This window comes from Qipengyuania sp. L-5Y, from assembly GCF_056859455.1.
Map to the genome: position 1 here is coordinate 172,140 of NZ_JBSXOM010000031.1, position 54,872 is coordinate 227,011.

The following is a 54,872-nucleotide window of genomic DNA, read 5'->3' on the forward strand; positions in this document are numbered from 1 at the left end:
ATCGAGATGCGCATCGATTACGCTGCGGATGCGCTCCTCCGCCTGCGTCCAGTTGAGGCCCTGCATATCCTCGAAAGTCTCGCGATTACGCAGGATGCGGGTGGGCTGGATGAAATTGGCGTCGGCGCGGTAGAGCTCATCGAACAGCCTGACGGCCTCGTCATCCTCTTCGCCGAGGATTGAGAGGATGGCGCTATGATCCGCTTCGCCGAGCAGGCGGGGCAGGGGGATCCAGCCGGGCCGGTCGCTGCCGAGATAGAGGAAATAGGGTCGTGCGCCCGACGCGCGACTGCGGCGGATCTCGGCCATGCAGATATCGACCGCATGATTATCTAGGCCGGCATCGCGCGACACGCCCCAGCGCAGGTCCAGCAGGTCAATCTCCCGTCCCTCACTCCGCAACTCCTCGTTCAGTGCCGGCACCAGCTCGGTGTTGAGGAACTCGCGTTCCCAAGCGAAGTCGAGGAAGGTCGAACTGAGGAAGATACGATCAACTTGCATGTTTTCTCCTCACTGTGGTCCGTCAGTCAGACAGGCCCGCCTCGCCATCCGCACAAGGTCGAGCGCGATGCGGATATCGATCCCCTTTTCCTCTGCCTGAACCATGAACTCGACATCGCCGTCGTCATCGAAGATGCTTCGTTTGCGGTAGCGCAGGGGGCGCGTAGTCACATTCACGCCGATGCGCTCCATCGCCTGCGTCTTGTTGCACCAGAAGGCGTGCCAGCGGGGCTGGCGCCGCGCCGACGGCATGCCGGTGTAGAAGCGCACCGCTCCGGGCACGAAACCCGCGACTTCGCAGATCTCGCGATGGAGCGTGAACGGATCGAAATTGGGTGTGCGATAGCCGAACAGACGCTTCGCCTGCATGAAAAGGTTCTGTCCGTCGATAAAGCCCACCGCGACCGGGTTCTCTTCCTTGTCGATCAAGGTTTCGCACCATCGCTGGCATCGTCGTCCGGGGCACCGCGCTTCCCGTCGTCCTCCCCGATGCGATCATCATCATCGGTGCCATTATGGGGACCGTCATCGTCCGGCATGGCGAAGGGGTCAGGGATGTCTTCCGGGGGCGTGAATTCTGGGCCTGACAGGTCGAATTTGGCGTCCAGCACCTCGCTTGCGGAAGGCTGTCGCCCCAGCGCCGCTTCGGCCTTCTCGCGAGCCCGTTGCCGCTTCAGCTCAGCCAGGCTTCCACGTTTCGCGGGCTGGGTGGGCGCCCTCGTCTCCCGCCGGTCCTGCGGGGTCTTGCTGTAGAACAGGTTATCGTCGAACTGGCTCACGAATGCGGGGTCTTCGAGATAGTTGGGCTTGCGCGCGATGACTGGCTTGTCCCCTGCTATTGCAAGAACCATTTCAGGAAATTCGAGATCCTGAAGGACGCGCCAATCCTCGTAACCTGTCAGCTCGGCACCATCGCGGGCGACGCGCGCATTGGCGAACCCGAAGGCCTGCAACACCTCGCAGTTGTTGATCATAGTCTTCCAATCGTGCGGGTACAGCATTTGCAGCTGGCTGAGATCCTGCCAGAAGCTCCAGGTTCTCAAGCCATACCCCCGAAGCAGCGTGATCGCCTGACGAAGTTGCTTGAGCGGGCCGAGTTGCGCGGCTTCATCGAGGATGAACAATGTCGGCAATTCGGGACGCCGCGAGCGCTGGGTTATGGCCGCCATCATGACTCCGATCCATAGGCGGAGGAGTTTGCCGTGGCTTTCGAGCTTTTCGGGCGGAACCACAACATAGATGGAAATTGGATCGCCACGAGTGATCGCCTGAAGATCAATCGTCGAGCGGCCAAGCGTAGCTTGCGCCCCGGCGCTACGCAGGAAATCGGTGTGCGATTGCGCGGTCGACAAGATCGAGGCCCAAACCTTTGCCTCGGCGGTCGATTTGATTGAACCGCCCTGCCGGACAGCGGGAAGCGGGCTCTTTAGGATCTCCTTGAAAGTGAAGTCCATATCTTCGTTTGTCTGATTGAGCAGGTAGTGCATCTCTTGCAGGTTGCGCAGAACAGGCGGCCTTCCGGAGGCCACGAAGAGTAGCATGGTCGTAATGAGTGAATAAGCTCGGCTGTCCCAAAACGGGTCCTGCGTGTGCTGCTTGGTCACTATCAGCTCGGCAAGTTGCGCGGCACTGTCGACCGCCTCTGGAGAGCGGTGATCGATCAGGTCGAGCGGATTAAGCGCCCCTGTTTCTTCTCCCGTCACTCCAAAGGGATCGAGCAAGAGCACTTTCTGCCCCAGCTCGCGGCGACGACGTGCGGTGACCTGATAGTTCTCGCCTTTGGGGTCGATGACGATGGCCGGTCCGGGATATCTTAAAAGAGCAGGAATGATACAGCCCACGCCTTTGCCCGCTCCGGTCCGAGCGAGCGTGATCAGATGACCGTCTCCAGTATGCAAGACCGGTTCGAGCATGTCATCGTCGCGATCTTCGTCCTCGATCGCCTCACCAAACTGAAAACCCATAACCGGACGATGTTTATCCGCCTCGAGCGAATAGCCGATCAGCAGGCCATCAGGTGAGAGTTTGGTGGGGAGTTTAGCGTCATCGCGCATTGTAGATGTCTACTTCCCTCATCCCCGCAAGAAAGACCTCGCCCCATGACCGCTTTTGTCGGCAGCGGTGCGGTCGGACTGATCCTCAGTTGATGTGCTAAGCGCCCAGATCGGAGAGTAAAGAAAATAAAAGCGTGTGCTACCAGCATCTTCCCGTTCTTGCACGTCTCGCAAGCGGGCGAGGGATTTCAGGCTTGGGGATCCTAGCGCCACTCTACAAATTGAATTAATCTCCGACCCTGTGCTCGAAAAGGCCACAGCCCGCTGGATCGTTGTCGTTTGCCAAACCAAACAACGCGGGACCAAATTGCGAGCAAGTAGCTTTCATTGCTGTTTGCCGGAATGACGCCGGGGATGTCTGTTTTCAGGAGGCGATATCTGGGACGTCTACGTCTGGAATGGGGGCGCAAAGCTGCCGGTGTCAGCTGCGAAACACCGCTCGCCGAACGACCTAATCTAGCTTCGATAGTAGCCGACCTGCTGCGCCAGCTTCGGCAGCAAGATTGCGGTTGTATGCTAGCGGCATCTTTGGCGACTTCCACCGCAGCGCATCCATGATCCCGGCGAGCGTTTCGCCGATCGCGAACAGATCTTGGTTCAACCCGACCCGCGTCGAATGCGCACTGAATCCTGCGACCAATTTCCTCGCCTGTTCTTTGTCGAGATCGCCGAACGCGCCCGCATCGATTGCGCTAGCGATCATGCCACGCACGATTGGCGTGACCGAGCCGGGGTGCAGTGCCTTCTCGCCCACATTGTATTCGGTCCGCGCCGCAACCGCTGCCTTCGCCGCGAACTTGCGCGGATCCCAGATCGCGCGCCCTGAGATTGTATTTGGATCGATTCGCCTGCGCGCTGGCCGATCGGCGTAGCGCCGCACAATCACGCGCCGGAACACCGGACCCTCGCTGATGTCGGCGGCATGCAGCCAAGCTTGGAGCGCCTGTACGCTGCGCGGCGAGAGGTAGGCGGTCGAGCCTTCACCCTCATGGTCGCCCTTGTGCCGCCCGATCCGCAGTAGACGTGCATCGGGATCGAGCGCCTCGACGATATCCTCGACTGCGACGGCGACCAACTCGCTCGCGCGCAGGCCGGTATCGTAGGCGACCGAGAGCAGCGCGCGATTGCGCAGCCCGGGGTGTATTATCGCAGGCCCCGAGGATCGCGCGGATATGGATGCCGCGCGGTGTGGCCTGCACCGGATCTTTGACCGCGCCGCGAAATCGCAGCGGCCGCGCCTGCTATTGCCGTGAGCCGACATTGCGGCGATGCGCCGCGATCGCGAGCCGGCAGATCTCGTGCTTGGTGGGATCGTCGAGGTCGAGCAGCCGGTGCGTCTTGGCGATCGATGCTTTGTACCGCACCAGCGAGGCGGGCGCGGCACCCTCGCTCGCCCGATGCTTCAGCCAGTCCGCGACCATCCCGGGCGTTGCCGGAAACGCGCGAGCGTCGCTGCGGCGGCACCACAGGTCGAACGCCTCGACATCCTGCCGCAGCGCGCGGATCGAATTCGGCGAGGCCGCATCGACGTAAGCGGCGAGCAGTTCGCGATCGACGGCGACATTCGGCGCGCGTAGCGCGAGCGCGAGGTCGGTTTCGAGCGCGGCGAGAGCGCTACCGGGCAACGCGGAGGGGGGCGAGATATCGGACATGCCGGCATAAAACTAACTCAAACAGCACACCCCGCAACATGTGATAAGTACTCTTTATCACATGTCCACTTGCGAACCGTATGGGCAAGGGAAAGCAACATCGCTTTTTGCTTTCCTGCGGAATCCATACGCGCCTAGAATCGTTGGATATTCGACGACGTGGATATGGAACGGCAAGACCCTCTTCTGGCCCTCGGACGACTCGATGGACGCCTCGCCCATAGCCCTGCGCGGATCGCCTGGACCATACATGCGCGGTTCGAGGGCGCCGCCATATCCGCCTGCAACGCCGGCGTGCCGATCGACGCGAACCACCTCGAAGCCTGGGTCGCCGGTTCGGGGCTACCGCCGCGTAGCGGTGACGGGCGCAACGATCCATTCAGCGTCGTCGCGATCGTCCATTATTTCCTTGAGAGTCTCGAACCCGACCGTGGCCCACATGCCCGGCAAGTCCGCCGTCTGCTCGGTTCGCTAATCGATCCGGAGCGCGAAGCGTCGATCTGGGCGAATGCCGATCTCGTGCACTACGGCCCGCTGTGGCGGGCGCTGCGACGGATGGCGGAGGAGTCTGGTCTCGAGCCGTCGCTAGCATCAATCGGCGCGCGCATGAACGAGATGGGCCGACTGATCGACAAGTCCGACGATCACACCCGCTTGGTCGCCTGGCTGTCGGACGGGCGCGAGATCTCTTTCGACCACGACCATCCCAAGGCCTGGCTCGCCTACCTCTTGGTCCCGACCATGTTGCGGCGGTCAGGACTGTCGGCGCATACGCTTCCCTCGCTCGTGCCGCGGCAGAAGTTCTTGTGCGGCTCGGCGAAGGAATGGACCGCGGCGGTCGCGGACTGCATCGCCGAACAAGCGCCCGCCGCCTATCGGTCGCTTTGTCGGATGGAGCGGGATTTGGGCGATCTGCGCACGCGCTTCCAGCGAACCAAACGCAGTCGGCTCGCCGAAGCGGCCGAGTTGCGCATGGCGCTGCCGTCGCTCACCCGTCGCAAGCTGGCGATCGCGGTCGATGTCACACCCACTGGTGCCGCATATTTGATCCGGCAGCTCGAACGCTAGAAGAGCGCGCGCGCTTTCATCGCAAGCTGCGAGGGGGGCTTTCTTTCCATGCCCGATTGGCTATCACTCTCACGAACCTTTCGCCTGCCCGACTGCATCGCCCACGCGGCTCCGCGGTCGGCGGGATTGTTGTACACAATCGAACGGTTCTGATCCCATGAAACCACATGCATGTTTCCGCATTTCGGTGGACGAGCTCGCGCAAGATCTCGGCCACTACATCAAGTTGGCGAAAACGCGGACATTCGAAATATTCGACAGGGGCGAGGTCGAGGTGATGTTGGTCCGCATCTCTGCCATTACCGAGTGGGACGATCAGCTGCAGAAGAGCGTTCGGACCGACATGATGACGGCGGAAGAGTGGGAATCATTCGCTAAGCCACCCGAGGATCTGAGCCATCTGCCGGACAGCTATGACGATTGGCCCGACGAGGTCCAATAAAACGCTGGGTCGGCCGAGCCAGCGATCCTGCTGATCGGCCGACCCTCTCAATTGCCGCTTCGGCCGACGACCGAACTAGCGCACCGCAACGGCTCTCTATTCGGGGCTTGCTGGTGATGGGGCTCGGATAAAAGGATCCGCGACATCGCGAAAGAACACCTTGGTCACATGTCTTCCAGAGCCTTCGGCCAAGCTGCGCGCAACATGGGGTAATTCCTGGAGGGCGCGTGGGACGTCATCGAGGGGAATAGGTCGTTCCGATTCCGGCGGATCGATCCTGACGACATTCGGCTTACCAATCAGCAGATAGCATTGCCCGAGCGCGTTAAGCGATTGCGCGCGTGCAGCGGCGGTGAATGCCCGCAACACCGCCCAATGCCGAGCCCCGCCATTGCGCACTGCGTCCGGCACCGTGAAGGTACCATCGCCGGTCCCGATGCTCAGAACCCGAATATTCTCTCTGGGCACGTCGTAGCAGGCCAGGACATCAATCACGGCGTTCATAACCGGATTGTTCGCCCAAACCCCGCCGTCGATCATGACGTAGCCGTCATCCTCTACGCCGGGATAGTAGGAGGGCGCCGCAGTAGTATGGAGGGCCACGTGCGCGAACTTGCGGTGGCGATCCTTCTGATAATCCGGATGATGCGGCGTTTTGTAGAGAAATGGTTCGCCGTGCCGCCCTTCGAAGCTCGGGACTACCAGCCTGATGCCTGCGTCATCGATGAGCTTATCACCGAACACCTTGAGCAATTCAGTTTTCAGGACTGTGGGGTCGTGCTTGGGACGCCAAATCCAGCGGAGCATCCTTCTCCAACTGCGCCAGCCCGAGAGCGTCGGGAAGATTCGTTCACCGCGCTCGACGTAGACTTGAAGTGCTTGGGCCGCGCTCATGCCGCTGGCTAGAGCAAGGGCTATGATGCCGCCAGTGGACGTTCCTGCCACCATATCGAAATGGCGACCGACCGGCTTACCACCCAAGAACCGCCGTTCGAGCTCGGCGAGGTAGGCAGCAGGGAATACGCCCCGGATCCCCCCTCCGTCGATCGAAAGGATACGAAAGAGGCGGTCCTTCGGCCAAGGCTGCTTGAGCCGCGTATGCTCTATCGTCCCTTCCGACCTGCGAGGTGGGACGTACATCAGGCCACATCCAGATCGGGAACCGCGCTGCCGTGCCGTCCGCCTCCGGTCCAGCGTCCGGTCATCAGCCACATCTCGTAACAGGCGATCCAGTCGAATGCCCACGGTACCGTCGTTTCGGAAAGAGCCATCGCCGGACCCCACTGATCGAGCGCCGGATCGAAGAGACAAAGAGTAGGATCATCCGCAGGCGGATAAACGTGCGGGAGCTGGCCTTCGACATTGTCGGGAAGGCGAACCAAAGCCGGTTTGAGCACGCGCACGTCAGGAAAACTGCCCAGCCGGTAGCGAAACTCCAATGTGAACCGCGCAAATTGCGGACGTACTTCACCGACCCAGCGCGCCGATTGAGTCGTCCGGTCAAGAGCGCGGACAGCGAACATGGGCCATGCCGCCTTCATGCGATCACGTTGCTCGTCAATGGTGAGCACACGATCATTCATCAGATCAGCGTGCCGTAGAAGTGGTGCGGCTTGGCGCTAGCGATGGCAGGACTGGCGACCGCAGCCGTGACCCCCGCTGTCGGCAGAAGCAAACCCCCTTTCCTGGTATAACGCTGCTCGGCCGCCTGGACGCCGCCACCAATCTCGTCGGCCATCCGATCCGCTGCCTTGGTCACCACCCGATCGCCAAATCGGTCTCGCAGCCATTCCATAAGTCGATCGGCGAAAAGGTCGCCGCGCTTAACGGATTCCAGTCCGGCGACGAGTTCCTTGAGATGTCCTGCGAACTCATCCTGTTGTGCGATGGTGGCGGGCCAACGATCCGTAAAGACGTCGTCTTCGCAGACCGGATTCGAAACATGGAGCTTGCGAGAGTAGCGACTCGCGTCTTCGATCTCGCCGATGATCCACTTGGCTTGGCGGATGAGCATGTCCGACAGGGTCATGTCGGGCTTAGCGGCCATGCCAGCGTAATAGGAAAGCATCACCGACGGCGGTATGCGGCCATCATAGTTGGCGTAGCGGATATTGCGGAACCGCTTCAGCAACTGCAGCGCCAGTGTCGCTGTATTCTTGACGATGAAATCGCATTGATCGGGAACCTCGTCGACCTCGGCATCGGCCTGCACCGCGTTCTTCTCGAGACGAAGCCAGTGCTCGTGCATCGCCTTCGCCATGCGAAGTTCTAGCGGCGTGCGAGCGCAGTACCACTGCGCGAAGCCGAAGGCATTCATGTCGACGAAGCGGTCGTCGGCAGACATCCGAGGGCCTTTGGCATGGGTGATCAAGCTCTCTCGATCTAGGGCGCCGTAGACCCGCAACGCCGGAGTGACATCGAGATGCATCCGGTCGGCGTAGTAAAGCGTGACGCAACGCGTCTGGCGCACCACTTTCTGCACGGGGTAATCAGAAAGAGCTCGTTCGAGTTCGAGCAAAATGGACAGCGGATCCATGGTCCGGAAACGACCGCCGAGTTGGGAGATGATATCGAGGTCGTACTCGTCATCAGTCCCGCGGTTCGAGATTGTCGCGTCGATCGCCATCGAACCTTGCGGATAGAAGTGCTCTATATGACCCTCAAACCCGGGGTCCGCTTCCAGATGCTTGCGAACGGCCCCATAGCGACCTCCCGCTTGCCGATGGAGCGAGGGCGGAAGTTGAGCGCTCAGGGCGATTTCCGCTAGAATGCGATCGAGCGGATCGTCGAAGGGGTTGCGTCCTTGCAGCTGGACTGGTGCGTTCACTGAAACCTCCGGGTTGTAGCAATCCATGTTCTCGTCGCAGATACGCTATGTATCGCTACTCCGAACATAGCTAGGTGTCTTGCTATTCGGTGTCAAGGGCTGTAGTGTTATGCTACTCCGAACAGCCCAAGGATCCAGCATGGCAATCAAGTTCGGCGACCGGATCAAGGAGCGCCGGCTCGCCCTCGACCTGACGCTTGACGAGCTCGCGCAGGCTACATCATCATCGAAAAGTTACATCTGGGAACTGGAAAACAAGAATCCGCCCCGCCCATCGGCAGAGAAATTGGCCGTCATTGCCCAAGCGCTAGGAGTCACGGTGGATTACCTGCTTGGGAGCGACGAGCAGACACTCCAGACGGCAGAGGACAAGGCCTTTTTCCGATCTTATAGCGGACTGCCTCCCGAAACCCGCCGACAGCTGCGGGATATGGCCAAAATTCTCGGAGCGAAGAAAAACACATGAAGAGCGCGGCCCCGGCGCGTCCTCATAAAGAAGCGGCGCGGATCACGAAGATGCTCGACGCCGTCCTGGGCGAGGATAGGTTCGATCGCGCTCCCGTGGATGTCGCTGAGCTCGCGATGGAGTACTCTCGAAACGTCGCGCCGGACGGCCCCATTCATTGTGTAGAAGAGGCCGATATCGCGGGATGCGTCGGTGCGCTTGTTTGTAGCGACAGTGCCCCCCGTCAGTGGGCCATCATGTATAATCGCGGACAATCGGAAGGCAGGCGCGCCTTTACCATTGGGCACGAATTTGGTCATTTTGTGCTTCACCGAACTGCGATTGAGAACGATCCGGAATTCGATCATGCGATTTACTGCGATGAAGAAGCGGTCGTTCAACGCGGTGGTAGCGGCATAGAAGAGGAAGCGGATATCTTTGCAGCGGACATTCTGATGCCATTGCACGATTTCCGGTTACAGATGCCTGCAAGGGCGCAACCGAATTTTGCGGCTCTGAGCGAACTAGCCCAGCGTTATGGAGTCTCTCTAACCGCCGTTATCCTGCGTTGGCTCGAATACACCGAGACCCGTGCGATGCTCGTGGTCTCGAACGAAGGTTTCGCGCATTGGGCGAAATCGAGCAAGGCGGCATTCCGTTCGGGGCGCTTCCTGCGCACGAAGAACGAGGTTTGTCAGTTGCCTGCGCTGGCCACTGCGGTGACGCGCTCGTTTTCCGAGGAAGCGAAGGTTGGTATTCCACAGGAGAGCGGAACCTGGTTTCCTGAGCCGGTCGTCGAGATGTGCCTGCGTTCGGATCGTTACGATCAGGAACTTACGCTGCTGCATTTCGAGCGGCAGTCCGTCTGGCAAAATGACGAAGAACCAATTGAAGATACCTTCGACAGGTTCGCGGCGCAGTGATCCCTAGCGAACCGATCAGGCTGACTGGATGGCGCGAGATGCTACGTTTTGATCGTAGCGTAGAGGCGGTCCATCTCGGCGTCGAACCGTTGCCAAAGAGCTTCTCCTTCAGTGCCCAGCGACTTCGAGGCTTCCCGAAAACCATTTTCCTCATGGATCGCCGCGAGTTCGTCGGCCCAGGGAAACACTGTCTCGGCCTCGAGGCGCGCCAACGTCGCGGTCAAACGCTCTCGCACTCGCGTGGCGACAGCTGGCGGCACCGCTTCGCGTGCGCGCGGAGCGTCCTCGAACATGTCTGCCTGTGCGTGTGCCATCCCCATCTTCTACGCTTTCGCTCTGCGCTGTGCAATGAAAGCGCAATGACTGTGAGAGCTTATGCCCAATAGCTGGCGCCAAATCCGGCTACCCGAGATCGTTTCGGCCATGGCCTCGCGCCCGCGCCATGAAGCGCTACGCGGCCTCATCACCGAGCTGCTTCGCGACGGGTTCGACGCGCGCTTCGCCGAACTCGAGCACGAACGCTACCTGATTGACAATCGCGGCCGTGTAGACGTCGCCTGGGGTGTCACCGTAATCGAGTTGAAGTCCGACCTGCGCAACGAGGAGCGCGACGTCCTCGCGCGGATGCCGGCCTATCTGGAGGATGCGGCGAGCCGCAGCGGGTCAGATCACGCGCCGGTCGGGCTCGCGACCGACGGCGCCGACATTCTCGCCTACACGCTCGAAGACGGCGCTTTTCTTCCGCTCGGCCGCTACAAAGTCGATCCGGAACACCCCGAGCGGCTGCTGGGCTGGCTCGAACCGCTGATTGCGCCACAGCCGGATGTCCGGCCGACGCCGATGGCGATCACGCTCGCCTTCGGCCGTCATAGCCTAGCTTTTGGGCGCGCGCGCAACCGTTTGGCGGCACTGTGGGAGGAGCTGTCTGACCACCCGGAAGTACGCCTCAAGCGCGATCTGTGGGACGGTCTCTTGCGCCAAGTTTACGGCGACGACGTAGGCAGCGACGCGCTGTTCCTCCAGCACACCTATCTGACCATACTAGTTAAGGCGATCGCCGCGCGCGTCCTCGACCTGCCCGTGGACGATGCGCCTGCCGTGCTGTCGGGCCGGTTGCTGGCAGACGAGGGCATCGTCGGCGCGGTGGAAGCGGACTTCTTCGACTGGCCGTTGCTCGCGGAGGGCGGCGCCGACCTCGTTCGCTCGCTCGCCTCGGAGACCGTCCGCTTCCGGCTTCGCGACGTCGAGATCGACGTGCTCAAGAGCCTCTACGAGAGCCTGATCGATCCCGACGAGCGCCATGATCTCGGCGAGTACTACACCCCGGACTGGCTCGCGGCGCGCGTCGTCCGGGCCGCCGTCGACGACCCGCTAGCCGAACGTGTCCTAGACCCTTCCTGCGGCTCGGGGACCTTCCTGTTCCAAGCCCTTCGGCATCTCGTCACGACCGCTCGGACCGCCGACATGGCTCCCGCCGACATCGTCGCGGCGGCAGCCGACAAGGTGTTCGGGCTCGACGTCCATCCGGTCGCGGTCACCCTAGCGCGGGTAACCTGGCTGCTCGCGCTCGGCGAGCTCCTCGAACATCGCCCGGCCTCGCTCAGCGTTCCGGTGTTCATGGGTGACGCGATGCAGTGGAACCTGCGGCCGCTCGGGCGCTCGACGGAAGTTCTGGTCGAGGTGCCCGACGGACCGCCGCTGCGTATTCCCGCCGGCGTCGCCAGCGACCAATATCTGTTCGAGGCGGCGCTCGACGAGCTAAATCGCGGGCTGCAGGCGCTCGCCGAGCCCGACCAGGTCGGGCAGGCCATCGCCCGCGCCGGAGCGGACGACGCCGACGCGGCGCTGCTGGCGGAGACGTTCGCGCAATTGAAGGATCTCTATGTCAGCGGACGCAACGGCATCTGGACCTTCGTGCTCCGTAACCTCCTGCGACCTGTCTGGCTATCGCATCCGAACAACCGAGCGAACGTTCTGATCGGGAATCCGCCGTGGATCGTCTACCGCCACCTCAGCGCGGCGATGAAGGACCGGCTGCGTGACGCGCTCGCGAGCTACAACCTTTGGGTCGGCGGCAGTCTCGCGACGCATCAGGACATGTGCGCGCTATTTTGGGCGCGCGGTGCCGAGCGCTATCTCGCCGATGACGGTCGGATCGCGATGGTGCTTCCCTATGCGCTGACCAACGCACCGGTATTCGCTGCCATTCGGAATGGAAGCCTCGCCAACGTCAGGGTAGCAGTTACCGGGGGATGGGGCCTCGAACGCGTTTGGCCGATCTTTGGTGCTCAGTCGGGCTCGAGCACGACGAGCACCTGCGTGCTGTTCGGCACGCGCGACAGTGACGCGGCCATGCCGATTGAGATCGATCGCTGGGTCGGCGTCCTTCCTCGCCGGGACGCCAGCGAGGCAGAAGCCGACGCCGTACTCGTGCATTCGCGGACAAACTGGCCCCGTGCGCGAACCCTCCTCGCCGCTTCGCCGTATCGCCAGCGCTTCCGGCAAGGTGCGACGTTGACGCCGCGTCGGTTCTTCCTGGCCGAGCCGGTCGAGGGCGGACGCCTGCGCAGCCGCAGGGATGCACCGCGCCTGCGTGGTCGGATTGGCAATCTGGATCGCGCGCCTTGGAACACCCTCGATCCCCCGGAGGGTCCGGTCGAGCGTCAATTTGTGCGAACTGTCGCTCTAGGGGAGACCGTCGCACCGTATCGGACGCTTTCCTTCGTCACCGCGGTCGTTCCACTCGGACCGAACGGCGTGCTTTCGTCAATTGAGGCCGACGCCGCCGGTCATCGGGGTCTGGCGGGATGGTTGAGGGACGCAGAAAACAAGTGGAACGAACACAGCAACAAGAACGTCGACGGCTCACCGCGAATGACGCTGGAGCAACGCAGCGACGCGATGGGCGGTCTGAGGTCGCAAGGCGAACTCGCTGGTATCCGCATTCTTTATACAAAGGCGGGCACCCGATTGAGTGCGTGCTGGATCGAGAATAACGAAGCCGTGGTCGATCACAAAGCGTATTGGGCAGCCGCGAGAAGTCTCGATGAAGCAGCCTACGTGACCGCGGTCCTGAACAGCGCTCTTGTCCTCGAGCGGGTCAAGGATCTGCAGCCCGTCGGACAACGCGATCCCCGCGACTTCGACAATCTGGTCTGGACCCTGCCGATCCCGGAATACGACGCTGAAGACAACATTCATCGCGAGCTTGCCGACGCTGCCTTACATGCAGCGGAGGTCGCGGCGCGCGTAAATTTGCCCGAGGAAGCCTATTTCACGACGAAACGCGCGTTCGTCCGGATGGCCCTGAATGAGGATGGAGTGGCCGAGACCGTCGAACGGCTCGTCGATGCGCTTTTGCCGGGCTGACTGCAATCCAAAAGCAAATCGCGAAGGGAGCTCCTCTGTCAGTCGCCGCTCTCACTGCGACGTCGGACTAGGAAATCATCGACGGAACTGCCGGGTTTCTTACCGGTGTACATCTGGGCAAGCGCTTGTGCAGGAGCGACCGATTGGGCCAGAGTTCGTAGCACGACACCATCGTCGGTTTGGCTGAGATAGACCGTTCCGCCCACGGACAGACCGGGGCGGTCGCGGACTTCGGCGGGAAGGGTCATCCGTCCATTCGGAGTGATGTCGATCCGTATTGCCATGCCGGCCTGCTAACCTCTTCGGGTCCGGCAGCCATTGCCGATCTCCGCGAAGAGCTTTTATAACGTCGAAAGGATATCCATGAAGTCGCAATTCCAGCGATCGGCAAAAAATTGTCGATCGAAACGCGCGCTACGAGTAAGTTGCTGAGTTAGCAAAGCTTTGAGCCATCTCCTTAGCCACAAGAGATAAGAATCTCAGGCTTTCTGACACGGAATCTTTTTTCCATGGCTTTTGGCAACGCGCACGGCGACTGACGCAAGATCGGTCGAATGATGCGGCACGCGCAATGGCAGCTTTTGCGAATAAACGCTGAGTTGCTTAACGTCCGATAATGGGGCGCAAAGCGGACTTGAGAACTATCGCATTTAGTTGTCAGGCCACCTTTGCACCGACCAAACGCTCGATGCTTTCGACCGTGATCAGAGTTCGTCTGCCGACTTTTTTCCTGACCAGCGTGCCATCTCGCATAAGCTTGTCGATTGTCGTCCGACCCAACCCAGTCGCCTGTTCAGTCTGAGCGACCGACGCGGTAAGGTCCCCAGGCCTGATCGGTTGCACGTCTTCCTTCTTTGGCTCGGAAGCTTCAATGCATGGAACGATGTTTTTCGTCGTAGCGCGCGCATCGCAGCCGCTAGCTTGCTCTGACGCACCGGCAGGTAAACCCACGCAATACCTATCAAGAACTTTGACGAGCGCAGCTTCGGAAAAGCTGATTCCGGTTATGAGGACTGACGGCGCGCCTCCCTGCAGAGGCGAGCCTTCTAGCCGAACCGTTCCACCGTTTAGGGCGGCTTGAATCTTATCCGATGCTACAATCCTCTCCCAATCTTGAGCCGGAATCTGAGCATCGCGCACTACCTTGGTCGGACCCCCAGCGGGTCTTATTTCTCGCACGAGAGCATAGGTTTTGATCAGACCGGCCGCGGCGAAATCGGCTAACAAATCATCAGCTTTTTCGAGATTTCTGGACTTAACGAGCTCAATGGCCTTGGCCGGAAGGACTGGTTGATGGGCTGACATGCTTTCTCTCGAGTTTGACGGGGCATGTTTGTCAGCCAATCGTGAAAATGCGGTAACCCTCTGGTTCGCTGCGGCTATGCAGGTCGATCGATCCGGCAATTGCTTGAAGTCTCATCGCGCCGAGGTCCCCGCCGATGTTCGCGGATGTCCACCCAAGTTTTTCATGTTTTTTTCATGGAAACGCTGCCCATCTCTTCTAAGTCATTGAAAAGATGGTGGGCGCGGCAAGGATTGAACTTGCGACCCCACCCGTGTGAAGGGTGTGCTCTACCACTGAGCTACGCGCCCGCCCGGAAGAGCGGCTTTAATGGTCGCCGCAGGGCAGGGGCGCGCCTTTAGTGTGCGAATCGATGTGTGGCAAGCCGCCCCTTAGCCGGTCACGGATGCCAGGATCCGCGCAAGCCAGGTTTTCGAGATGGTCGACCGGGGTTGGGTTGCCTTGCTCGGAGGGCACGCCAGACAATAGGCCTGTGCGCCGCGCGCGCCCAGCAGACGATCCCCGTCAGCGGCAATCTGCGAAACGATTGCCGTCTGACCGCGCGCCATGCGGGCGAATACATCACCGCCCATATCGGCATCCTCGCTACCGCCGACTAGCATCTGGCGCAGCAGAGTGTCGTAGGTTGAAGGCTGTGTTCCTAGATATTGCACGTGCCAGTCGTCACCGAGCTTGGCCTGGGCGGCAGTCCAGGCGAGGGCTTCTTCCATACCGCCGTATTCATCCACGAGGCGCAACTGGCGTGCCGTGCCGCCGTCCCAGACACGGCCCTGGCCTACCGCATCGACCTGGTCGCGCGTCATGCCGCGTGCGGCGCCGACGCGGCTGAGAAAGTCTTCGTATCCGTTTTCGATGAAGGCCTGCATCATGGCGTCAGCCTCGGGCGTGAACCCGCCGATGAAGTCAGGCTGGCCCGACAGGGGCGTGGTGCGCACGCCATCGGTCGTCACGCCGATCATGGCAGCGGTTTCTTCGAATGTGGGTACGACCGCAAAAATGCCAATCGAGCCGGTGATGGTTTCGGGTTCTGCAAAGATGCGATCGGCAGGTGTCGATACCCAGTAGCCACCGCTGGCCGCAACATTGGCCATAGACACCGCAACTGGGATCTTGCGCGCCTTCTGACGCAGGATCGCTTCGCGTATGACTTCGCTAGCGAGCACCGACCCCCCGGGGGAATCCACGCGCACGACCAGCCCGGCGAGATCGTCGTCGAGCGCTTCGTCAAGAAGGGCTGCGATCCTGTCGCCGCCGGCCACGCCGGGACCTGCATCGCCATCAACGATTTCCCCGGCCACGGTGATCACACCGATCGGCTTGCCCTTGGTCGGCAGGGGGTTGTCCGATAGCCACGTCGCAAGCGTGGTGTGGGGATAGGCATTGGGTCCTACCCCCCATTCGTCGTCACCGACCAGTTCGACGACGCGTTTTTCAAAGTCCGAGCGACTTCCCAGCTTGTCCACCAATCCCGCTTGCAGCGCTGCCGTCGCGAGGTCGCCGCGAGCTGCAGTCACCCATTCGACTGGCTGGGTCGTGACCCGTTCGATGTCGGCGCCGGGACGCGCCTTCTTCATATTGGCGCGGTATTCTTCCCATAGCGTAGCATAGAGCGCGCGGGCATTTTCACGGGCCGGTTCGGACATGCCGGTGCTGTTGTACGGTTCGACTGCGCTCTTGTATTCGCCGACCTTGTAGACCCGCGCATTGACCTTCAGCTTGTCGAGAAGGCCAGCGTAATAGAGCCGTTCGCCGCCAGGACCTGCGACCACCGCGCCGCCCAGCGGATTGACCCAGACTTCGCTTGCATGGGCCGCGAGCAGCATCGAATCGTCCGTATAGGCTGTTGCATAAGTAAGGACCGGCTTCTGCGCCGCCCGCACACGGTCGAGCGCCTCGCCGACTTCCTGCAGGTGCACCTGCCCGCCGCCGACGAAACGGTCGAGATCAAGCACTACAGCATCGATTCGGTCATCCTCGGCCGCCTTGTCCAGAGCGTGGACCAGGTCGCGGGCCTGATATTCGCCCATCGGTGCCTGTCCGGAAAGGAGCGCGGCGAACGGATCGACTTCGGTACGTTCTTCCACGATGGCGCCGTCGAGTGCGAGAAGAAGTGCCCCGTCACGAACAGAGGCCGGGCTCGGCCGGGCGGTGAGGACGGCGAAGAGCGCAGAAAAGAACAACAGCATGAACACGAGCACGAGCCCGTCCTTTATGCCTACCAGTAGGCGCCACACTTTTCCGGCAAATCGCATCCATGAATCTCCTGTTGTCGGGGGATTAGGGAACCCTGCCGTGCATTGCCACTGGAAAGCGCTTGAGCGGGCGATAGGCCTCGACTAAGGGCGTGGTCTCAATGACATCGACGCCAAACTCGCCGCACGCGGCCCGCTATCCAGCGGGCGCGCTCGCATTTCCGCACCGGGACCTTATCGGTGTCGGCCAGCTGGAACGGCACGAAATCCTGTTCCTGCTCGACGAGGCGGAGCAGTGGGTGAGATTGAACCGTCAGGCATCCAAGCACGAAAATCTGCTGTCCGGCCTGACCGTAATCAACGCCTTCTTCGAGAACTCGACCCGCACCCTGCTAAGCTTTGAAATCGCGGGCAAACGTCTTGGCGCGGACGTCGTCAACATGCACGCTGCGCAATCGAGCGTGAAGAAGGGCGAAACGCTGATCGACACGGCGATAACGCTGAACGCCATGCATGCTGACGCCATCGTCATCCGGCATGGATCGAGCGGAGCGACGCAATTGATCGCCGATAAGGTCGACTGCCCGGTCCTCAATGCCGGTGACGGTCAACACGAACATCCAACACAGGCCTTGCTCGACGCGCTGGCCTTGAGGCACGCCCTGCGGGATCGGGGCGAAGCATCCGAAGATTTCACCGGATTGAGGATCGTCATTTGCGGTGATATTTTGCATAGCCGCGTGGCGCGTTCGAACCTGCTGTGCCTGCAGGCATTGGGAGCGAGCGTCCGCCTATGCGCACCCCCTGCACTGATGCCTGCGGGTATCGAGGCGATGGGCGCCGAGGTTTATCACGATTTTGATGCTGCACTGGACGGCGCGGACGTGGTCATGATGCTTCGACTTCAGACCGAGCGCATGAGTGGGCAGTTCATCCCTTCCGCCCGGGAATATCACCACCTTTACGGCCTGACCAAGAAACGCCTGGCGCAAGCGGCCGAAGATGCCCTGGTCATGCATCCGGGACCGATGAACCGGGGCGTGGAAATCGACAGCGAGGTAGCCGACATGATCGATCGCTCGATCATCACCAGACAGGTGGAAATGGGGGTTGCGATCCGCATGGCAGCGCTTGACGTGCTGACCCGCCGTTCACGCTGCGTCGATGGATGGGGAGCAGCAGCATGAGACAGCAGCGCCCGATTACCATTACTGGAGGAAAGCTGGTTACGCCCGATGGTGTGCGCGACGCCGCCATTCGGTTCGTCGATGGCAATATCGTCGGGATTGGGGTGGAAGCGCATGAGGGCGATCTGACTGTCGATGCGAGAGGGCAACTCGTTGCACCCGGCCTTGTCGATCTTGGCGTTTTCTCTATCGACAAGCCAGCGTTTCACTTCGGCGGGATCACGCGGGCCGCTCTGATGCCCGATCAGTCGCCGCCTTTGGATCTGCCAAGCCGGATTTCCTACATCGCGAAAAGCGGCAAACCCGATTTCTGGGTGCACCCGCTCGCAGCAGCTAGCAGGGGAATGGAAGGGCGAGAGATCGCCGAACTGGCACTGATGCGCGATGCCGGAGCGCGTGGTGTTGCGACTGGACGCCAGTGGATACCGGATTCGGGCGTTATGCTGCGACTGCTGCAATATGCGGCTATGCTGGACATGGTCGTCATCGCCCATGCCGAAGATGCGGCACTGGTTGGCGGCGCTGTCGCAACTGCTGGCGAGATCGCAACGCGGCGCGGTTTGCCAAGCGCCCCAGCAGCAGCGGAGTCCATCGCCTTGGCCCGCGATATTGCGCTGGCCGGGCTGGCCGATGCGCGAATTCATTTCCGACAGGTCACCACGCGCGATGGTCTGGAGATCGTGCGCGCAGCAAAGGCACGCGGGGCGAAGGTCACCTGCGGTATCACCCCCGCACATTTCATGTTGTCCGACCTTGCGACGGTCGACTTTAGAACTTTCGCACGGCTATCCCCTCCTTTGCGCAGCGAGGATGATCGGCATGCCGTGCGCGAGGCGATTGCCGATGGGACGATCGGTGTGATTGCCAGTGGCCATGACCCGCGCGGCCCGGAAGACAAGCGGCTGCCGTTTTCCGATGCGGAACCGGGCATGGCAGGGGCGGAAACATTGCTCGCCATGACTCTCTCGCTGGTGCGGGACGACGTTATCGACATGGGACGCGCTTTCGAACTGGTTGCCGCCACGCCGGCCGGTATCTTGGGCGTAGATGCCGGCGTCATCATGGAAGGGTACGAAGCCGACATCGTTCTGGTCGATCCGGATAAACCCTGGGTTATCCAGAGCGCTCGGATGGAAGCGACGGCAGGCAACACGCCTTTCGATGGTCGGCCAACGCAGGGGCGCGTAACCGCAATGTACAAGGGCGGTGTCGAAATAGATTGTTAAGACACGAAAGACCCCGCCCGGATCGCTCCGAGCGGGGTCCATCGAGGGTCTGGTTAGAAAGGGTTGCGGATCAGCGAGCTGCGACCCGCACGTCAGCGCCGACTACATCGATTGCGCCCGGCAACGGACGGCTCGACGCGTAGGCGATGCAACCGCCGCCTTTGCCTTTGACGTTGTTGCACATGGACTGAGCGGAAGCCTTGGCAAAGCCGGCCGCCGCAACGCGATAATAGATCTTACCATTTACGCGAGCCTTTGTGATCACACGTTCGGCATCGCCGAGTTCGGGGTAACGCTTGCGAAACTGCTTCCACGCTTCATTGGCGTCGGACATCGAAAAATACGAACCGAGCTGTACGTTGTAATCGCCACCGCGAGCGAGGCTGGCAGGTGCGGTGCTCTGTTTCATGCGGGACACTGCCGGTTTGCTGTCTGCAACCGGCATGGCTTGCACAACCTCGTTGCTTACGAAGCGGATACCCCCCCCGGTCGGCACGAGGCCGGCATCTGCAAGACTTGCATCCGCACTGTCCATACTGACACCGGCTGGACCTACTGGCGGGAGCTCGGCGGCAAACGCAAAATCGCTCTGTGCGGAGCTCGCGACCGGTTCTTCCATTTCGGCCGCGGCGAGCATGTCCACGCTCGGATGATTGGCGAGGGCGAGCATCTGCGGCTGGCCGGGATCGGCCTGCGGGCGCACGCCGATCAGGCTCGCGATGCGGGTCATGAAAGCTTCGGGTTGGATCATCGCGGCCCATTGAGAGATCCGATCGCCCACCTCGTTTGCCGGTACGTCTTCCGAAACCATTACGCGCGCTGCGCGCCAATTGCCTTGCAAGGCATAGGCATAAGCAAGATTCTGGCGCACCTTCGGGGTATTCTGGCCCGAACGCAGTGCATTGCTCAGCACGTTGACCCCGTGATCAGGACGACCGGCGAGCGCAACGGCTAGACCGAAATCGGCCGGATCGAGCATGCTGTCGAATTGCTGAAGCGTGCCAAGCGCCCCAGCCTGGTCGCCGATAGCAATCTGCGAGAGCGCGTAACTGATAATCGTCCGGGGCGCGGTGTCACCCAATTCGATCGCCTCTGCAAAAGTGGTTGCCGCCGATGCGAAGCGTCCGTCTTCGAGATAGGCGTTGCCCAGAAGAGTACGGGTATTGGCATCCCGGGGCGCGGCAAGCACAGCGGCTTCGGCATACTCCACAGCCTTGGACGCCTTGCCCTTCAACAGTGCCGTTTCGGCATGTTCCGCCGAATATGCATGGCTTGGCGCTACCTTCCCCGTGCATCCGGTCAGCGCGGTGGTCGCCAGTGCCGTTGTGACGGCGAGCTTTACGAACCGCTTGCTCGTGGCTTTCGTCTCAATGCTCATTCTTACCCCCTTGACGGCGATCCCGCGACGTCGGTGTTTACTTGTTACCGTGCTGCACCTGGGCAGCGAGGCTTGCGATTTCCGGCATTTCGGCGAGCAGTGCGTCGAGCGCATCGGTCACCAGCTGCTGCGCACTACGGCCGCGCACGGTACAGGCCAGTCGCAGCATCAAATGGCGTTCCTGATCGAGCCGGAGCGTGAAAGCTGCTCGCTTGCCCTGTAATTTGGCCGACTTGCGTACGACGGTCTTGCTAGCCCGCTCCGGTTTTTCCAGATGTGCCTGGATGCGATCCAAGGATTCGCGCACCTGGTTTGGTGCGTTGTCTTCACCCACTGGGCGGCGTGCGCTTGGCTGCGGGGCGATGGCCACAACCTTGTCCTGCAGAGGCGCGGCCGCCGTGGTCTTTTCCTGAAGAGGTGAATGCGCCGCGAGTTCTTCCTCGCCCATATCGTTCCAGCCCAGATCTTCGAGATTGGCCGCAGCTTCTTTGCCGTCGACCGGTCCCGGAATTCCAGACTGAGGACGCATGGCAGGCTTCGCGCCGCCCTTGCGTGCCAGCAGGGTGGAGGAGAGAGAGGCGAAATTGGCGTCAGACATACGGCAGTCTCCGCCCGAAGGGTCTTACTGTGCCACGCGGCGGCCGAAGCCGCCGGCGGGACGATGGGCACCGGGCATCACGTTCTGTGCGTTCGGTGCGGCGAAGATCGTGCGACGGAAATTCTTTTCCAGACGGTCGGCGATATACTTCCACAGGGCGGTAACTTCGGCTGCCGAACGGCTTTCCGGATCGACCTCCATCACGGTCCGGCCGTCGATCATCGAGGCGGCGAAATCGGTGCGATGGTGCAAGGTTATCGGCGCGACCGTGCCGTGCTGCGACAAGGCGACAGCGGCTTCGGAAGTGATCTTGGCCTTGGGCGTCGCGGCGTTGACGACGAATACCAGAGGCTTTCCGGCCCGTTCGCACAGGTCGACCGTGGCGCCGACGGCGCGTAGATCGTGCGGGCTGGGGCGGGTCGGCACGACGATAAGTTCGGCAACTGATATGACCGATTGGATAGCCATGGTAATGGCTGGCGGCGTATCGAGCACGGCCAGTTTGAAGCCCTGCTGCCGCAAGATGGCAAGATCAGTGGCAAGCCGTGCAACCGTGGTCTGGGCGAAAGCGGGATATTCATCCTCACGCTCGTTCCACCAGTCTGCCAGCGAACCCTGGGGGTCAATATCGATCAGAACGACCGGCCCTGCTCCGGCGCGTTGGGCCTGAACGGCCAGATGTCCCGAGAGTGTGGTCTTCCCCGATCCACCCTTCTGCGATGCCAATGCCAGTACACGCAAGACTTGGTCCCCCTGGTTTGCGCCTGTATCCAATTTACCTTTGCCGCAAACATCTGCAGCGGCCTTGGCATGGCAATCGCAGACCAGCCCTAATTTTAAGTTAACCGGGCGACATCAATGCCGGCCGAGAACTGGATGTTTGCCTGGCAACACTTTGCTAATAGGTGATTTACTATAGGATGCCTCGGATAAGGTGTGCTCCGGCGCGCCGACGACTATCGAGAGGTTTCATAGTGCATATGGCAAAGACGATCTGGTTCGCCGGCGTGGCAGCCGCTGCAATCGGATTTTCCGTAGCAGCAAACGCCGATGTCAAGGCGGGCGTCGATGCCTGGACCGATGGCAATTTCGCCAATGCCGTACGCGAATGGGCGGGACCTGCCGAACAGGGTGATCCCGACGCACAGTTCAACATGGCCCAAGCCTATCGGCTGGGACGCGGTGTGGATCAGGATGTCGTGCAGGCAGAGGCACTTTACGCAAAGGCGGCGGCGCAAGGACACGTGAGGGCTGCCGATAATTACGGGCTGCTTCTGTTCCAGCGGGGCGCACGCGAGGAAGCAATGCCATATGTGACGGCAGCGGCGCGGCGGGGTGATCCGCGCGCTCAATATCTGCTCGGCATTGCACATTTCAACGGCGATCTGGCCGAAAAGGACTGGCGCCGGGCCTACGCTCTGCTGACGCTGGCCAACTCTACCGGCCTGCCACAAGCCCGCGCCGCAATTGCACAGATGGATGAATATATTTCGCTGGAAGAAAGGCAGGAAGCACAGTCGCTTGCCTCCACCCTGAAGGCGGAGGCTGAAGCTGCCCGGGCCCGCGAACTGGCGGCGGTCGATCTCGCGTTGGGAACCGACAATCCGTCGGTAGCGAGCACACCCTCCCGACCCTCAAAGCCAGGCGCGGATTACACCGTAGCGGCGTTGCCGCCTGCAAATGTACCGGGGCCATCCAAAGATGCGCCTCCTCGTGAAGCAGCGGCAGCATCGGAAAGTACGACTGCCCCCGCTGCTTCTGCACGAGCATCGGCTACGTCCGCTTCGGTAAAGCCGCAGGACGGACCATGGAAGGTGCAATTGGGTGCCTTCGGTGTGCCTGGAAATGCAGAGCGACTGTGGGAAAAACTCTCTAACCGAGCGGAAATCAAGGGCCGATCCCGTCTGCTGGTCAAATCCGGCAGACTTACGGTCCTGTCGGCTGGGGGATATCAATCCCGAAGCGAGGCTGAGGCAGCTTGTAGCGCTCTTAAGCGTGCAGGACAGGATTGCCTCGTTGCGCGCTAAGCCGCGCAGCTTGGCAACGGAACTGGCACTGTTAATGCGGTCCTGAACAGGGAGCCGTGATGCAGGATAATCAGGAATTGGCGCCGGATATGAGCGGGGGTGCGCGCGCGGCGCCGGCGGCAGATGTCGGATCGGGCAGGATCGCCAGCCTGGATTTCATTCGCGGCATTGCGGTCATGGGAATTCTCGCAGCGAATATCGTGGCTTTCGGCCAGCCGATGACTGCCTACATGTTCCCCGGCGCGTTCACCGTTCCGCACAGCGAGGCGGAAAACTGGATGTGGGTGGCGCAGTTCGTTCTGATCGACGGGAAGATGCGCGGACTATTTTCCCTGCTATTCGGGGCGGGCATATATCTGTTCCTGGAAAAGGCCTGGGCGCGCGGGGCGGGCATCTGGCTGCAGGTACAAAGGCTTTTCTGGCTCGGCCTTTTCGGGCTGATCCATTTCTTCTTCATATGGCGCGGGGACATCCTGTTCCTCTACGCCTGTGCGGGGCTGGCTGCGTTGCTGTTTGTCGGCCTATCGCGACGCAAGCAATTGGTCTTCGGTCTGCTCGGTTATTTCGGCGGCGCGCTACTGTATACAGCTTCGGTGGGGTTTCTGCCGCTTGTCGCCGACACGGACATGGGCGCTCAAGCAGGGTACGCCCAATTGGCGAATGAACTCGAACAATCCAAGCAGGACGAGCTTGCCGATGGCCGGCTTGAGACAGAACTCATCTCAGGTGGCCGTTACGCAGAATGGGTGCATCATAATCTGACTGCCCACGCCGACGGGCTACCTTCTTCCCTCTTTCTGTTCTGGTTTGAAACGTTGCCGCTGATGCTGATCGGTATGGCCGCGTACCGCTACGGACTTTTCGATGGTCGGATTGCAAGTCGACAGCAGCGCAGATGGGGATGGGGGCTGCTGTTGACCGGCGCTGTATTCACCTTTCCAGTAGCGTTGTGGGCGAAAAGCGCCGGTCTGACGTATTACGGGACGTTGGCGGCTATGGTTGGCTGGACCATGGGCCCGCGCCTGCTGTGCGTACTGGGCCTGGTCGCCTTGCTCGCACTCTGGGGCCGGAGCGCCGGAGGCTGGCTGGCAACACGTGTTTCGGCTGCCGGGCGCGCCGCTTTCACCAATTATCTCGGCACTTCGATCGTGATGCTGTTTGTGTTCCACGGGTGGGCCGGCGGTTTGTTCGGAAAACTGGGCCGCAGCGAACTTTATCTGGTCATGTTTGCAGGCTGGGTGCTGATGCTCTTGTGGTCGAAGCCGTGGCTCGATCGCTATCGGTTCGGCCCGCTCGAGTGGTTATGGCGATGCTTAACCTATCGGCGGCTTTTTCCGATGAGATGATGAATGCCCTTGCTAATGCGAACGACTCTCACTAGAGATGAGTTTGCGAGTCAGTCGCAGGAGCCTTCTAGTGTACATTTGCATCTGCAATGCCATCCGGGAAAGCGAACTAAGACGCGCCGCTCGTCATGTGTCTGGCGACGCCGAAGCCTGTTATGCTGCCATGGGAAAGTCACCATGCTGCGGCTGCTGCCTCGATGAGGCGGACTGCATTCTCGAAGATGAGCGCGAACTCGGCTACGTGCCGGCAGCAGCCTGAATCTCCGCTAACGCAAATCGCTCGCAAGTGGCGGAATTCTGCCATTTTTTTGGCTTTTCACTTGCTAATCGGCTGTTGGCGTGGGCATAGGCCCGCAACACGTTAATGCAATGGAGCCACCGCGATGAAGGGCGATGAAAAGGTCATCGAGTTCCTGAACAAGGCACTCACTAACGAATTGACCGCGATCAATCAGTATTGGCTCCATTATCGCGTCCTGGCAGATTGGGGCGTGAGCAAACTTGCCGAGTATGAGCGGCACGAATCAATCGACGAGATGAAGCACGCGGATGTCCTGGCGGAACGGATCCTGTTTCTTAACGGCCTTCCCAACTTTCAGGCGATCCACAAGCTGAAGGTTGGCGAAACGGTCGAGGAAATCCTCAAGGCCGATCTGGCGGTCGAAATGGAAGCCATCCCGCTTCTCAAGGATGCCATCGCGCACTGCGAGGAAGTTCGCGATTTTACGACGCGCGAAATTTTCGAACGCATCCTCGAAAGTGAAGAAGAGCACGTCGACTTCTTGGAAACCCAGTTCGACATGATTGCGCGGATGGGCCTCGAAAACTACGTCCAGCTCAATAGCAAGCCGGCAGGGGAAGGCGAAGAAGGCTGAGTGGAAGCCCGGTGGGTTAGTTCACGCGCCAGAAGGTTGCGTAGACACCGCCATGTTTGGACAGCTTCGCAAGACGCTGCTCTCCATCCCAGATTTCGGCGTCCCCATGTCCGACATTGATATCGGCGATCGTGAGAGCGGTCGCGATATCGGGAGCTTCGAGGGCAAAATCCTCGTTACGGAAATCAGTCTTCGCATGGATAGCTACACGGAGCTTGGTCATATCTTGTCTCCTGCCCACTAAGGGCAGCTATGCCATACGCATATGAACACTGGCAGACCGTTTTCTACCGATTGTCGCAGAATCGACTTCGGTTGGTCGCAACCTCAAGAAAAAAAGCGTCAGGACGCTACGGAATCGCGCCGTTCCCGCATACGCTCAAGGTTGCGACGGGCGGCCGTCCGCGTCTCCATCAGGAAAGATCCAAGGCCGGCGACCAGCAACCCCATTGAAATAATCCAGGTCATCGCAACGAGCGTACCGAGCGGCGCATAAACGAAGGCACTGATGAACAGCAATACGATGACGATGCTGATTGCCAGCGCCGATGCTGTGCTGAACATCACAGCGCGCTGGGCGAACACGCGCCGTTTTTCCAGTGCGGGCAGTTCCCTGCGCATTGCGGTGACGTCTCCATCCTCGCCTGCATCGAGGATGCGTTCGATCTTGTTCGCGACCCAGATCAGTCGATTGGTCATGACATTCATGACGGCGCCGATACCAGCAAGCAGGAAAGCCGGTGCCAAGCTGAGCTGGACGACCTGCTGGACGCGCAGGCTCGAACTGGTGCGTTCGAGCAATTCGCTCCCAGGAAGAGTAATCAAGACGTCCAGCAGCACTGCATTCAGTCCTTTTGATACGGATTCTTGGGACTTTTCAGCACGACACGCACAGGCACGGCATCGAAACCGAGCTTGTCACGAATTCCGTTCACCAGATACCGCTCATAACTTTTGGGAAGCATGTCGAGCCGCGTGCCGAACACGACGAAACGCGGAGGGCGGATGCTTGCCTGAGTAATGTAGCGCAGTTTGATGCGCTTGCCCTTGGGGGCTGGAGGCGGATTGGCTTCAAGCGCGTCGTCGAACCAACGGTTGAGCGCTGCTGTTGGAACCCGGCGGCTCCATATCTCCCGCAACTCGAATGCCGCGCCGATCATCTGGTCCAGGCCCTTGCCGGTCTTGGCGCTCACTGCAATGAGCGGCACCCCGCGGACCTGTGCAAGACCTTCGTTCAACGCAGCCCGAATGCCGTTGAAAAGCGCGCTGGCATCTTCCGCAACATCCCATTTGTTGATGGCGATCATCAGCGCACGCCCTTCCTCGAGCACCATACTGGCAATCTTGAGATCCTGTGCTTCAAGCCCCCGCGTCGCATCCAGCAGCAGCACGACGACTTCCGCAAAATCCACGGCGCGACGGGCATCTGCCACCGACAGCCGTTCGAGCTTGTCGACGACTTGCGCCTTCTTGCGCATGCCGGCGGTATCGATCAGCCTTATCTCGCGGCTCTCACCGTCCCGCGGGTCGGTCCAGTCCCAATCGATCGCAATGGAATCGCGAGTAATGCCCGCTTCGGGACCGGTAAGCAGGCGGTCTTCTCCGAGCAGGCGATTGATCAGCGTCGATTTGCCGGCGTTCGGGCGCCCGACGATCGCCAACTTCAGCGGACCAGCGAGCAGGGCCTCTTCGTCTTCTTCATTGATCTCGGCTTCGATCTCGTTCGCTTCGGACTTTGCTCCTATAATTGGCCACAGCCGATCGAAAAGGTCCGCAATGCCCTCGCCGTGTTCGGCGCTGATTCCGGCCGGTTCACCAAAACCGAGGGAGAAGCTCTCATAGATCCCGGCATCGCCCTGGCTGCCTTCAGCCTTGTTGGCGACCAGCACAACAGGCACTCTCTGTCCGCGCAACCAGCGCGCGATTTCTTCATCCAGCGGTGTCAGCCCGACACGCGAATCAAATACGAAAAGCGCCGCATCCGCACCTTCCAGGCTCACTTCGGTTTGCTTGCGCATGCGACCGGGCAAGGTGTCGGGATCATCATCTTCCCACCCGGCTGTATCGACGATCTGGAAATCCAGTCCCGCAATCGTCGCATCGCCGAACCGGCGATCGCGTGTAACGCCGGGTTGATCATCGACAAGCGCGAGCCGCTTGCCCACAAGGCGGTTGAACAGCGTCGACTTACCGACATTGGGCCGGCCAATGATGATCACTGTCGGTTTGGAAGGTGAGGGGTGCATGATGGCTCGGCAAGTGGCGCTTTGCGCGTCGCATTGCAAGCGGATGCGGTCTGCCGCGTAAGCAGGCAGGCGCGTTTGTAAAAAATTAACCCTCTCTTTTTAGCGTGGAACGTATGAAGACAGCACTCGCCATGCTGATACTTGCAGCGTCCGTTCCGGCGGCAGCCGATAGTGCCCAAGCCCTTGATCATCCCGGAAACGAAGAACTCGCACCATACATTCAGTGTGCGCCTTATGCGCGGCAGGTTTCCGGTATTCAGTTATTCGGGGAAGCGCGCACATGGTGGGAGCAGGCACAGGGCCGCTATGCGACCGGTTCGCTACCTAAACCCGGTGCAGTCATGGCCTTTCACCCGCATAGGGGAATGCAATCCGGTCACGTAGCCACCGTCAGTCGAGTGCTCGATTCGCGGCGAGTGTTGTTAGACCATGCCAATTGGTCGCCGGTTGATGGTCGCCGGGGACAGGTCGAACGGGAAGTGCTCGCTATCGATGCATCGCCGTCGAACGATTGGAGCGAAGTGCAGGTCTGGTATGCTCCCTTGGGCAAGGTGGGTACCACCCGTTGGCCCATCGACGGTTTCATTTACGCAGACGGATCACCTCAGATAGCGGCGCAAATAGCCGTTGCTCCGCAGCGCGAGAGGGCATCGAAGCGCTTCGCGCGTGCATTCGCAGATTTTGCGGAATAGTTTCAGTCGGCCTTGGCGATGGGCGGATTGTCGCCAAGGTCCTCGAACCATGCTTCCACTGGCCCATTCAGCTTGAGCGTTAGCGGGTTGCCGCGACGATCCACGGTCTTGCCTGCCTGCACACGCACCCAGCCTTCCGAAATCGAATACTCTTCGATGTCGGTACGCTGCTTCCCCTTGAAACGGATGCCGACCCCGCGCTGAAGCACCTCCATCTGGAAATGCTCGCTCTTCGGGTTGACCGAGAGGTGATCGGGCGGCGTCTGACTTTTTGTTTCTTCGCTCATGCCGCGCGCCGATAATGCGGTGGATGGGCGCGGGCAAGTTCAATCGGGCGGTGGGGGAGTTTCCATGGGACCGCGATCAGGATCGTCATAGTCCGGCTGGGGCGGCTCGAACCCTGGCGGCTCTTGCATCGGCGCTTCGTCCGGCAGGCTGTCGGGCGGCATTTCATCGGGTGACCCGGGATTGATGATGTCGGGATTGATATCTGGTTGAGTAGCCATGTTGTGAATTCCTCTTGGTTCGATCAGGATTTATCCAGCGCTGCTTCGCCGGCACCTTGTTCGCCGCCGTCCTGAGCGGCGCTCAATGATTGTTCGACCTTCTCGTCGTCCTCATCCGAAGGACGGTTCTGGCCTTTCTTAACGCCCTTTGCCGTCGCCTTCGGATCGATGACGGGCGGTGTGTCGGCCGGAGTGGCTGGTTCATCATAATCACGCATGGCAAAAGAACGGTTCGCACCGCGAAGCTGTTCCTTCACCTGTCGCCGCGCTTGCGCATTTGATCGCATCCTACTAGAGGCACGCGCCTACACGCGGAGGACTAGCGCCTTTCGCGCAGCTTCGTTCGGGTTTGCGGGCGTGGCGGAACTGGTAGACGCGCTGGTTTTAGGTACCAGTATCGCAAGATGTGGGGGTTCGAGTCCCTTCGCCCGCACCAGTTTCGCCCGGCGTAAGGCCCAATCGCATATATCGCTTTTGGAAAGTCACGAGTTCATCCATGCAGATCAAAGAGACCACCAACGAGGGCCTCAAGCGCGCCTACACCGTCACCATTCCGGCCAAGGAAATTGACGAGCGCGTCAACAGCGAAGTCAAGAAGATCGCACCGCAGGTGAAGATGCCGGGCTTCCGCCCAGGCAAAGTTCCTGCCAACCTCGTCCGCAAGATGCATGGCGAACAGCTGCATGCGCAGACCCTGAACGACATGATCCGCGAATCGGTCGACAAGGTGATGGCCGACAACAAGCTGCGCCCTGCAATGCAGCCCAGCGTCGAGCTCGATGAGGGATATGAAGAAGGCAAGGACGCATCACTGTCCGTCGAACTCGAAATCCTGCCGGAAATCGATGCACCGGAAGTAGACGGTCTGGCACTTGAACGGCTGACCGTTCCTGTGACCGACGAGCAGGTCGACGAAGCTGTTGAGCGCATTGCGTCGAACAACAAGAGCTACAAGGATGCCGCCAAGACCAAGAAGGCTGCCGATGGTGATCAGCTGATCATCGATTTCGTGGGCCGGGTCGATGGAACCGAATTCGAGGGCGGCAAAGCGGAAAACACTCCGCTTACGATCGGTTCGGGCCAGTTCATCCCAGGGTTCGAAGAACAGCTTACCGGCGTGAAGACGGGCGACAAGAAGACGATCACCGTCACATTCCCCGAAGATTATCCCGCTGAAAACCTCAAGGGGAAGGAAGCGGAGTTCGACGTCACTGTTCAGCAGGTCAAGGTCCCGACCGACACCAAGATCGACGACGAGTTCGCGAAGAACCTCGGCCTCGAAGGCCTCGACAAGCTGAAGGAACTCCTTCGCGGACAGCTTGAACAGGAAACGTCGGGCCTTACCCGTACGCAGATGAAGCGTCAGCTTCTCGACACGCTCGCCGCCGGACACGATTTCGCAGTGCCGCAGGGTATGGTCGATGCCGAATTCGAACAGATCTGGGCCCAGCTCCAGCAGGAAGCAGCGCGTTCGGACGATGCCGAAACCATGCTCAAGGAAATGGAAGACGAAAAGGACGATTATCGCAAGATCGCCGAACGTCGCGTTCGCCTTGGACTGCTGCTGTCGGAAATCGGACAGAAAAACGGTGTCGAAGTGAATGCCAATGAGATGAACATGCTCATCCAGCAGGCTGCACAGCAATATCGCGCCGAAGACCGTGAGCGGTTCATTCAGTACGTGCAGCAGGAACCGATGGCCGCTGCCCAGCTGCGCGCACCGCTGTACGAAGACAAGGTTGTCGATTTCCTCTTCGACAAGGCCGAAATTACCGACCGCGAAGTAACGCGCGAGGAACTCGAAGCTGCAATCGAGGCGGAAGAGACGACTGAAGAGAAGCCGAAGAAGAAGGCCGCGGCCAAGAAAAAGCCTGCTGCCAAGAAAGCTCCGGCGAAGAAGGCCGACGATAAGGACGGCGACGAAAAGCCCGCTGCGAAAAAGGCTCCCGCCAAAAAGACGGCGGCGAAGAAGCCTGCTGCGGAGAAGGCCGACGACAAGCCGGCCGCTAAAAAGCCCGCCGCCAAGAAGGCTCCGGCCAAGAAAGCCGCACCGAAGAAGTAACGCTCGCTGGACGAGTAGCGAAAAGGGGCGGCGAACTCAGGTTCTCCGCCCCTTTTTCGATTTCGGCAGACGCATCAGTCGCCAGGTGACCATGGCTGGAGTGACGGCTCTGGGATCGCCGCAGTACGAGCGCTTTCATATGCTGCCCCGGCTTTCAGCACCAGGTGGTCCGACCATTTTGGACCCATGAAGCTTATGCCCACAGGCAGGCGCTCCACCGCGCCCATTGGCACGGTGAGGTGAGGGTAACCAGCGATGGCAGCGAGCGAGCCCGCGCCAATGCTGCCGTCGAAGTTGTCGCCATTCACAAGGTCGCTTGTCCATGCCGGCCCACGGGTAGGGACCACCAATAGAGCGACCTGGTTTTCCTCAAGCAGACGATCGATGCCGCGATCTGCGGCGAGATGCAGCGCGTTCTTGCGCGCTGCGCGGTAAGCTTGCTCGTCGGTACGCTCGACTGCCATTTCAAACAGGCCCTGGTCGAACCAGCGCATTTCTTCAGCCGCGTTCGCTTTGTTGAAGGCGATAAGATCAGCCAGACTGCGCGGCATATCCTTTCCCGGAAGTGTGGCGAGATAGGCATTCATATCGATGCGCAATTCGTAAAGCAGCGTTGCGAACTCGTCGCGACCCATCTCGTCGCTCGGCTCGAATGCGATTTCGACCAAATCGGCGCCTGCACGGCGCAGATCGTCAAGCGCAGTTTCGAAGATTGCGCGTACATCCTCGCGATCGCCAATCTGGTTGACGAGCACGCCGATACGTACGCCCTTCAGAGATGCATCAGCCAAGCCCGTAGTGAAATCGGTGACATGAGCATCGGCTTCGGCCGTGGCGGGATCGGCAGGATCGCTGCCGGCTATCGCGTTGAGCAACAAGGCCGCATCGGCCACGCTTCGCGCCATGGGGCCCGCGGTATCCTGCGAATGGCTGATCGGGACGACAAGCGTGCGGCTGATCAAGCCGACCGTGGGCTTGAACCCGACGACACCATTGATGCTGGCGGGACACGTGATCGATCCGTCGGTTTCGGTGCCGATGGCTGCCCAGGCGAGATGCGCTGCGACAGCCGCACCACTGCCGGCGGATGACCCACAGCTATTACGGTCGGTGGCGTGCGGATTGCGGGTCAACCCGCCGACCGCGCTCCACCCGCTGGTCGAATTGTTCGAGCGGATGTTGGCCCATTCGGAAAGGTTGGCCTTACCCAGCACCACGCCGCCTGCCGCGCGAAGGTTGGCGATCAGCGGAGCGTCCCGCCCGGTGTTATTGCCGGCCAGTGCGAGGCTACCTGCGGTGGTAGGCAATTCGCGGGTTTCGATATTGTCCTTCACCAGGACGGTCCGGCCCGCCAGTGGCAGTCCGGCCGCTTCCGCCACTCTCGCTTCGTCCGGCGCATTGCGATTCACCGCAATGACCGCATTCAGTTCGGGCCCTACATCGTCGATTGCGGCTATCCGGTCGAGATAGGCGCGCGCATCGTTCTGCGCTTCCTGTGCCGAGAGCGGCGTTGCGGGGGTTGCCCCCAAGGCGATGGCCGCGAAGGCGAGGCTTGGCTTGTTCATCGACGCAGGGTGCCAGCTTGCGGCCGCATTACAAGTCCCCGTTCAGAAATCTCCGCTGATCGTCAGGCGAAAGATCGGTCCGATGCGGCGGTCCGCAAACTCGTGGAACGACACCTCGCCATTGGGGCGCGGACCGTCGTATACCGTTCTTCGAAAGTAATTACGTGCGCCCAGCAATGTGTTGACGGCCTGCGCCCTGACAGTGAGACCGAAGACATCCTTGTGTTCGATGAAGAAGGCATCGAAGAACGGTCCTTCCCATTCACGCCCCTCCTCGTATCGCCGGGCGTAGGGCGCATTGTCGAAATGCTCAACGGTTGCGCCCCAGGCCCAGTCGGTCGAGGGAATATCGTGGCGAAAGTCGATTTGCAGGGCGCCCTCCTGATCGTAGGAAAAGCCACGCGTGATACCGGTGAATGGGTCGTCGACATACATGTAACGCTTGACCGCGACGATGTCGAAACGTGCGCCCTTCCATCCAATCGGGTCCATTTTCAATGTGGCGTTGGCTTCCAGATGAAGGCGCCGTGCATCGCCGATATTTCCGCGGGCTTCTCCGCCGTCAGGTAGCGGGAAGAAATCGATGAAGTCCTCGAACCATGCCTGTCGGGCTTCCAGCTTCAGCGAACCCCAGGGGCCGAACGTCTTGTTCGCTTCCAGCTCGACGTTCCAGCTCTGATAGGGCACCAGTTCATTGTTGCCGCCATTTTCGTTATCGTTGTTGAGCGAGACGCTGGCGAGAAAATCGCCGAACGACAACTGGCTGACGCGCCGGGCCAAAGTCAGCGAGACATCGAAGTCGCTTGTGGGTTTCCACGTCGCTGCCAACGATCCCTTGGGACGCTTGAAGCTTCGCGAATTGGGCATCGCACCGGTTTGCTCGATCTTCGAAAATTCCATTGTCCCGATGGCCTGGACCGATAAGGTGGGCGAGACGGCACGCGAAAAGCTCAAGCTCGTTTCATAGCGATCTTCGCGCACCCCGCCCGTTCCTCCAGGAAAAGGCAGCGAGACAAATTCCCCATCGGGTGCAAGATCGAACAGGGCCGAACTGCGATCCAGCCGGTTGAACGCAGCTTCCCCGGACAATTGCCAGTCGGCCTGCCACAGTTTCCAGCTATACTCCGCTCTCCCGATGCGTTCGCCGTAGCCGTTGGTTTGATCAAAACGAACTCCGGTAGCGGCGCTGCCGTCGTCGAAGCGATCGACCAGCGTCTGGGTGAAATTGTCCCGTTCGTAATTTTCGAGGCCGATCAGCTTGAGCGTTCCGGGGCCAAGCGGAAACTGAATATCGCCGCCAATTTCGTATTGCGGGCCGTTTTCGTGGGTGCGCACCTGGCGTGTGCGGATAGGACCAACGACGGGAATGCCGATTTCCGGCTCCCTGCGATAATAGAAATCTTCTGCATAATTCAGGTTGAGGTTGGCCTGTACGCCGCCGCCGAAATCGTAGGCGAGGGTGGTAGCCAGCTTGGGTTCGTCCGATTTGCCGGAGAAGACCGAATATTGCGTTTCGATCAATTCCCCAGCCCCATCGGTGATTGTTATGGGGCCGTCGGCGCCGAAGCGATTGTTGGGATTGGACAGCGCGACGGTGTAATTCAGTTTGCCGGTCTTGCCGGTGACCGAGATTTCGCCGCCGAAGAGTTCAGCCGCCGTGTTGTGAGGCCTGAAGCCGGTCGTCCAGCGGAACTGGCCGGAAGCCGCATTGCTTTCGTAAACGACATTGGCGACCACCCCGGTCAACCCGGGAATATCGAGCGTGTTGCCGTCGACCAGCTCGATACGCACGACGTCGCTTGCCGGGATGCGACGAAGCTGGTCTGCTACGCTGTCAGATTTGCTGGACAGGCGCTCACCGTTCACAACGACGTTCTGCGTTGCCTGGCCGAGACCTCGCTGGCCCTGATCATTGCCGCCCGTTATTATGAAGCCCGGAATACGCGTAACCATGTCGAGCGCATTGCGCGGGGCGAACTGTGCGAAATATGCAGGATCGAAGGTCCGCGCGGAGCCGCCAGGAGCGTTCGCGACAGGCGTCGCATCCTCTGCCGTAGCCGCATCCTGGGCGAGGGCGGGCGATGCGATGCTGCCGGCGATGACGATGGTGGCAGTAGTAAGCAGCAGTCCGTGCAAACGCATGAAGATTGTCCAATCCCTCTAAAGTTGGACTTTGCGTTTACATCTGTAGGCGAAACGGCCTACGCCGGTTCGACCGACGTCGTTTAACTGCCGATCAACGAATTTGATCGACAACCCGACCGGACGAACGACTGTTGCCGAAAGTATCCCCCGCATTACCAAGCGATGCCTCTTGAACATCGCTCGTTCCATGGCGACATAGGCGGCCAACCGATCCGACGAGAGGACTTTTCATGATCGACCTGTTCGGCAGCGATGCGCCAGAGACCCGCTTTGGTGCCCAGGGCCAGTTCACCACCGATCCCATAACCGGCGCGCTTGTGCCGGTGGTCGTAGAACAGACCAGCCGCGGTGAGCGTAGCTTCGACATCTTCAGCCGCTTGCTGCGTGAACGCATTGTGTTCGTCACCGGTCAGGTGGAAGATGGCATGGCTTCGCTTATCACTGCGCAGCTGCTGTTTCTGGAAAGCGAAAATCCCAGCAAGCCGATCAGCATGTACATCAATTCGCCCGGTGGCGTGGTGACAGCCGGTATGGCGATCCACGATACGATGCAGTACATCAAGCCGCGCGTCTCCACCGTCTGCATGGGTCAGGCTGCAAGCATGGGTTCCTTCCTGCTCGCGGCGGGCGAGCCCGGAATGCGTATTGCTCTGCCCAACGCTCGCATCATGGTTCACCAACCATCAGGCGGTGCGCGTGGCATGGCCAGCGACATCGAAATCCAGGCACGTGAAATCCTGCGGATCAAGAAGCGGATGAACGATCTGTATGTGAAATATACCGGTCAAAGCCTCGATGAGATCGAGAAGGCGATGGACCGCGACACATTCCTTGAAGCCGACGAAGCGATGAAATTCGGCATCGTCGACAAGGTTTTCGAGACGCGTCCCGAAGCCGATGGCAGTGACGCCGAAGGCAGCGGTGGTGCGCCAGAGTAAGTAGAACGGCAGCTGCCCGCGCCGGAAAGTGTTCCTGCGCGGGACTGTTGCAAGAATGTCGTAGGATTTGAGCAACCTTGCCGCTTCAGCTTATGGCAAGGGCAGCTCGCTACCTAGGATATTGACCCAAACCACGTGTCCCCTAGAGTCGGAATTCTCCCAAGGGGCGCGCGGGGAAGACGTTTAGGATATGACCAAGTTGAGCGGAACCGACAGCAAATCGACCCTATATTGCAGTTTCTGTGGCAAGTCGCAGCACGAGGTGAGGAAGCTCATCGCGGGCCCCACCGTGTTCATCTGCGACGAATGTGTCGAGCTGTGCAATGACATCATTCGGGAAGAAACCAAGGCAGGTCTGACCGGCAAGAAGGAAGGCGACGTCCCGACGCCGGCCGAGATTTGCGCTACCCTTGCGGATTATGTCATCGGCCAGGAGCGTGCCAAGCGCGTTCTTTCCGTTGCGGTTCACAACCACTACAAGCGGCTCAAGCACGGGGCGAAGGCTGGCGATGTCGAACTCGCCAAGTCGAACATCCTGCTTGTCGGGCCCACCGGCTCGGGCAAGACGCTGCTGGCTCAGACGCTCGCCCGCACCTTCGATGTTCCTTTCACCATGGCCGATGCCACCACGCTGACCGAAGCCGGTTATGTGGGCGAGGACGTTGAAAACATCATTCTCAAGCTGCTTCAGGCTTCCGACTACAATGTCGAGAAGGCGCAGCATGGGATCGTCTACATCGACGAGATCGACAAGATCACGCGCAAGGCGGAAAATCCGTCGATCACGCGCGATGTGAGCGGCGAAGGTGTGCAGCAGGCTCTCCTCAAGCTGATGGAAGGCACCACTGCCAGCGTCCCGCCCCAGGGCGGCCGCAAGCATCCGCAGCAGGAATTCCTGCAGGTCGATACGACCAATATCCTGTTTATCTGCGGCGGCGCCTTTGCCGGCCTCGACAAGATCATTGCCGATCGCTTGCAAAAGCGTTCCATCGGCTTTGGCGCGCATGTCGCCGATCCGGACAAGCGCCGCGTTGGCGAACTGCTGGAAAAGAGCGAGCCGGAAGATCTTCTGAAGTTCGGCCTCATTCCGGAATTCGTCGGCCGATTGCCGGTCATTGCCACGCTGCACGATCTCGATGTCGACGCACTCGTGACGATCCTGCAGGAACCGAAGAACGCGATCGCCAAACAGTACCATAAGCTGTTCGAGCTCGAAGACGTTGAGCTGACCTTCACCGACGAAGCGCTGCGGGCGATTGCCGAGCGCGCGATCAAGCGGAAGACCGGGGCACGTGGTCTGCGTTCGATCGTCGAAGCGATCCTGCTCGACACGATGTTCGACCTGCCCGACATGGACGGGGTGACGGAAATCGTGATCGACAAGGATGTGGTCGAAGGTAAGAAAGAACCCATCCAGGTCCACGGCGGGAAGAAGGCCGAGGACAAGGAAGAAGCTGCCTGAAGCGCGAGTTTCTTCGGTAACGGATTAAGAGATCAAGCCCGCCGTCACCGGCGGGCTTTTTCGTTCCGCGATCAGCAGCCTGCAGCGCATGCCGAAAAGGTGAGTTCTATCTGCAGTGTCGTATGACCGATGCGATGATGGTGTTCAAGATCGTGAGCGACATCGCGCAGGAACTGGTCGCCGGGATGACCGGTGGGGATTATCAGGTGCGCAGTAAGCGCCGTTTCGGTGGTGCTCATCGGCCAGATGTGAAGGTCGTGGACCGCTTCGACGCCGGACAGGCTTTCGAGATATTCGCGAACGCCGCTTTCAGAAATCCCCTTGGGCACCGCGAGCATGCTCATTGCCACGCTGTCTTTCAAAAGGCCCCACGTCCCCCAAGCGATGACCAAAACGATGGCGAAGCTGACAGCCGGGTCGATCCAGCTTTCCCCAGTCCACATGATTGCCAATCCGGCAATAACCACTCCGGCACTGACAAGCGCGTCCGCAGCCATGTGCAGGAAAGCGCCACGTATGTTGATATCGTGCTGCCCCCGCATGAACAGCGCGGCAGTCCCCGCGTTAATGACTATGCCGATCCCTGCGACGATGGCCATCGTTTCGCCCTGTACCGCGGGGGGCTCGGCCATACGATTGAGCGTTTCGAACAGGATCGCACCGATGGCTATCAACAGGAGACCGGCATTGAGCAGGGCTGCAAGAATCGTTGAACTCTTAAAGCCATAGGTGAAGCGTACCGATGCCGGGCGCTTGGCAGCAACGCTCGCCCCCCAGGCCAAAAGCAGAGCAAGGACATCGGAAAGATTGTGGCCTGCATCCGCGATCAGCGCCATCGATCCGGACATCCAGCCATAGACCGCCTCGACAACCACGAACCCGGTATTGAGCAAGATGCCGATCAGAAACGCATTGCCGAAATCGGCTGGAGCATGGTTGTGCCCATGGCCGCCATCATGACTGTGCTTGTGACTTACGCTCATGTCTTCGCCCGTTGCCCTAAGTCAGGTCGCTATGCGAAGCACAGTACCGTACAGATCTACCAAAACACAAGAAAAACGATGAAAAACAGCGGGATATGCAATATCATAGCGTGCATTGTTCATCTGCCGGATCGTCAGTGGTCGGCGCCTCATTACAGGATATGTAGCGCCAGGCGCTGCGGGTCAGATACAGCTATCCAGCCCATCGCGACGGACGGCGCCGATACGTGCCGCGATCGTATTGCCGTGCCGGGCCAGCCACCCGCGAGGATTCTTTACTGATCTTTCTTTGGGCAAAGGCAGAGCCGCCGCCATGCGCGCGGCTTCGATCGGGCTGAGGGATGCCGCCGACTTGCCGAAATAGCGCTGCGCTCCGGCTTCCACGCCATATGTGCCAATGCCTGTTTCTGCGACATTGAGGTAGACCTCCATGATCCGCCGCTTGCCCCAGATCTTTTCGATCAGGAAAGTGAACCAGGCTTCAAAGCCTTTCCGGACGTAACCGCCGCCTTGCCACAGAAACACATTCTTGGCGGTCTGCTGGCTTATGGTCGAACCACCACGAATACGTCCGCCGCGGGCGTTGCTTTCGATCGCCTTCTCGATGGCTTCCCGGTCGAAGCCATCGTGTGTGCAGAATTTTCCATCCTCCGCGGCAATGACTGCGCGAACCATGCTGCGATCGATGTTCGAAAGCGAAGTCCAGTCCTTGGTGATTCCATTGGCATCCATCACCATGGTCGCTGTCACTGGAACCGGCACGAACTTGAACAGCACCACGAGTGCAAGACTCAGGCCGATAAAGCCGACTACTGCCTTCAGCAAAAACATGATCAATCGTTGCATGACGGACGCCTCTACGGATGGAAGGAGCCGTTCGCAATCGGTGGGTCAGCGTCGGGCATCATAACTCGCCCGCGCTTCTTCGATCTTGTCGATGTTCGCTTCCGCCCAATGCCATACGCCGCAAAATGCCTCGCCCAACTCGAAGCCGAGGTCGGACAAGGCATATTCGACGCGTGGCGGGACTTCCGGGAAGACAGTTCTCAGCACCAGACCTTCACGCTCCATACGGCGAAGAGTCTGGGTCAGCATCTTCTGGCTGATCCCCGGCACTTCGCGGGAGAGTTGACTGAACCGTTTCGGGGCGCGGTCTTCGAGTGCTTCGATCAGGAGGAACGTCCACTTGTCCGCCACCCGGGCGATGGTTTCGTTGACCAATTGGTCGATTTTCTCGTCGTCTGCATAACTGGTGACTGTAGGATTCGCCATTTCTAACCTTTGGGTAAGTACCGCACGAAAAAGTGCCTTCTTCCGAAATGAAAGCAAGCCACTAACTGGATTGCATGTCCAGCCAGAAGGAGACACGACATGCAGACGAACGGAAACACGATCCTCATCACCGGTGGTGGAAGCGGCATCGGGCGCGAACTGGCGCATAAATGGCATGACCTTGACAATACAGTCATCGTAGCAGGGCGGACACAGGCCTCTTTGGATGAGACTGCTGCGGGACATGCCAATATCCATACGATGATCGTCGATGTCGGTGATGCCGATGATCTTGCTCGCTTCGCGAAGAAAGTCGTTGAAGTACATCCGGCGATCAATGTGTTGGTGAACAACGCCGGGATCATGCGGTTCGAGGATATTACCGAGGAGCGTGAGCTAGGTGACGCGGAGGCAACGATAGCCACAAATCTGCTGGGACCCATCCGGCTGATCGACGGACTTATCGAGCACCTGAAGGCACAGGAGAACGCGGCTATTATCAATGTGACGTCGGGACTCGCCTTCGTGCCGATGCCGCGCACGGCGACCTATTCGGCAACCAAGGCCGCCATGCACAGCTATACGGTGTCGCTGCGCGCCAAACTCGAGGGTAAGGTCGAAGTGATCGAGCTTGCACCGCCTGCGGTTCAGACCGAACTGACGCCCGGCCAGTCCACGCGTGAAGGTTATATGCCGCTCGACCAGTTCATCGAAGAGACGATGCTTGGCTTTACCGCAGAAGATACGCCTCAGGAGGTGCTGACCCAGAATGTCCTGTTCCTACGTAACGCCGAGGCTGAAGGGCGTTTCGACAAGGCGCTGGAGATGACCAGCAAGTTCTGATCGAAGCTGCCGCAATGAAGAAGGGGCGCATCCAGTTAAGGATGCGCCCCTTTTCTTCGTTCAGAGCTTAGGCTCAGGCGACGCCTGGCAGCAGCTTTTCCCCGGCGATGGTTTTCATCGCCTTTTGCAGCTTTTCGAATGCGCGCACTTCGATCTGGCGGATGCGTTCGCGGCTGACATCGTAGACCTGCGAAAGTTCTTCCAGGGTCTGCGGATTTTCCGTCAGGCGGCGTTCGGTCAGGATATGCTTTTCACGGTCATTGAGGCTATCCATCGCCTCGACCAGCATATCGTGACGCACTTCCGATTCCTGCGCATCGGCGACCAGTTCGTCCTGCAACGGACCGTCATCGCTAAGCCAGTCCTGCCATTCGCCGGAGCCTTCTTCGCCATTGCGCATCGGAGTGTTCAGCGAACCGTCGCCGCCCATGATCATGCGGCGGTTCATGTTGATCACTTCCTGCTCGGGCACGCCGAGATCGGTGGCGATCTTCGTCACATCGTCAGGATGAAGGTCGGTATCCTCGTAGGCATCGAGGTTTTTCTTCATCCGGCGCAGATTGAAGAACAGCTTCTTCTGTGCCGCAGTAGTCCCCATTTTCACGAGGCTCCACGAGCGAAGGATATATTCCTGGATGCTCGCCTTGATCCACCACATGGCATAGGTCGCGAGGCGGAAGCCGCGGTCGGCTTCGAACTTCTTCACGCCCTGCATGAGACCGACATTGCCTTCGGAGATAAGGTCAGACACCGGCAGGCCGTAACCGCGGTAGCCCATGGCAATCTTGGCCACGAGCCGCAGGTGCGACGTCACAAGCTGCGCGGCAGCTTCGGTATCGTCATGTTCCTCGTAGCGCTTGGCGAGCATATATTCCTGCTCTTGCGTCAGTACGGGAAACTTCTTTATTTCGGAAAGATAGCGGTTGAGGCTTTGCTCCCCGCCGAGCGCTGGAACGCTCAAAGTTTTGGTATTGCTCACTTGTACCCTGACCTTTCTAGCGTCGACCACACATGGCGGACCCCTGCTGGGCATCCGACTCTCGGGCCACGTCGGTTACGTATAGCTGACGCCGGCGAAAATGCACACGCGTTTCATCGATTTCAACGTGCGGTTTCGTCGATCAGTTCCCGCATATCGGAGGGCAGTTCGGCGCAGAAATCCAAGGTTTCAGCGCTGATAGGATGTCTGAATCCCAACCGTGCCGCATGCAGTGCCTGACGCCGAAAACCGAGGTCCTCGAGAAGGGCCCGGAGGCTCTTCGGAGTGCGTCCGTAGACAGGGTCTCCCAATAGCGCATGACCGATTGACGCGCAGTGAACGCGTACCTGATGCGTGCGCCCGGTTTCCAGTCGGCATTCGATGAGCGAGGCGTGGTTCAGGCGTTGGCGAACCTCGTAATGCGTGACGGCATGTTTGCCGCGCGTCAAATCGTCGGGAAGCACCGCCATTTTCTTGCGATCGCGATCGGACCGGCCGATACGGCCCGCAATCGTGCCGGACGCCGGGTTGGGATGTCCGGCACACACGGCGAGGTAGCGACGGATGATCGAATGGTCGGCAAACTGCTTCGCCAATCCTTCGTGGGCTGCGTCCGACTTGGCGACGACGAGGAGGCCGGACGTATCCTTGTCGATCCGGTGAACGATCCCGGGGCGCGCCACGCCATTGATGCCGGACAATTGCCCCTTGCAGTGAAACAGCAGTGCGTTGACCAGCGTACCGTCCCGATTGCCCGCCGCAGGATGGACTACCATCCCCGCAGGCTTGTTTATGACGATCAGGTGCTGATCTTCGAAGACGACATTCAGCGGAATGTCTTGCGGTTCGGCTTCCAGCATCTCGGGAGGGGGAAGGCTGATGGAATAAGCGGCCCCTTCCTTCACCTTTGCCGAACCGTTTCGTGCGGTCGTACCGTCGATCTGGACAGCCCCGGCGGCAATCAAACCCTTCACCCGCTCCCGGGATAGATCTGCTGCACCTGCCAGCGCCTTATCCAGGCGCCCGGCGATCATGATTGTTCCAGTGATGATTTCACCATCGGGCATGCTAGAGCCATGCGCGATGGCAACCGAAGTCTCAAGCAATGTAATCGAGCGCCTGTTATCCGAAGCGAGGCGCGCCCATCCGCTGGAATGTTGCGGCATACTCCTGGGACATGGCGACGGGATAGTGCAGGCCAGGGCTGCGGCGAACGTTCACCCGGACCCGCGACAGCATTTCGAGATCGATCCGCAGGTGCTGATCGACGCGCACCGTGCCGCGCGCGATGGCGATCTGCAGGTTCTGGGCTATTACCATTCACACCCCAATGGTCTGGCCGAGCCATCTGCGACCGATCGCGCCATTGCAGCTCCGGATGGGTCGGTCTGGGCGATAATCGCGGCGGAGCGAATCAGCTTCTGGCGTTCGGGGGATGCAGGGTTCGAAGCGCTTCCCTATGAGGTCGCCCCTCGCTAAGACACAAAACCAATCTTCACTATTCGGGACCCAAATGGACGACCGCCAATCGATCGATCTTGCCGCGATGCTTTGTTCGCGCCTGTGCCACGACATGCTCAGCCCAGTAGGGGCCCTGTCAAACGGGCTCGAGCTGTTGGCCATGGAAACCGATCCCGAAATGCGTGCCAATGTGATGGAGTTGCTCGAACAAAGTGCGCTCATCAGCACGAACAAGCTGAAGTTCTTTCGCCTCGCTTTCGGCGCAGCGGGCGGCTTCGGCGAGCAGGTGGAAATCACCGAACCGAAGACGCTGATCGAAGCGCTGGTTGCCGACAAACCCAGCGTGTCGATCAACTGGGCGCTGGCCGAGCGGACTCTCGCCAAGCCGGCGGTCAAGGTGCTGCTGAATTTTGCGCAACTGGCCATCGATGCGCTGGTGCGCGGCGGGACGCTAGATATCGGTGCGGAAGTGCGCGATGGCGCGTGCGAAATCGTGGTTCGTGCCGCAGGTTCCAAGATCGCCTTCGACGACACGATTGGCAAGGCACTGGACGGTTCGCTCGACCGGTCGGATCTGACCAGCCGCACGGCGGCAGCGCATATGATACATCTTCTGGCGTCGGAAAACGGCGGCGGTTTGCAGTATCATAAAGGCGCCGACGCATTGGTGCTTGGCGCGGTTCTGCCGCAGGGCGAAGGAATGATCGGTTGAACTCCGATTTCGGCAAGGTCGGCGACGGGCTGCCAGCCAGCAAGGACGAACTCGTCGACCGGGAGGTCCTTTCGCCGAACCATGACGAACGCAGCACTCCCATTTCCATGCTGGTCATCCATTACACCGAAATGGAGGACAAGGGGTTCGCAATCGAACGGTTGTGCGATCCGGAAGCCAAGGTGTCGGCGCACTACCTGATCGGCGAACGGGGTGAGGTCGTACGGCTGGTGCCCGAGGAAAAACGCGCCTGGCATGCAGGCGTATCCTACTGGCGCGGACACAAGGATGTGAATTCGGCCAGCATCGGTATCGAGCTCGACCATCCCGGCCACAGATATGGCTATCGCGAATTCAACGATGCGCAGTTCGAAGCGCTCGTGCCCCTGGTTGCGCGCATCGTGAAGGAATATGACATCCCGCGCGCAAATGTCGTCGGACATTCGGATGTGGCACCTGCGCGCAAGATTGATCCGGGTGAGCTTTTCCCCTGGGACCGGCTGGCCGAATACGGCCTGTGCCTGCCGCGCCCGGAAAAGCTCGAACGCGGCGATCCGTTCGACAATGACGCAGCCTTCTACCTCGCGCTCGAGCGTTTCGGTTACGACATCACCGACGGTCGCAAGGCGGTCGAGGCGTTCCAGCGCCGCTGGCGTCCGGAAAAGATCAACGGCGAAATCGACGGTGAAGTTCGCGCCATCCTGTTCCAGTTACTCCTGGATCGCGATCGCGGACACACGCGGTAAGTCGCACCGGTCGCAAGTCGATGCAGCTTCCCGATCCGGAAGCCCGCACGTGGACGCAGCCGACCTAGGGTGGGCGGTTGGAATTGCCCCTGCCACTTTGATGGCGTACAGATCAGCTATGGATCAGTACGACATCCATACCGTGTTCGGTCGTTTGACCGATAAGCAGGACGAGGTCTTGCGGCTGGCTTGCCAGCATCTGACGTCCAAGGAAATTGCAAAAGAACTGGGCCTTGCGCCAGTCACGATCGACAAGCGCATCGATGCGGTGCGAGCAAAACTTGGCCACATGCCCCGCGTCGAAGTGCTTCGCCATTATCGGGCATGGGCAGAACAGTATGATCAAATCATAGACGATCCGGCCATACTAACCAATTTTCCACCCAATGCTGCACCAACGATCCCGCAGCCACCCGGGCAATCCTATACGTTCGAAGATTCGCTCACATTCGATGGAAGAGCGGCTTGGGACCGGATGCCTCAAGGGCTGCAGCCGGGGATTAAACCTTCGGATCTTGGAATCGGTGGCAAATTGCTGCTGATACTCGTCGGCGCGGTGGCAATCATGATGGTCGCCGTGCTGTCGATGGCCTTCGCAAACGCGCTGGGCTCCATGGTCTAGGTTGCAACCTCTCCTCGGCTGAAACGCCTGAGGAGAAATCAATGTCGCTTGATCTTACTACTGCCACTGCCCGTATTGCTCGCGAACTAGGCGAGTCCGAAGTCGCCATCGCGGATGCGTTGGCGAAAACAACTGCTCTCCTTCATAGTGCGGCGATGGCCGGCCGCGATGTGCCCGGCGCTCCTGAACTGGAAAGTCAGCGCGCGTTGCTTCGCCTTCAAAAGATTGTCGGCGGGCTAATCGAAGCTCGCGGCGAGGCGGCTAGGGTCCACGATCAGCTTCGCAAGATTGCCGTTGAAACGGGCGCAGGAGAAGAACCAACCTGCCCGGATAAATCGTTCACCTCTGCCGAGCATGTAACGACGATCGCTGCCTGACTTGCCTAAGCAAGAGCGAGGGCGCAATTGCATGAGCGATGACCCGGTTTCTGATCCAGGTAGCACTCACGCTCGCAGTCCTCGCTTTTGCTTGGAGCAGGGGCGGAAAGCCTGAGAAATATGTCGCTACAGTCTATTTCGTGCTGGTCTTTGCCGGGATTGCCCGGTGGCTGGCCACGGGTACGTGGAGTCAGGACGGCTACGGCTCACTGCAAACCTTTCGCTTCCTTATTGACGTCTGTGCTCTGGTTGCGGTTACAGCCGTGGCGCTTTCATCCGATCGTTGGTGGACCTTATGGGTGAGCTCGGCGCAAACCATCGCCGTGGTTTCCCATCTGCTGCGCGCAGCGCACGCGCCCCTAGAGCCGCTCGTCTATGCCATAATGGAGCGGTGGCCGGTCTGGCTGGCGCTAATTATTACAGGCATCGGCACAATGGCCCATTCCCGACGGATGCAGCGCACCACCACCTGACCGCGCTCATGACTCCGCTATCTGCGGAGCCGAACGAACTTGCGGGTCGGCTATTGCATCGCTTCGGTTCGATCAGCGCCATTTCCAATGCCGATGAAGCGGACCTGCGCGAATGTGCCGTGCATGGTGAGCACTGGGTCGAAGCTCTTCTGGCGGTTCGCCAACTGCTTCATGACGGGAGCCGCGAAGAGATCGTACGGACACGTCTCGGTGACGATCGCTCCTCACTCGATCGCTACCTGATCCAAAGCATCGGCGGGCTGCGGCACGAGCGGATGATCGCGATATTGGCGGACGAGGCGGGGTTCGTGATCTCAGAAGAGACTATTGCCGAAGGTCAGGAAGGGCAGGTTGTGCTGTCGGCGCGTCGGTTGTTCGGACGCGCGCTCGCACTGGATGCCCGACAGATGCTGATCGCCCACAATCACCCTTCTGGGGATGCTACGCCTAGTAATTCCGACATACGGCAAACCAAGGAGCTTCTGGCACAAGCAAAATGCCTTGGCGTTACTCTCATCGATCATCTGGTCGTAGGGCGCAGGCGCGTGACCAGCATGCGCGAAGGCCGCCTGATATGACGCCGATCGAAGACGCTGTGCGGCGCAGTATTGCGGGGCATGTAATCTCCATAGCCGATTGGCAGCGTGCCCTCCTTTTTCTAGGCGATAGGGGGAACGCCCCTCACGGTGACGAGTCGTTCGCAAATTACCAATTCAGTGGAGCAATGAACGAGGAGATTTGGGATATTCTCGCTTACCTCTTCGTCATGAGGGCGAACGACAGGTCAATTTTTTTCCCCGAATGTTGTCAGTCCGCCCGTGTGCCGCGCGAGCGTTTCCTGGCGCATTTGAATGGATTGGTCGAACAGAGGTTTGTGCTCTGCACACCCGATCGATCCGATTCCGATGACTTTAATCTGCAGCTATCGCCGCGAGGCAGGGAGATTGTCGAGGAGGCAATATGGGCAGCCGATAGCGAAAGACCTGGTGGCATCCTTGCCGCCTCTGCGTGGCACTTGCCGGATGAATTTATCAAGAATGACATCGCACGCAGTCTGAATGTCAGCTCAAGCGCAGTTGAGCGGCATCTGGCCAATTTCAGGGAGTAGCTTCTCTAGACATCCGCCAATTTGCGACAGTCTAAGCTTCTTTCAGTCCTTCGCCGGGTAGGGCCAGGATCGCTGCGTGCGCGCCAGCCGCAATGGCACCGGCCATGGCCACGGCGAGGCAGGTGGGGCTCGCAAACGTCCGCTCGATGTCGAGTTCGGGCAAAGCGACGGTGGCGATGGAATTGCCCGATTGGGAGCGTGAGGTCAAAATACCGGCCTGTTGCGTCGTCAGCAAAAGTATCTGCTCGAGAGCATCCGCATTGAACAAGGGATCGGCAACGGACTTGATAGGCGGTGTGAAATAGCGCTTGAGAAATTGCGGTGCTTTTTGAAGCAGTTCGCATAGCTGCTGCACCAGTGCCCGCGATATGTCGCGGGTAGGAGCAGTCACCATAGCGCAGGCGCGCAGGAATTCATCGAGCTCTTCCTGCCGCAGCGTCGGGGGTAGTGGCGTGTCCAAGCTCTATCTCCTTGACGACAGGAGAGGGTGGCGCGGGGCTGGAGTCAAGTAATACGCAGTTCCAGTTGGAGCAGATGAATCGGTTTCGGATCAAACAATCTGTCTCACTAAGGGGGAATCTGCCTTCTCGATTGCCGGCTTGGCAATGGGCGGCGCCTGATCTATCGCGACAGGCGCCAGGGGGCTGGGCAGCCGCGTGCCGCATGGTACGAGGAAAGTCCGGGCTCCACGAAACAAGGGTGGCGGGTAACGCCCGCCGTGGGCAACCACAGGGAAAGTGCCACAGAGAGCATACCGCCGATGGCCTGCCGAGGTTCGCCAAGGACAGGATCAGGCAAGGGTGAAAGGGTGCGGTAAGAGCGCACCGGGGCTTCGGTAACGCGGCCCGCATGGCAAACCCCACCCGGAGCAAGGCCGAATAGGGGCGGCGCGCTGGAAACAGCAGGTGCGTTTCGCATCGACCGCCCGGGTTGGCTGCTCGAGCTGCGGAGCAATCCGTGGCCTAGACGAATGGCTGCCCCCGCGCGGCAGGTGTGCAAGCATACCGCGGGCGGGACAGAACCCGGCTTACAGGCTCCCTGGCAAACCTGTCGCACCCGGTAACAACGAAGGCTCGGGCGCCTTCTCCGGAACGAGCTGCCCGTCGACTTCGAGCCCTTCGAACGGCCGGCAGGCTTCGTTCATTTCGTCGGAATGAAGATGAACCTTCATCATGGGGTCGGCCGTGCTCCAATCGGTGTGGGGATCGTCGCGGACCACACAAAGTGCGCGCCAGGCGATCGGCAGTTCCTGCAGCTGTTCGATGGTGGGCAAGCCTTCGATCAGAACCTCGTGTCCCGAATAGCTGCCTGTCGCGTGGCCGATGAACTTGGTTTCCGTGCCGCGTATATGGATGCGCTCTGATCCTTCGTCGATACGAGCGAAAGTGTCGAGCCGGATGGAGAAGGCCGCCCAGATCGAAATGCCGATCAACAGGACCAACGCCACCATGGTTACGACCACGGTCCACTTTGCGGCCGGGTTATCCAAACCTTCAGAATGATCGAGCGACAAAGGTCATACTCCTCGGGAAAAACAGGTTGGGAAACGCTCGCTGGGGCATGATCGGTCCCGATCCGGTCGCTTCGAGTGTCGAAAAGGGTGCTTCACCAGGAAAATTCCGAGTGCACGGTAGTCATATCGCCGTTCACGTCCCGCGCCTGAATGACGCGGCGGGTGTCGCCTTCCAGGACCAGTGCGGTCAGGTTGCCGGTGCGAAAGGCGCCCGTGTCTATGCCGATCCGGTGATCGGTATGTTCGATCTCTTCGAAGATCGTATGCCCGTGAACAATTACATGGCTAAAGGGTTCGTCATGCTTGAGAAACCGTTCGCGGATCCAGCGCAAATCCGACTGCTTCTGATCGTCGATCGCGCGTTTGGGATTGATGCCCGCATGGACAAAAACATAGTCGCCGGCGACGACCATGTTCTCCATGCGCTCCAGAAACTTGCGGTGTTTCTTCGGGACCAGTTCGTTCAGCTCGACCTGAAGTTCCTTCATGGTGAGTTCGTTATAGCGTTTACGTTTGATACCGTAACTCAGCACCGTTTCCCGCCCTCCGTGCTTGAGGAAATGCCGTAGCATTTCGCGGTCCGTGAAACTCTCGAGAAACATCTCCTCGTGATTCCCGGCGATGCAGTGCACGCGTCGGCGCTTTCCCCATTTGCGCGCAGTTTCGACCACCCGTGCACTTTCCGGACCGCGGTCGATAAGATCTCCCAACAGGATCACCGTACTGTCGGCAGCTCCCGATGCAGCGTCATCCCGCTCGATAGCCTCGATCAACTGGTCCAGCAGGTCGCAGCGTCCGTGTATGTCGCCAATAACGTAATAGCGTTCGCCGTCGGGGACGCTCGGCCGACGCGTGGGCTCGCCACGCCAACCAAAAAGCTTCGCAAGATTGAACATGGTACCTGAAAGAGACCCGGGTAGCGCAAATTGAGTGTTCGGGAGATACGCCCTTGTCTCGCAAGGAGCAACTGAGGGCGCGTGGCGCTCATCTTCGCAGTTGCGGAAAAAGCACACCTATTGCTGCGTATGCGAAACGTTTTTGACTTGATCTTGCGCAATGCTTCGCTTTTGGGCAGGTTTATGAGCGTATCTGGACGAGAAGCCTAATAAAATGGCTCCGCCGGATTCGCAGGTGGGACGAAGCGACACTCGTACAGGAGTTTGTGATGCTAACGTCCTTTCGCGGCCTGATGGCCGCATCGCTCGCTATGGCGAGCATTTCTCTCGCAACGCCGGCCATGGCTCAATCGGAAGATGAAGCTGCGAGCAGTTCGATTACCGCGTCGGTCAATGTTGCGCTGACGACCGACTACCGGTTCCGCGGCATTTCCCAGTCCGGGGGAGACCCGGCTCTACAGGGCGGGTTCGATGTCGCCCACGACAGCGGGTTCTATGTCGGAACCTGGGCATCTTCGATCAAGGGCGGGCCATCCTATGGCGATCTTGAACTCGACATCTATGCCGGGTGGAGCGGCAATCTGACCGAAGCGGTAAGCGTCGATCTGGGGGTCTTGTACTACATCTATCCCACGGAAGATCTCGGCCTCGATACGGACTATTGGGAACCTTACGCGTCGCTCAGCACCACGCTCGGGCCTGCCGCGGCGACCTTTGGAGTGGCCTACGCGCCCAAGCAGGATTCGCTGAGCGGACAGGACAACCTGTATCTCTACACCGATCTCGGCTTCGGCATTCCGAACACGCCGATCAGCCTAAACGGCCATCTCGGATATACCGATGGCGTACTGGCACCTCCCTTCGTGGCGGGTACTCTGGACGATACGGGCTTCGACTGGTCGCTTGGCGCGAGCGTGGCGAAAGGCAATTTCGAACTCGGCGTGGCCTATGTGGGCGTCGAGGGTCCTTCGATCGACGGCTATACCGACGATGCTATCGTGGCGACCCTGTCGGCCAGCTTCTAACGGCGGGCGCCAAGGAAGTACGGGGCGCATCGGTTGGTGCGCCCCTTTTTTCGCGCTTAATCTAGGGCGAAATCTACAGTCGTCACGACGCGCACTTTCTTGAACGGCGTGTCGCCCACGCCCCAGCCGCCCGCTTCGCCATCGCGCGCCTCGATTGAAAAATATCCCTGCGTTGCTTTGCGAATGCCCCCCACATCCGCACCGCTGTCCTGGGCAAACTGTTCGGCAGAGGCGCGAGCATCTTTCGTCGCTTCGGCGACCATCGCGGGCTTAATCGAATTGAGGCCCGTGAAGGTGTAACTGATACCCGACCCGTCTTCGAGAACGACCCCGTTGCGGACCAGTTCGGCCTGATTTCGCACGGCGCGCTGAGCGCGATCAATATCTTCAGTGCGAAGAACGATACGCTGCCGCACGGTGTAAAAGACCGTTCCGTTGTCGGTGTAGTTCGAGACATTTATCCCGGCAGGCGTGAGCGCGTCTGCAGGAAAGCCCATGCGTTCGAAAAATTCGCGCACCGCCACGGCGTCTTTATCGGTGCTTGCCTGCGCACTCTGCAAGTTTGTGGCGGTCGACGCGAAGGACAAAGTCCATGTTGCCAGATCCGCGGTCACTTCGCGTTCGGCAAGTCCGCGAACAGTCACTGTACGCTCGGCCGCCTTCATGCGCACGAGCCCATCGCCGAGGACGAATCCGCCGATGATCAGACCGGCCGAAAGTATGCCGGCGCTCGCAATCCAGCGTTTGAAAGTTGCATCCCCGCGCCTGTGCATGGCACTTGGCGCTACCGTTTCGGGTTCGTCGGACATGATCGCGTTCCTCTCTGGCCAGTCTGGCGGAGCGCAATCTAAACTCTATTCGGTGAACCGTGCTTTAATATAGATGAATGGAGTTCGCATTGACAAAATATCTTCACACGATGATCCGCGTGACCGACCCGGAGGCCACTGTCGCGTTTTTCAAGCTGATCGGGGTCGAAGAAACGCGCCGTTTCGATAACGAAGCGGGTCGCTTCACGCTCATTTTTCTGGCGGCCCCGGGTCAGGAAGGCGTCGCGGAAGTGGAACTTACCTACAACTGGCCCCCACAGGACGGCAGCGATCCGGAAACCTATTCGGGTGGCCGCAATTTCGGCCATCTCGCCTATCGGGTGGGGAATATTTACGAGACCTGCCAGGCCATCATGGATGCCGGCCATACCATCAATCGCCCCCCGCGTGACGGGCATATGGCCTTTGTCAGGACGCCCGACGGCATTTCGATCGAGCTGCTGCAGGAGGGATCTCTCGAGCCATGCGAGCCTTGGGCAAGCATGGAAAATACCGGGAGTTGGTAAGCCGCGTCAGTCGATATATGGGGAGCGCATATCGTCGGGATGCTGCGCGGACATGCGCAGGATGGTGTAGCCGACTATTGCCGAGATCAGCGAGCCGAGGAGGATGCCGATCTTCGCCTCGTTGATCAGCAATTGTTGGCCGGTAAAGGCAAGCCCGCTGATGAACAGCGACATGGTGAAGCCGATCCCGCACAGGATGGAAACTCCCCATATTTCGGGCCAGCTCGCCTGATCCGGCCGTGGCGCGAAGCCGATCTTGTCGGCAACGAAGATCGCCGAGAATATCCCGATCTGCTTGCCGACGAACAGGCCGGCCGCGATCGCAAGCGGGAGTGGTGCGAAGACCTGTTCCAGACCCATGCCGGCGAGCGGCACCCCGGCATTGGCAAAACCGAATACCGGAACGATCAGGTAGGCGCTCCACGGGGCAAGCCCGTGTTCCATACGTTCGACCATGGTCTGGTCGTCGGGGCCGACCATGGGAATGCACAGCGCCGCGACGACGCCCGCAATGGTGGCGTGGATCCCCGAATTGAGGACGAAGTACCACAGGACCAGCGCGAGCAGGATGTACGGCCAATATCGTGCCACGCGCATCTTGTTCAGGACCATCATCGCCACGACTACCGCGCCGGCAGCCGCGAGCCAGCCGAGTTTGATCTGCGCGGTATAGAACAGAGCTATGACCATCACGGCGCCGATATCGTCGACGATCGCAACGGTCAGGAGGAACAGGCGCAGCGATGCCGGGCAGCGGTTCCCCAGCAGACCCAGTACGCCCATGGCAAAGGCAATGTCCGTCGCCGCCGGAATTGCCCAGCCGCGCATCAGTTCGGCATCGCCGCCGACCACGCCGACATAGACCAGGGCAGGGACTGCCATACCCGCAACCGCTGCAAGAATTGGCAGGCGGCGGGATTCAGCGGTCGATAGCTGTCCTTCTATCCATTCGCGCTTAACTTCGAGTCCGACGACGAAGAAGAACAGCGCCATGAGCCCGTCGTTGATCCACAAATGCATGTCGTAGAGTTTTGGGATCGGCGTCCAGGGCAATTCGCCGTAGAAAAGCTGCTCGTATTCCCCTGCAAGCGGCGAGTTGGCCGCCAGCATCGCGGCGATCGCCACGAGGATGAGCAGGATGCCGGCCGATGCATCGCTGACGAAAAGCGCGCGAACGGGGGCAAATACGAGGCGGATTCCTGAAGGACGTTGGTTCATCTTGGCGACGCTCTCTCCCGTAAAGCGTCCCATGTTGCAAGTCTTGAAAGCGGAGGTTAACGAAATAGGCAGGGGGTGCCGTATGGTACTGGGGTCGTTTACTTTCGCGGAATGGTTCGTGCTCGTGCAGCACGAATTACTGCTGTTCGCGGCAGCATTCTTTGCACTCGGCATGATCGACGAGTTTGCTCTCGACTGCACTTATGTCTGGATGCGTCTCACCGGACGTATTGCGACACCTCGCCTGAAAGAAGGCGATCCAGAGGCTATTACAAGCCTGGCCGGTCCTGCTGCCGTCTTCATTCCGACCTGGCGCGAAGAAGCCGTCATAGGCCCTACGCTCGTGCATATGCTGGACGTCTGGCCGCAGCCAGAAGTGACCATCTATGTCGGCTGTTATCGCAACGATCCCTATACCATGGCGGCCGTTATCGCCGCGACGCGGGGCGATCCGCGCGTACGGCTGGTAATCCACGGTGAAGATGGACCGACCTCGAAGGCTGACTGTCTCAACCGCTTGTACCGGGCGCTGGAAGAGGATGAGGTGCGATCCGGACAGAAGGCCTCCATGGTCGTGCTGCATGACGCGGAAGATATGGTCGATCCCGCCGCGCTTTCTCTTCTGGATCAGGCGTTATGGCACGCACAGTTCGTCCAGCTTCCGGTGCTCGCTCTTCCGCAGCATCGTTCGCCGTGGATCGGCTCGCATTATTCGGATGAATTCGCAGAATCGCATGGCAAGGCTCTGGTTGTCAGGGACGCATTGGGCGCAGCAATCCCAGGTGCCGGCGTCGGCTGCGGAATCGCGCGCAATGCTTTGGCAGCCTTGGCGGCGCGGGAAGGCGGCAGCCCCTTTGCGCGAGAATCCCTCACCGAAGACTACGAACTCGGTCTCAAGATCGCCCAGGCTGGAGGACGAGGTCGGTTCATTCGCGTACGCGGCTGCGATGGCCGCTTGATTGCGACGCGCGCGTTTTTCCCAACCGGCCGCGACGAATCGGTGCGTCAGAAGACGCGCTGGATGCACGGCATCGCCTTGCAGGGGTGGGACCGGCTGGGCTGGGACCGGAAGCCGGTCGATCTCTGGATGCAGCTTCGCGACCGGCGCGGGCCGCTCGCCGCCATACTTCTGGTGCTAGCCTACTCGCTGCTGGTGTGTGCCGCGATATCCATGATGCTGAGTGAACTGCATATCGTGGCACTTCCTGCCGTTTCACCGCTACTTTCAGCGTTGCTCTGGCTCAATCTCTTCGGGGTGGCGATGCGCTTTCTGATGCGTGCCTGCTTCACTGCGCGCGAATATGGCTGGCGTCAGGGATTGATCGCCATTCCGCGAACTTTCGTATCGAACATCATTGCGATCATGGCTGGGCGGCGCGCATTGATAGCCTACATCAAGACCCTTCGCGGTGCCCCGGTAATATGGGACAAGACGGAACATTGGGATCACCCGGCGCTGCTGAAAACGGTCGATAAAGCCGGTGCATAATCTGATCGCGCAACGTCAGGGGCAACCGGTTCTGTTCCTGTGCCTGCTGACGGCCGGATGGCTTTTACTGCGCGCGGCGACGTGGGAAAATCCGTTGCTGCCACCAGCCATTACGCCTGACCTGGTAATGATGGGGCTCGACAAGATCGAGAGCGCACCCGGACACACGGATCGTCGAACCGGCAATTTCGGTCCGCCGAGCATTCGCGCGGGAAATGGTGGCACCGGCGCTCCCCACGTCGCTCGTGAAACCGGGCGCCTAAAGCAGATTGGATTCGCCACACTGGTGCGCAGCGGCAAAGCTGGACCAGGGGCTGATGGCCTTGATCTTGAGCAGGTGGTGGCTCCACGACTTGGAGAATCGCCTGGCGAATTGGCGGTCGCCAGCACTCGAGACCAATCGCCCGAGCCAACCGATCGACCAGTTTCTTCTGTGCGAGAGGATACTCGACCGGGGGGCTCGGCCTGGCGGATCGACGCCTGGCTGGTCGCGCGAGAGGGTAGATCCTTGCCGACGGAAGGCGGATCGCGACCGGCCAGTTATGGGGGCAGTCAGGTCGGCGCTGTGCTGGCGTATAGTCTCGATCGATCCAGCGCCCACCGACCGGCGGCATATTTCCGCGCCAACCACGATCTCGGCAGCGACGGACAGACGGATACAGCCCTTGGCCTGCGTGTCCGCCCTCTCGCGAAGATACCGATCGATCTTAATGCTGAAGCGCGGGCGACGCATCGAGATGGATCAACCGAATTGAGGCCTGCAGCCTTTGTGGCGGGGGGATTCGAGCAG

General features: G+C 59.9%; 58 protein-coding genes, 2 tRNA genes, 1 other RNA gene and 1 pseudogene (2 of these 62 cut by a window edge). 30 read left to right on the top strand and 32 right to left on the bottom strand.

Annotated features, from left to right (window positions below):
• The 4 genes and pseudogenes from AC13F2_RS11720 to AC13F2_RS11735 form a co-directional block, all read right to left on the bottom strand.
• Nucleotides 1–501 carry the beginning of a hypothetical protein gene (locus AC13F2_RS11720; protein WP_482965305.1) on the bottom strand. It extends 5,316 nt beyond the left edge of the window, so only the first 501 of its 5,817 coding nucleotides appear in the window; the start codon lies at nt 499–501; the stop codon falls past the left edge of the window.
• Nucleotides 502–510: 9 nt separating this feature from the next.
• On the bottom strand, nt 511–930 hold the full coding sequence (locus tag AC13F2_RS11725; protein WP_230279129.1) for an NYN domain-containing protein: 420 nt from the start codon (nt 928–930) through the stop codon (nt 511–513).
• The gene (locus AC13F2_RS11730; protein ID WP_230279128.1) at nt 927–2,555 is read right to left on the bottom strand and encodes a type IV secretory system conjugative DNA transfer family protein; all 1,629 of its coding nucleotides are present in this window, start codon (nt 2,553–2,555) and stop codon (nt 927–929) included. Before AC13F2_RS11730 ends, AC13F2_RS11725 begins: the two co-directional genes overlap by 4 nt.
• 451 nt (nt 2,556–3,006) lie before the next feature.
• A pseudogene (locus AC13F2_RS11735) lies at nt 3,007–4,207 on the bottom strand (tyrosine-type recombinase/integrase).
• 165 nt (nt 4,208–4,372) lie between these two features.
• Between AC13F2_RS11735 and AC13F2_RS11740 the strand changes: the two are divergent.
• Both AC13F2_RS11740 and AC13F2_RS11745 read left to right on the top strand, forming a co-directional pair.
• Nucleotides 4,373–5,275, top strand: coding sequence for a hypothetical protein (locus AC13F2_RS11740; RefSeq protein ID WP_230279127.1), 903 nt, complete (start codon nt 4,373–4,375; stop codon nt 5,273–5,275).
• Between the two features lie 157 nt (nt 5,276–5,432).
• On the top strand, nt 5,433–5,717 hold the full coding sequence (locus AC13F2_RS11745) for a hypothetical protein (protein ID WP_230279126.1): 285 nt from the start codon (nt 5,433–5,435) through the stop codon (nt 5,715–5,717).
• A gap of 96 nt (nt 5,718–5,813) precedes the next feature.
• Here the strand turns inward: AC13F2_RS11745 and AC13F2_RS11750 are convergent, their stop codons facing one another.
• The 3 genes from AC13F2_RS11750 to AC13F2_RS11760 are packed head-to-tail and all read right to left on the bottom strand — an operon-like array spanning nt 5,814 to nt 8,571.
• Nucleotides 5,814–6,857: a CBASS cGAMP-activated phospholipase gene (locus AC13F2_RS11750; protein WP_230279125.1), complete on the bottom strand. Its 1,044-nt coding sequence runs from the start codon at nt 6,855–6,857 to the stop codon at nt 5,814–5,816.
• Nucleotides 6,857–7,300, bottom strand: coding sequence for a type II CBASS E2 protein (locus AC13F2_RS11755; protein WP_230279124.1), 444 nt, complete (start codon nt 7,298–7,300; stop codon nt 6,857–6,859). Before AC13F2_RS11755 ends, AC13F2_RS11750 begins: the two co-directional genes overlap by 1 nt.
• Entirely contained in the window at nt 7,300–8,571 is a 1,272-nt protein-coding gene (locus AC13F2_RS11760) for a nucleotidyltransferase domain-containing protein (protein ID WP_482965306.1), read from the bottom strand. The genes AC13F2_RS11755 and AC13F2_RS11760 overlap by 1 nt, the downstream gene beginning before the upstream one ends.
• A 112-nt stretch (nt 8,572–8,683) precedes the next feature.
• Here AC13F2_RS11760 and AC13F2_RS11765 point away from each other — a divergent pair, with 112 nt between their 5' ends.
• Together AC13F2_RS11765 and AC13F2_RS11770 are read left to right on the top strand one after the other, a co-directional pair.
• Complete coding sequence (locus AC13F2_RS11765; RefSeq protein ID WP_230279122.1) at nt 8,684–9,010, top strand: helix-turn-helix domain-containing protein; 327 nt, start codon at nt 8,684–8,686, stop codon at nt 9,008–9,010.
• The gene (locus tag AC13F2_RS11770; protein ID WP_230279121.1) at nt 9,007–9,912 is read left to right on the top strand and encodes an ImmA/IrrE family metallo-endopeptidase; all 906 of its coding nucleotides are present in this window, start codon (nt 9,007–9,009) and stop codon (nt 9,910–9,912) included. Before AC13F2_RS11765 ends, AC13F2_RS11770 begins: the two co-directional genes overlap by 4 nt.
• A gap of 41 nt (nt 9,913–9,953) precedes the next feature.
• Here the strand turns inward: AC13F2_RS11770 and AC13F2_RS11775 are convergent, their stop codons facing one another.
• On the bottom strand, nt 9,954–10,226 hold the full coding sequence (locus AC13F2_RS11775; RefSeq protein WP_230279120.1) for a hypothetical protein: 273 nt from the start codon (nt 10,224–10,226) through the stop codon (nt 9,954–9,956).
• 61 nt (nt 10,227–10,287) lie between these two features.
• Here AC13F2_RS11775 and AC13F2_RS11780 point away from each other — a divergent pair, with 61 nt between their 5' ends.
• Entirely contained in the window at nt 10,288–13,281 is a 2,994-nt protein-coding gene (locus AC13F2_RS11780) for an N-6 DNA methylase (RefSeq protein ID WP_230279119.1), read from the top strand.
• Nucleotides 13,282–13,319: 38 nt separating this feature from the next.
• On the opposite strand, the gene AC13F2_RS11785 is transcribed toward AC13F2_RS11780, so the two are convergent.
• The 4 genes from AC13F2_RS11785 to sppA form a co-directional block, all read right to left on the bottom strand.
• On the bottom strand, nt 13,320–13,565 hold the full coding sequence (locus tag AC13F2_RS11785; RefSeq protein ID WP_230279118.1) for an AbrB/MazE/SpoVT family DNA-binding domain-containing protein: 246 nt from the start codon (nt 13,563–13,565) through the stop codon (nt 13,320–13,322).
• A gap of 373 nt (nt 13,566–13,938) precedes the next feature.
• Nucleotides 13,939–14,586 carry a hypothetical protein gene (locus AC13F2_RS11790; RefSeq protein WP_230279117.1) on the bottom strand — a complete coding sequence of 216 codons (648 nt, stop codon included), beginning with the start codon at nt 14,584–14,586 and terminating at the stop codon, nt 13,939–13,941.
• A gap of 213 nt (nt 14,587–14,799) precedes the next feature.
• Nucleotides 14,800–14,874 (bottom strand) — tRNA-Val (locus AC13F2_RS11795).
• Between the two features lie 81 nt (nt 14,875–14,955).
• A complete protein-coding gene (gene sppA, locus AC13F2_RS11800; protein ID WP_482965307.1) occupies nt 14,956–16,836 on the bottom strand; it encodes a signal peptide peptidase SppA in 1,881 nt (626 codons plus the stop codon).
• A 101-nt stretch (nt 16,837–16,937) separates the two neighbouring features.
• Here sppA and AC13F2_RS11805 point away from each other — a divergent pair, with 101 nt between their 5' ends.
• Nucleotides 16,938–17,963: an aspartate carbamoyltransferase catalytic subunit gene (locus AC13F2_RS11805; protein ID WP_482965308.1), complete on the top strand. Its 1,026-nt coding sequence runs from the start codon at nt 16,938–16,940 to the stop codon at nt 17,961–17,963.
• Nucleotides 17,960–19,189, top strand: a complete 1,230-nt coding sequence (locus AC13F2_RS11810; RefSeq protein WP_482965309.1) for a dihydroorotase — start codon at nt 17,960–17,962, stop codon at nt 19,187–19,189. The genes AC13F2_RS11805 and AC13F2_RS11810 overlap by 4 nt, the downstream gene beginning before the upstream one ends.
• Nucleotides 19,190–19,259: 70 nt before the next feature.
• Here AC13F2_RS11810 and AC13F2_RS11815 read toward each other — a convergent pair whose 3' ends face one another.
• Genes AC13F2_RS11815 through AC13F2_RS11825 form a run of 3 tightly spaced genes read right to left on the bottom strand, consistent with a single transcriptional unit; the run spans nt 19,260 to nt 21,906 of the window.
• Complete coding sequence (locus AC13F2_RS11815) at nt 19,260–20,567, bottom strand: SPOR domain-containing protein (RefSeq protein ID WP_482965310.1); 1,308 nt, start codon at nt 20,565–20,567, stop codon at nt 19,260–19,262.
• 37 nt (nt 20,568–20,604) lie between these two features.
• Nucleotides 20,605–21,165 carry a hypothetical protein gene (locus AC13F2_RS11820; protein ID WP_196846774.1) on the bottom strand — a complete coding sequence of 187 codons (561 nt, stop codon included), beginning with the start codon at nt 21,163–21,165 and terminating at the stop codon, nt 20,605–20,607.
• Between the two features lie 24 nt (nt 21,166–21,189).
• Complete coding sequence (locus AC13F2_RS11825; RefSeq protein WP_103022487.1) at nt 21,190–21,906, bottom strand: ParA family protein; 717 nt, start codon at nt 21,904–21,906, stop codon at nt 21,190–21,192.
• 239 nt (nt 21,907–22,145) lie between these two features.
• On the opposite strand from AC13F2_RS11825, the gene AC13F2_RS11830 reads away from it, so the two are divergent.
• The 3 genes from AC13F2_RS11830 (at nt 22,146) to bfr (ending at nt 25,413) form a co-directional block, all read left to right on the top strand.
• Complete coding sequence (locus AC13F2_RS11830; protein WP_482965311.1) at nt 22,146–23,192, top strand: SPOR domain-containing protein; 1,047 nt, start codon at nt 22,146–22,148, stop codon at nt 23,190–23,192.
• A 59-nt stretch (nt 23,193–23,251) separates the two neighbouring features.
• On the top strand, nt 23,252–24,538 hold the full coding sequence (locus AC13F2_RS11835) for a DUF418 domain-containing protein (RefSeq protein ID WP_482965312.1): 1,287 nt from the start codon (nt 23,252–23,254) through the stop codon (nt 24,536–24,538).
• 383 nt (nt 24,539–24,921) lie between these two features.
• Entirely contained in the window at nt 24,922–25,413 is a 492-nt protein-coding gene (gene bfr / locus AC13F2_RS11840) for a bacterioferritin (protein WP_103022490.1), read from the top strand.
• A gap of 16 nt (nt 25,414–25,429) precedes the next feature.
• Here the strand turns inward: bfr and AC13F2_RS11845 are convergent, their stop codons facing one another.
• From AC13F2_RS11845 to der, 3 genes are all read right to left on the bottom strand, one after another.
• Nucleotides 25,430–25,636 (bottom strand): hypothetical protein, encoded by a 207-nt coding sequence (locus tag AC13F2_RS11845; RefSeq protein WP_375246947.1) that lies wholly within the window; start codon nt 25,634–25,636, stop codon nt 25,430–25,432.
• 119 nt (nt 25,637–25,755) lie between these two features.
• Nucleotides 25,756–26,253, bottom strand: coding sequence for a DUF2721 domain-containing protein (locus AC13F2_RS11850; protein WP_482965313.1), 498 nt, complete (start codon nt 26,251–26,253; stop codon nt 25,756–25,758).
• A 5-nt stretch (nt 26,254–26,258) separates the two neighbouring features.
• A complete protein-coding gene (der, locus tag AC13F2_RS11855; RefSeq protein ID WP_482965314.1) occupies nt 26,259–27,659 on the bottom strand; it encodes a ribosome biogenesis GTPase Der in 1,401 nt (466 codons plus the stop codon).
• A gap of 113 nt (nt 27,660–27,772) precedes the next feature.
• On the opposite strand from der, the gene AC13F2_RS11860 reads away from it, so the two are divergent.
• Complete coding sequence (locus tag AC13F2_RS11860) at nt 27,773–28,351, top strand: CHAP domain-containing protein (RefSeq protein ID WP_482965315.1); 579 nt, start codon at nt 27,773–27,775, stop codon at nt 28,349–28,351.
• A 2-nt stretch (nt 28,352–28,353) separates the two neighbouring features.
• On the opposite strand, the gene AC13F2_RS11865 is transcribed toward AC13F2_RS11860, so the two are convergent.
• Genes AC13F2_RS11865 through AC13F2_RS11875 form a run of 3 tightly spaced genes read right to left on the bottom strand, consistent with a single transcriptional unit; the run spans nt 28,354 to nt 29,114 of the window.
• On the bottom strand, nt 28,354–28,638 hold the full coding sequence (locus AC13F2_RS11865; RefSeq protein WP_103022494.1) for a DUF3297 family protein: 285 nt from the start codon (nt 28,636–28,638) through the stop codon (nt 28,354–28,356).
• 39 nt (nt 28,639–28,677) lie between these two features.
• Nucleotides 28,678–28,857 carry a hypothetical protein gene (locus AC13F2_RS11870; RefSeq protein ID WP_482965316.1) on the bottom strand — a complete coding sequence of 60 codons (180 nt, stop codon included), beginning with the start codon at nt 28,855–28,857 and terminating at the stop codon, nt 28,678–28,680.
• Between the two features lie 23 nt (nt 28,858–28,880).
• Nucleotides 28,881–29,114, bottom strand: coding sequence for a hypothetical protein (locus tag AC13F2_RS11875; protein ID WP_222827526.1), 234 nt, complete (start codon nt 29,112–29,114; stop codon nt 28,881–28,883).
• 94 nt (nt 29,115–29,208) lie between these two features.
• Between AC13F2_RS11875 and AC13F2_RS11880 the strand changes: the two genes are divergently transcribed.
• Nucleotides 29,209–29,293 (top strand) — tRNA-Leu (locus tag AC13F2_RS11880).
• A gap of 60 nt (nt 29,294–29,353) precedes the next feature.
• A complete protein-coding gene (tig, locus tag AC13F2_RS11885) occupies nt 29,354–30,919 on the top strand; it encodes a trigger factor (RefSeq protein ID WP_301642320.1) in 1,566 nt (521 codons plus the stop codon).
• Between the two features lie 74 nt (nt 30,920–30,993).
• Here the strand turns inward: tig and AC13F2_RS11890 are convergent, their stop codons facing one another.
• A complete protein-coding gene (locus AC13F2_RS11890; protein ID WP_482965317.1) occupies nt 30,994–32,484 on the bottom strand; it encodes an amidase in 1,491 nt (496 codons plus the stop codon).
• A gap of 42 nt (nt 32,485–32,526) precedes the next feature.
• The gene (locus tag AC13F2_RS11895) at nt 32,527–34,626 is read right to left on the bottom strand and encodes a TonB-dependent receptor plug domain-containing protein (protein ID WP_482965318.1); all 2,100 of its coding nucleotides are present in this window, start codon (nt 34,624–34,626) and stop codon (nt 32,527–32,529) included.
• Between the two features lie 233 nt (nt 34,627–34,859).
• Between AC13F2_RS11895 and AC13F2_RS11900 the strand changes: the two genes are divergently transcribed.
• Together AC13F2_RS11900 and clpX are read left to right on the top strand one after the other, a co-directional pair.
• On the top strand, nt 34,860–35,567 hold the full coding sequence (locus AC13F2_RS11900; protein WP_103022499.1) for an ATP-dependent Clp protease proteolytic subunit: 708 nt from the start codon (nt 34,860–34,862) through the stop codon (nt 35,565–35,567).
• Between the two features lie 190 nt (nt 35,568–35,757).
• Nucleotides 35,758–37,029, top strand: coding sequence for an ATP-dependent Clp protease ATP-binding subunit ClpX (gene clpX, locus AC13F2_RS11905; RefSeq protein WP_103022500.1), 1,272 nt, complete (start codon nt 35,758–35,760; stop codon nt 37,027–37,029).
• Nucleotides 37,030–37,100: 71 nt separating this feature from the next.
• Here clpX and AC13F2_RS11910 read toward each other — a convergent pair whose 3' ends face one another.
• The 3 genes from AC13F2_RS11910 to AC13F2_RS11920 form a co-directional block, all read right to left on the bottom strand.
• A complete protein-coding gene (locus AC13F2_RS11910; protein ID WP_482965319.1) occupies nt 37,101–38,012 on the bottom strand; it encodes a cation diffusion facilitator family transporter in 912 nt (303 codons plus the stop codon).
• Nucleotides 38,013–38,195: 183 nt separating this feature from the next.
• Nucleotides 38,196–38,858: a monofunctional biosynthetic peptidoglycan transglycosylase gene (gene mtgA / locus AC13F2_RS11915; protein WP_103022502.1), complete on the bottom strand. Its 663-nt coding sequence runs from the start codon at nt 38,856–38,858 to the stop codon at nt 38,196–38,198.
• A 45-nt stretch (nt 38,859–38,903) separates the two neighbouring features.
• Nucleotides 38,904–39,284, bottom strand: a complete 381-nt coding sequence (locus AC13F2_RS11920; protein ID WP_482965320.1) for a winged helix-turn-helix transcriptional regulator — start codon at nt 39,282–39,284, stop codon at nt 38,904–38,906.
• 99 nt (nt 39,285–39,383) lie between these two features.
• Here AC13F2_RS11920 and AC13F2_RS11925 point away from each other — a divergent pair, with 99 nt between their 5' ends.
• The gene (locus AC13F2_RS11925) at nt 39,384–40,127 is read left to right on the top strand and encodes an SDR family oxidoreductase (protein ID WP_475209631.1); all 744 of its coding nucleotides are present in this window, start codon (nt 39,384–39,386) and stop codon (nt 40,125–40,127) included.
• A gap of 73 nt (nt 40,128–40,200) precedes the next feature.
• Here the strand turns inward: AC13F2_RS11925 and rpoH are convergent, their stop codons facing one another.
• Both rpoH and AC13F2_RS11935 read right to left on the bottom strand, forming a co-directional pair.
• Complete coding sequence (gene rpoH / locus AC13F2_RS11930) at nt 40,201–41,106, bottom strand: RNA polymerase sigma factor RpoH (protein WP_173829937.1); 906 nt, start codon at nt 41,104–41,106, stop codon at nt 40,201–40,203.
• Nucleotides 41,107–41,228: 122 nt separating this feature from the next.
• On the bottom strand, nt 41,229–42,173 hold the full coding sequence (locus AC13F2_RS11935) for an RluA family pseudouridine synthase (protein ID WP_482965321.1): 945 nt from the start codon (nt 42,171–42,173) through the stop codon (nt 41,229–41,231).
• Between the two features lie 16 nt (nt 42,174–42,189).
• Here AC13F2_RS11935 and AC13F2_RS11940 point away from each other — a divergent pair, with 16 nt between their 5' ends.
• From AC13F2_RS11940 to AC13F2_RS11975, 8 genes are all read left to right on the top strand, one after another.
• Nucleotides 42,190–42,585: a M67 family metallopeptidase gene (locus tag AC13F2_RS11940; RefSeq protein WP_482965322.1), complete on the top strand. Its 396-nt coding sequence runs from the start codon at nt 42,190–42,192 to the stop codon at nt 42,583–42,585.
• 34 nt (nt 42,586–42,619) lie between these two features.
• Complete coding sequence (locus AC13F2_RS11945) at nt 42,620–43,279, top strand: histidine phosphotransferase family protein (protein WP_482965323.1); 660 nt, start codon at nt 42,620–42,622, stop codon at nt 43,277–43,279.
• Nucleotides 43,276–44,025 carry an N-acetylmuramoyl-L-alanine amidase gene (locus AC13F2_RS11950; protein ID WP_482965324.1) on the top strand — a complete coding sequence of 250 codons (750 nt, stop codon included), beginning with the start codon at nt 43,276–43,278 and terminating at the stop codon, nt 44,023–44,025. The genes AC13F2_RS11945 and AC13F2_RS11950 overlap by 4 nt, the downstream gene beginning before the upstream one ends.
• Nucleotides 44,026–44,143: 118 nt before the next feature.
• Complete coding sequence (locus tag AC13F2_RS11955) at nt 44,144–44,647, top strand: helix-turn-helix domain-containing protein (protein WP_475209629.1); 504 nt, start codon at nt 44,144–44,146, stop codon at nt 44,645–44,647.
• A 41-nt stretch (nt 44,648–44,688) separates the two neighbouring features.
• Nucleotides 44,689–45,024, top strand: coding sequence for a hypothetical protein (locus AC13F2_RS11960; protein WP_221597900.1), 336 nt, complete (start codon nt 44,689–44,691; stop codon nt 45,022–45,024).
• 38 nt (nt 45,025–45,062) lie between these two features.
• Nucleotides 45,063–45,497, top strand: coding sequence for a hypothetical protein (locus AC13F2_RS11965; protein WP_301642332.1), 435 nt, complete (start codon nt 45,063–45,065; stop codon nt 45,495–45,497).
• Nucleotides 45,498–45,505: 8 nt separating this feature from the next.
• The gene (locus AC13F2_RS11970; RefSeq protein WP_482965325.1) at nt 45,506–46,075 is read left to right on the top strand and encodes a JAB domain-containing protein; all 570 of its coding nucleotides are present in this window, start codon (nt 45,506–45,508) and stop codon (nt 46,073–46,075) included.
• A complete protein-coding gene (locus AC13F2_RS11975) occupies nt 46,072–46,605 on the top strand; it encodes a hypothetical protein (protein WP_221597897.1) in 534 nt (177 codons plus the stop codon). The genes AC13F2_RS11970 and AC13F2_RS11975 overlap by 4 nt, the downstream gene beginning before the upstream one ends.
• 31 nt (nt 46,606–46,636) lie before the next feature.
• Here AC13F2_RS11975 and AC13F2_RS11980 read toward each other — a convergent pair whose 3' ends face one another.
• Complete coding sequence (locus tag AC13F2_RS11980) at nt 46,637–47,065, bottom strand: hypothetical protein (protein ID WP_482965326.1); 429 nt, start codon at nt 47,063–47,065, stop codon at nt 46,637–46,639.
• Nucleotides 47,066–47,241: 176 nt separating this feature from the next.
• Here AC13F2_RS11980 and rnpB point away from each other — a divergent pair.
• Nucleotides 47,242–47,651, top strand: an RNA gene (gene rnpB / locus AC13F2_RS11985) — RNase P RNA component class A.
• 113 nt (nt 47,652–47,764) lie between these two features.
• A complete protein-coding gene (locus AC13F2_RS11990) occupies nt 47,765–47,968 on the top strand; it encodes a hypothetical protein (protein ID WP_482965327.1) in 204 nt (67 codons plus the stop codon).
• 242 nt (nt 47,969–48,210) lie between these two features.
• On the opposite strand, the gene AC13F2_RS11995 is transcribed toward AC13F2_RS11990, so the two are convergent.
• Nucleotides 48,211–49,014 carry a metallophosphoesterase family protein gene (locus AC13F2_RS11995; protein ID WP_482965328.1) on the bottom strand — a complete coding sequence of 268 codons (804 nt, stop codon included), beginning with the start codon at nt 49,012–49,014 and terminating at the stop codon, nt 48,211–48,213.
• Nucleotides 49,015–49,283: 269 nt separating this feature from the next.
• On the opposite strand from AC13F2_RS11995, the gene AC13F2_RS12000 reads away from it, so the two are divergent.
• Nucleotides 49,284–50,039, top strand: a complete 756-nt coding sequence (locus tag AC13F2_RS12000; RefSeq protein ID WP_482965329.1) for a TorF family putative porin — start codon at nt 49,284–49,286, stop codon at nt 50,037–50,039.
• 56 nt (nt 50,040–50,095) lie between these two features.
• Here AC13F2_RS12000 and AC13F2_RS12005 read toward each other — a convergent pair whose 3' ends face one another.
• Complete coding sequence (locus AC13F2_RS12005) at nt 50,096–50,812, bottom strand: SIMPL domain-containing protein (protein WP_482965512.1); 717 nt, start codon at nt 50,810–50,812, stop codon at nt 50,096–50,098.
• A gap of 125 nt (nt 50,813–50,937) precedes the next feature.
• Between AC13F2_RS12005 and AC13F2_RS12010 the strand changes: the two genes are divergently transcribed.
• The gene (locus AC13F2_RS12010) at nt 50,938–51,375 is read left to right on the top strand and encodes a VOC family protein (protein WP_482965330.1); all 438 of its coding nucleotides are present in this window, start codon (nt 50,938–50,940) and stop codon (nt 51,373–51,375) included.
• A 6-nt stretch (nt 51,376–51,381) separates the two neighbouring features.
• Here AC13F2_RS12010 and nhaA read toward each other — a convergent pair whose 3' ends face one another.
• On the bottom strand, nt 51,382–52,593 hold the full coding sequence (nhaA, locus tag AC13F2_RS12015) for a Na+/H+ antiporter NhaA (protein WP_103022721.1): 1,212 nt from the start codon (nt 52,591–52,593) through the stop codon (nt 51,382–51,384).
• An 82-nt stretch (nt 52,594–52,675) separates the two neighbouring features.
• On the opposite strand from nhaA, the gene AC13F2_RS12020 reads away from it, so the two are divergent.
• Nucleotides 52,676–54,082: a glycosyl transferase family protein gene (locus tag AC13F2_RS12020; protein WP_272019866.1), complete on the top strand. Its 1,407-nt coding sequence runs from the start codon at nt 52,676–52,678 to the stop codon at nt 54,080–54,082.
• A protein-coding gene (locus AC13F2_RS12025) for a hypothetical protein (RefSeq protein WP_482965331.1) crosses the window boundary here: on the top strand, nt 54,075–54,872 show its 5' portion. Its footprint extends 324 nt past the window's final position; 798 of the gene's 1,122 nt are visible here — the first part of the coding sequence; its start codon is at nt 54,075–54,077; its stop codon lies beyond the right edge, outside the window. The genes AC13F2_RS12020 and AC13F2_RS12025 overlap by 8 nt, the downstream gene beginning before the upstream one ends.

Bases quoted from the DNA above. Each gene is read 5' to 3' on its own strand.
- AC13F2_RS11765 (WP_230279122.1), top strand. From the start codon at position 8,684: ATGGCAATCAAGTTCGGCGACCGGATCAAGGAGCGCCGGCTCGCCCTC.
- sppA (WP_482965307.1), bottom strand. From the start codon at position 16,836: ATGCGATTTGCCGGAAAAGTGTGGCGCCTACTGGTAGGCATAAAGGAC.
- mtgA (WP_103022502.1), bottom strand. From the start codon at position 38,858: ATGCAACGATTGATCATGTTTTTGCTGAAGGCAGTAGTCGGCTTTATC.
- AC13F2_RS11815 (WP_482965310.1), bottom strand. From the start codon at position 20,567: ATGAGCATTGAGACGAAAGCCACGAGCAAGCGGTTCGTAAAGCTCGCC.
- AC13F2_RS12020 (WP_272019866.1), top strand. From the start codon at position 52,676: ATGGTACTGGGGTCGTTTACTTTCGCGGAATGGTTCGTGCTCGTGCAG.
- AC13F2_RS11970 (WP_482965325.1), top strand. From the start codon at position 45,506: ATGACTCCGCTATCTGCGGAGCCGAACGAACTTGCGGGTCGGCTATTG.
- AC13F2_RS11805 (WP_482965308.1), top strand. From the start codon at position 16,938: ATGACATCGACGCCAAACTCGCCGCACGCGGCCCGCTATCCAGCGGGC.
- AC13F2_RS11820 (WP_196846774.1), bottom strand. From the start codon at position 21,165: ATGTCTGACGCCAATTTCGCCTCTCTCTCCTCCACCCTGCTGGCACGC.
- AC13F2_RS11785 (WP_230279118.1), bottom strand. From the start codon at position 13,565: ATGGCAATACGGATCGACATCACTCCGAATGGACGGATGACCCTTCCC.
- AC13F2_RS11910 (WP_482965319.1), bottom strand. From the start codon at position 38,012: ATGAGCGTAAGTCACAAGCACAGTCATGATGGCGGCCATGGGCACAAC.
- AC13F2_RS11925 (WP_475209631.1), top strand. From the start codon at position 39,384: ATGCAGACGAACGGAAACACGATCCTCATCACCGGTGGTGGAAGCGGC.
- AC13F2_RS11835 (WP_482965312.1), top strand. From the start codon at position 23,252: ATGCAGGATAATCAGGAATTGGCGCCGGATATGAGCGGGGGTGCGCGC.
- AC13F2_RS11935 (WP_482965321.1), bottom strand. From the start codon at position 42,173: ATGCCCGATGGTGAAATCATCACTGGAACAATCATGATCGCCGGGCGC.
- AC13F2_RS11895 (WP_482965318.1), bottom strand. From the start codon at position 34,626: ATGCGTTTGCACGGACTGCTGCTTACTACTGCCACCATCGTCATCGCC.
- tig (WP_301642320.1), top strand. From the start codon at position 29,354: ATGCAGATCAAAGAGACCACCAACGAGGGCCTCAAGCGCGCCTACACC.
- AC13F2_RS11860 (WP_482965315.1), top strand. From the start codon at position 27,773: ATGAAGACAGCACTCGCCATGCTGATACTTGCAGCGTCCGTTCCGGCG.
- AC13F2_RS11995 (WP_482965328.1), bottom strand. From the start codon at position 49,014: ATGTTCAATCTTGCGAAGCTTTTTGGTTGGCGTGGCGAGCCCACGCGT.
- AC13F2_RS11865 (WP_103022494.1), bottom strand. From the start codon at position 28,638: ATGAGCGAAGAAACAAAAAGTCAGACGCCGCCCGATCACCTCTCGGTC.
- nhaA (WP_103022721.1), bottom strand. From the start codon at position 52,593: ATGAACCAACGTCCTTCAGGAATCCGCCTCGTATTTGCCCCCGTTCGC.
- AC13F2_RS11770 (WP_230279121.1), top strand. From the start codon at position 9,007: ATGAAGAGCGCGGCCCCGGCGCGTCCTCATAAAGAAGCGGCGCGGATC.
- AC13F2_RS11750 (WP_230279125.1), bottom strand. From the start codon at position 6,857: ATGTACGTCCCACCTCGCAGGTCGGAAGGGACGATAGAGCATACGCGG.
- AC13F2_RS11940 (WP_482965322.1), top strand. From the start codon at position 42,190: ATGGCAACCGAAGTCTCAAGCAATGTAATCGAGCGCCTGTTATCCGAA.
- AC13F2_RS12005 (WP_482965512.1), bottom strand. From the start codon at position 50,812: ATGCACAGGCGCGGGGATGCAACTTTCAAACGCTGGATTGCGAGCGCC.
- AC13F2_RS11790 (WP_230279117.1), bottom strand. From the start codon at position 14,586: ATGTCAGCCCATCAACCAGTCCTTCCGGCCAAGGCCATTGAGCTCGTT.
- AC13F2_RS12000 (WP_482965329.1), top strand. From the start codon at position 49,284: ATGCTAACGTCCTTTCGCGGCCTGATGGCCGCATCGCTCGCTATGGCG.
- AC13F2_RS11810 (WP_482965309.1), top strand. From the start codon at position 17,960: ATGAGACAGCAGCGCCCGATTACCATTACTGGAGGAAAGCTGGTTACG.
- AC13F2_RS11740 (WP_230279127.1), top strand. From the start codon at position 4,373: ATGGAACGGCAAGACCCTCTTCTGGCCCTCGGACGACTCGATGGACGC.
- AC13F2_RS11945 (WP_482965323.1), top strand. From the start codon at position 42,620: ATGGACGACCGCCAATCGATCGATCTTGCCGCGATGCTTTGTTCGCGC.
- AC13F2_RS11760 (WP_482965306.1), bottom strand. From the start codon at position 8,571: ATGGATTGCTACAACCCGGAGGTTTCAGTGAACGCACCAGTCCAGCTG.
- AC13F2_RS11975 (WP_221597897.1), top strand. From the start codon at position 46,072: ATGACGCCGATCGAAGACGCTGTGCGGCGCAGTATTGCGGGGCATGTA.
- AC13F2_RS11890 (WP_482965317.1), bottom strand. From the start codon at position 32,484: ATGAACAAGCCAAGCCTCGCCTTCGCGGCCATCGCCTTGGGGGCAACC.
- AC13F2_RS11730 (WP_230279128.1), bottom strand. From the start codon at position 2,555: ATGCGCGATGACGCTAAACTCCCCACCAAACTCTCACCTGATGGCCTG.
- AC13F2_RS11955 (WP_475209629.1), top strand. From the start codon at position 44,144: ATGGATCAGTACGACATCCATACCGTGTTCGGTCGTTTGACCGATAAG.
- AC13F2_RS11780 (WP_230279119.1), top strand. From the start codon at position 10,288: ATGCCCAATAGCTGGCGCCAAATCCGGCTACCCGAGATCGTTTCGGCC.
- der (WP_482965314.1), bottom strand. From the start codon at position 27,659: ATGCACCCCTCACCTTCCAAACCGACAGTGATCATCATTGGCCGGCCC.
- AC13F2_RS11965 (WP_301642332.1), top strand. From the start codon at position 45,063: ATGACCCGGTTTCTGATCCAGGTAGCACTCACGCTCGCAGTCCTCGCT.
- AC13F2_RS11900 (WP_103022499.1), top strand. From the start codon at position 34,860: ATGATCGACCTGTTCGGCAGCGATGCGCCAGAGACCCGCTTTGGTGCC.
- AC13F2_RS11870 (WP_482965316.1), bottom strand. From the start codon at position 28,857: ATGGCTACTCAACCAGATATCAATCCCGACATCATCAATCCCGGGTCA.
- AC13F2_RS11920 (WP_482965320.1), bottom strand. From the start codon at position 39,284: ATGGCGAATCCTACAGTCACCAGTTATGCAGACGACGAGAAAATCGAC.
- AC13F2_RS11775 (WP_230279120.1), bottom strand. From the start codon at position 10,226: ATGGCACACGCACAGGCAGACATGTTCGAGGACGCTCCGCGCGCACGC.
- AC13F2_RS11990 (WP_482965327.1), top strand. From the start codon at position 47,765: ATGAACCTTCATCATGGGGTCGGCCGTGCTCCAATCGGTGTGGGGATC.
- bfr (WP_103022490.1), top strand. From the start codon at position 24,922: ATGAAGGGCGATGAAAAGGTCATCGAGTTCCTGAACAAGGCACTCACT.
- AC13F2_RS11755 (WP_230279124.1), bottom strand. From the start codon at position 7,300: ATGAATGATCGTGTGCTCACCATTGACGAGCAACGTGATCGCATGAAG.
- AC13F2_RS11845 (WP_375246947.1), bottom strand. From the start codon at position 25,636: ATGACCAAGCTCCGTGTAGCTATCCATGCGAAGACTGATTTCCGTAAC.
- AC13F2_RS11960 (WP_221597900.1), top strand. From the start codon at position 44,689: ATGTCGCTTGATCTTACTACTGCCACTGCCCGTATTGCTCGCGAACTA.
- clpX (WP_103022500.1), top strand. From the start codon at position 35,758: ATGACCAAGTTGAGCGGAACCGACAGCAAATCGACCCTATATTGCAGT.
- AC13F2_RS11745 (WP_230279126.1), top strand. From the start codon at position 5,433: ATGAAACCACATGCATGTTTCCGCATTTCGGTGGACGAGCTCGCGCAA.
- AC13F2_RS11830 (WP_482965311.1), top strand. From the start codon at position 22,146: ATGGCAAAGACGATCTGGTTCGCCGGCGTGGCAGCCGCTGCAATCGGA.